At 36.7% G+C, this 55,560-nt stretch carries 49 protein-coding genes, 2 tRNA genes and 1 pseudogene (1 of these 52 running past the window's edge); 24 read left to right on the top strand and 28 right to left on the bottom strand.

The window, feature by feature from the left end; translation table 11 throughout:
- Nucleotides 1-68, top strand: a pseudogene (locus tag MR053_RS14055) (MopE-related protein); the annotation flags it as partial.
- Nucleotides 69-77: 9 nt separating this feature from the next.
- Nucleotides 78-1,547 (top strand): MopE-related protein, encoded by a 1,470-nt coding sequence (locus MR053_RS09320; protein ID WP_242132171.1) that lies wholly within the window; start codon nucleotides 78-80, stop codon nucleotides 1,545-1,547.
- 59 nt (nucleotides 1,548-1,606) lie between these two features.
- Here MR053_RS09320 and MR053_RS09315 read toward each other — a convergent pair whose 3' ends face one another.
- From MR053_RS09315 to MR053_RS09300, 4 genes are all read right to left on the bottom strand, one after another.
- Nucleotides 1,607-2,815, bottom strand: a complete 1,209-nt coding sequence (locus tag MR053_RS09315; protein WP_242132170.1) for a T9SS type A sorting domain-containing protein — start codon at nucleotides 2,813-2,815, stop codon at nucleotides 1,607-1,609.
- Nucleotides 2,816-3,160: 345 nt separating this feature from the next.
- Nucleotides 3,161-4,033, bottom strand: a complete 873-nt coding sequence (locus MR053_RS09310; RefSeq protein ID WP_242132169.1) for a nucleoside phosphorylase — start codon at nucleotides 4,031-4,033, stop codon at nucleotides 3,161-3,163.
- A gap of 136 nt (nucleotides 4,034-4,169) precedes the next feature.
- Nucleotides 4,170-4,499, bottom strand: a complete 330-nt coding sequence (locus tag MR053_RS09305; protein WP_223550703.1) for a translation initiation factor — start codon at nucleotides 4,497-4,499, stop codon at nucleotides 4,170-4,172.
- Between the two features lie 4 nt (nucleotides 4,500-4,503).
- Entirely contained in the window at nucleotides 4,504-5,454 is a 951-nt protein-coding gene (locus MR053_RS09300) for an isopenicillin N synthase family dioxygenase (RefSeq protein ID WP_242132168.1), read from the bottom strand.
- Nucleotides 5,455-5,677: 223 nt separating this feature from the next.
- On the opposite strand from MR053_RS09300, the gene MR053_RS09295 reads away from it, so the two are divergent.
- The 3 genes from MR053_RS09295 to MR053_RS09285 are packed head-to-tail and all read left to right on the top strand — an operon-like array spanning nucleotide 5,678 to nucleotide 9,005.
- Nucleotides 5,678-7,669 (top strand): alpha-ketoacid dehydrogenase subunit alpha/beta, encoded by a 1,992-nt coding sequence (locus tag MR053_RS09295; RefSeq protein WP_242132167.1) that lies wholly within the window; start codon nucleotides 5,678-5,680, stop codon nucleotides 7,667-7,669.
- A gap of 10 nt (nucleotides 7,670-7,679) precedes the next feature.
- Nucleotides 7,680-8,552 carry a sterol desaturase family protein gene (locus MR053_RS09290; protein WP_242132166.1) on the top strand — a complete coding sequence of 291 codons (873 nt, stop codon included), beginning with the start codon at nucleotides 7,680-7,682 and terminating at the stop codon, nucleotides 8,550-8,552.
- A gap of 45 nt (nucleotides 8,553-8,597) precedes the next feature.
- Nucleotides 8,598-9,005: a 3D domain-containing protein gene (locus MR053_RS09285; RefSeq protein ID WP_242132165.1), complete on the top strand. Its 408-nt coding sequence runs from the start codon at nucleotides 8,598-8,600 to the stop codon at nucleotides 9,003-9,005.
- A gap of 11 nt (nucleotides 9,006-9,016) precedes the next feature.
- Here MR053_RS09285 and MR053_RS09280 read toward each other — a convergent pair whose 3' ends face one another.
- Nucleotides 9,017-9,574: an ExbD/TolR family protein gene (locus MR053_RS09280; protein WP_242132164.1), complete on the bottom strand. Its 558-nt coding sequence runs from the start codon at nucleotides 9,572-9,574 to the stop codon at nucleotides 9,017-9,019.
- A 610-nt stretch (nucleotides 9,575-10,184) separates the two neighbouring features.
- Between MR053_RS09280 and MR053_RS09275 the strand changes: the two genes are divergently transcribed.
- Nucleotides 10,185-10,859, top strand: a complete 675-nt coding sequence (locus MR053_RS09275) for a hypothetical protein (RefSeq protein WP_242132163.1) — start codon at nucleotides 10,185-10,187, stop codon at nucleotides 10,857-10,859.
- A 74-nt stretch (nucleotides 10,860-10,933) separates the two neighbouring features.
- Here MR053_RS09275 and MR053_RS09270 read toward each other — a convergent pair whose 3' ends face one another.
- From MR053_RS09270 to MR053_RS09250, 5 genes are all read right to left on the bottom strand, one after another.
- Nucleotides 10,934-11,710, bottom strand: coding sequence for a carboxypeptidase-like regulatory domain-containing protein (locus MR053_RS09270; RefSeq protein ID WP_242132162.1), 777 nt, complete (start codon nucleotides 11,708-11,710; stop codon nucleotides 10,934-10,936).
- A 285-nt stretch (nucleotides 11,711-11,995) separates the two neighbouring features.
- A complete protein-coding gene (locus tag MR053_RS09265; RefSeq protein ID WP_223550718.1) occupies nucleotides 11,996-13,771 on the bottom strand; it encodes a DEAD/DEAH box helicase in 1,776 nt (591 codons plus the stop codon).
- A 281-nt stretch (nucleotides 13,772-14,052) separates the two neighbouring features.
- On the bottom strand, nucleotides 14,053-15,285 hold the full coding sequence (locus MR053_RS09260) for a M48 family metallopeptidase (protein WP_242132161.1): 1,233 nt from the start codon (nucleotides 15,283-15,285) through the stop codon (nucleotides 14,053-14,055).
- Between the two features lie 28 nt (nucleotides 15,286-15,313).
- Nucleotides 15,314-16,111, bottom strand: a complete 798-nt coding sequence (locus MR053_RS09255; protein ID WP_242132160.1) for a TrmH family RNA methyltransferase — start codon at nucleotides 16,109-16,111, stop codon at nucleotides 15,314-15,316.
- 22 nt (nucleotides 16,112-16,133) lie between these two features.
- Entirely contained in the window at nucleotides 16,134-17,201 is a 1,068-nt protein-coding gene (locus tag MR053_RS09250; RefSeq protein WP_242132159.1) for a DUF3810 domain-containing protein, read from the bottom strand.
- A gap of 73 nt (nucleotides 17,202-17,274) precedes the next feature.
- Here MR053_RS09250 and MR053_RS09245 point away from each other — a divergent pair, with 73 nt between their 5' ends.
- On the top strand, nucleotides 17,275-18,735 hold the full coding sequence (locus MR053_RS09245) for an aminoacyl-histidine dipeptidase (protein ID WP_242132158.1): 1,461 nt from the start codon (nucleotides 17,275-17,277) through the stop codon (nucleotides 18,733-18,735).
- 192 nt (nucleotides 18,736-18,927) lie between these two features.
- On the opposite strand, the gene yidD is transcribed toward MR053_RS09245, so the two are convergent.
- From yidD to MR053_RS09220, 5 genes are all read right to left on the bottom strand, one after another.
- A complete protein-coding gene (gene yidD / locus MR053_RS09240; protein WP_223550727.1) occupies nucleotides 18,928-19,149 on the bottom strand; it encodes a membrane protein insertion efficiency factor YidD in 222 nt (73 codons plus the stop codon).
- Between the two features lie 75 nt (nucleotides 19,150-19,224).
- Nucleotides 19,225-20,706 (bottom strand): cysteine--tRNA ligase, encoded by a 1,482-nt coding sequence (cysS, locus tag MR053_RS09235; RefSeq protein ID WP_242132157.1) that lies wholly within the window; start codon nucleotides 20,704-20,706, stop codon nucleotides 19,225-19,227.
- Between the two features lie 80 nt (nucleotides 20,707-20,786).
- Nucleotides 20,787-21,461, bottom strand: coding sequence for a GTP cyclohydrolase I FolE (gene folE, locus MR053_RS09230; RefSeq protein WP_223550730.1), 675 nt, complete (start codon nucleotides 21,459-21,461; stop codon nucleotides 20,787-20,789).
- 311 nt (nucleotides 21,462-21,772) lie between these two features.
- On the bottom strand, nucleotides 21,773-23,269 hold the full coding sequence (locus MR053_RS09225) for an OmpP1/FadL family transporter (protein WP_242132156.1): 1,497 nt from the start codon (nucleotides 23,267-23,269) through the stop codon (nucleotides 21,773-21,775).
- A gap of 87 nt (nucleotides 23,270-23,356) precedes the next feature.
- Entirely contained in the window at nucleotides 23,357-24,520 is a 1,164-nt protein-coding gene (locus MR053_RS09220; protein WP_242132155.1) for a hypothetical protein, read from the bottom strand.
- 97 nt (nucleotides 24,521-24,617) lie between these two features.
- On the opposite strand from MR053_RS09220, the gene proS reads away from it, so the two are divergent.
- The 3 genes from proS to rpsT all read left to right on the top strand — a co-directional run bounded on the left by proS (nucleotide 24,618) and on the right by rpsT (nucleotide 26,596).
- Complete coding sequence (proS, locus tag MR053_RS09215; protein ID WP_242132154.1) at nucleotides 24,618-26,096, top strand: proline--tRNA ligase; 1,479 nt, start codon at nucleotides 24,618-24,620, stop codon at nucleotides 26,094-26,096.
- 149 nt (nucleotides 26,097-26,245) lie between these two features.
- A tRNA-Glu gene (locus MR053_RS09210) sits at nucleotides 26,246-26,317 on the top strand.
- A gap of 27 nt (nucleotides 26,318-26,344) precedes the next feature.
- Complete coding sequence (gene rpsT, locus MR053_RS09205) at nucleotides 26,345-26,596, top strand: 30S ribosomal protein S20 (protein WP_223550737.1); 252 nt, start codon at nucleotides 26,345-26,347, stop codon at nucleotides 26,594-26,596.
- A gap of 156 nt (nucleotides 26,597-26,752) precedes the next feature.
- Here the strand turns inward: rpsT and rho are convergent, their stop codons facing one another.
- Complete coding sequence (rho, locus tag MR053_RS09200) at nucleotides 26,753-28,345, bottom strand: transcription termination factor Rho (protein WP_242132153.1); 1,593 nt, start codon at nucleotides 28,343-28,345, stop codon at nucleotides 26,753-26,755.
- A 196-nt stretch (nucleotides 28,346-28,541) separates the two neighbouring features.
- Between rho and MR053_RS09195 the strand changes: the two genes are divergently transcribed.
- Entirely contained in the window at nucleotides 28,542-28,958 is a 417-nt protein-coding gene (locus tag MR053_RS09195) for a DUF4293 domain-containing protein (protein WP_242132152.1), read from the top strand.
- A gap of 60 nt (nucleotides 28,959-29,018) precedes the next feature.
- Here the strand turns inward: MR053_RS09195 and MR053_RS09190 are convergent, their stop codons facing one another.
- Entirely contained in the window at nucleotides 29,019-29,513 is a 495-nt protein-coding gene (locus MR053_RS09190; protein WP_242132151.1) for a metallophosphoesterase family protein, read from the bottom strand.
- A gap of 109 nt (nucleotides 29,514-29,622) precedes the next feature.
- Between MR053_RS09190 and truA the strand changes: the two genes are divergently transcribed.
- Both truA and MR053_RS09180 read left to right on the top strand, forming a co-directional pair.
- Complete coding sequence (truA, locus tag MR053_RS09185; RefSeq protein ID WP_242132177.1) at nucleotides 29,623-30,366, top strand: tRNA pseudouridine(38-40) synthase TruA; 744 nt, start codon at nucleotides 29,623-29,625, stop codon at nucleotides 30,364-30,366.
- Nucleotides 30,367-32,136: an ABC transporter ATP-binding protein gene (locus tag MR053_RS09180; RefSeq protein WP_242132150.1), complete on the top strand. Its 1,770-nt coding sequence runs from the start codon at nucleotides 30,367-30,369 to the stop codon at nucleotides 32,134-32,136.
- Nucleotides 32,137-32,167: 31 nt separating this feature from the next.
- Here MR053_RS09180 and MR053_RS09175 read toward each other — a convergent pair whose 3' ends face one another.
- The 3 genes from MR053_RS09175 to folP all read right to left on the bottom strand — a co-directional run bounded on the left by MR053_RS09175 (nucleotide 32,168) and on the right by folP (nucleotide 34,603).
- Entirely contained in the window at nucleotides 32,168-32,953 is a 786-nt protein-coding gene (locus MR053_RS09175; RefSeq protein ID WP_242132149.1) for a diadenylate cyclase, read from the bottom strand.
- Between the two features lie 35 nt (nucleotides 32,954-32,988).
- On the bottom strand, nucleotides 32,989-33,681 hold the full coding sequence (locus MR053_RS09170; protein WP_242132148.1) for a hypothetical protein: 693 nt from the start codon (nucleotides 33,679-33,681) through the stop codon (nucleotides 32,989-32,991).
- A 97-nt stretch (nucleotides 33,682-33,778) separates the two neighbouring features.
- The gene (folP, locus tag MR053_RS09165) at nucleotides 33,779-34,603 is read right to left on the bottom strand and encodes a dihydropteroate synthase (protein ID WP_242132147.1); all 825 of its coding nucleotides are present in this window, start codon (nucleotides 34,601-34,603) and stop codon (nucleotides 33,779-33,781) included.
- Nucleotides 34,604-34,793: 190 nt separating this feature from the next.
- On the opposite strand from folP, the gene MR053_RS09160 reads away from it, so the two are divergent.
- The 8 genes from MR053_RS09160 (at nucleotide 34,794) to MR053_RS09125 (ending at nucleotide 40,588) form a co-directional block, all read left to right on the top strand.
- On the top strand, nucleotides 34,794-35,333 hold the full coding sequence (locus MR053_RS09160) for a DUF1599 domain-containing protein (protein WP_242132146.1): 540 nt from the start codon (nucleotides 34,794-34,796) through the stop codon (nucleotides 35,331-35,333).
- An 89-nt stretch (nucleotides 35,334-35,422) separates the two neighbouring features.
- A complete protein-coding gene (locus tag MR053_RS09155) occupies nucleotides 35,423-36,517 on the top strand; it encodes a BT_3928 family protein (RefSeq protein WP_242132145.1) in 1,095 nt (364 codons plus the stop codon).
- 59 nt (nucleotides 36,518-36,576) lie between these two features.
- Complete coding sequence (locus tag MR053_RS09150; RefSeq protein ID WP_242132144.1) at nucleotides 36,577-36,945, top strand: four helix bundle protein; 369 nt, start codon at nucleotides 36,577-36,579, stop codon at nucleotides 36,943-36,945.
- Between the two features lie 54 nt (nucleotides 36,946-36,999).
- A complete protein-coding gene (locus tag MR053_RS09145) occupies nucleotides 37,000-38,076 on the top strand; it encodes an ABC transporter permease (RefSeq protein ID WP_242132176.1) in 1,077 nt (358 codons plus the stop codon).
- A 25-nt stretch (nucleotides 38,077-38,101) separates the two neighbouring features.
- Complete coding sequence (locus tag MR053_RS09140) at nucleotides 38,102-38,587, top strand: TlpA family protein disulfide reductase (protein ID WP_242132143.1); 486 nt, start codon at nucleotides 38,102-38,104, stop codon at nucleotides 38,585-38,587.
- Between the two features lie 69 nt (nucleotides 38,588-38,656).
- Entirely contained in the window at nucleotides 38,657-39,406 is a 750-nt protein-coding gene (gene tpiA, locus MR053_RS09135) for a triose-phosphate isomerase (RefSeq protein ID WP_242132142.1), read from the top strand.
- A gap of 42 nt (nucleotides 39,407-39,448) precedes the next feature.
- Nucleotides 39,449-40,285: a 50S ribosomal protein L11 methyltransferase gene (gene prmA / locus MR053_RS09130; RefSeq protein ID WP_242132141.1), complete on the top strand. Its 837-nt coding sequence runs from the start codon at nucleotides 39,449-39,451 to the stop codon at nucleotides 40,283-40,285.
- A gap of 27 nt (nucleotides 40,286-40,312) precedes the next feature.
- Nucleotides 40,313-40,588: an ATP-dependent Clp protease adaptor ClpS gene (locus MR053_RS09125; protein WP_242132140.1), complete on the top strand. Its 276-nt coding sequence runs from the start codon at nucleotides 40,313-40,315 to the stop codon at nucleotides 40,586-40,588.
- A 27-nt stretch (nucleotides 40,589-40,615) separates the two neighbouring features.
- Here MR053_RS09125 and MR053_RS09120 read toward each other — a convergent pair whose 3' ends face one another.
- From MR053_RS09120 to MR053_RS09090, 7 genes are all read right to left on the bottom strand, one after another.
- Nucleotides 40,616-40,885, bottom strand: a complete 270-nt coding sequence (locus tag MR053_RS09120; RefSeq protein ID WP_242132139.1) for a heavy-metal-associated domain-containing protein — start codon at nucleotides 40,883-40,885, stop codon at nucleotides 40,616-40,618.
- The gene (locus MR053_RS09115) at nucleotides 40,882-41,088 is read right to left on the bottom strand and encodes a YgaP family membrane protein (protein ID WP_223550766.1); all 207 of its coding nucleotides are present in this window, start codon (nucleotides 41,086-41,088) and stop codon (nucleotides 40,882-40,884) included. Before MR053_RS09115 ends, MR053_RS09120 begins: the two co-directional genes overlap by 4 nt.
- Before the next feature lie 55 nt (nucleotides 41,089-41,143).
- Nucleotides 41,144-42,553: an MBL fold metallo-hydrolase gene (locus MR053_RS09110; protein ID WP_242132138.1), complete on the bottom strand. Its 1,410-nt coding sequence runs from the start codon at nucleotides 42,551-42,553 to the stop codon at nucleotides 41,144-41,146.
- A gap of 110 nt (nucleotides 42,554-42,663) precedes the next feature.
- On the bottom strand, nucleotides 42,664-43,455 hold the full coding sequence (locus MR053_RS09105) for a sulfite exporter TauE/SafE family protein (RefSeq protein ID WP_242132137.1): 792 nt from the start codon (nucleotides 43,453-43,455) through the stop codon (nucleotides 42,664-42,666).
- The gene (locus MR053_RS09100; RefSeq protein WP_242132136.1) at nucleotides 43,456-43,869 is read right to left on the bottom strand and encodes a DUF6691 family protein; all 414 of its coding nucleotides are present in this window, start codon (nucleotides 43,867-43,869) and stop codon (nucleotides 43,456-43,458) included.
- Between the two features lie 2 nt (nucleotides 43,870-43,871).
- A complete protein-coding gene (locus MR053_RS09095) occupies nucleotides 43,872-44,429 on the bottom strand; it encodes a YeeE/YedE family protein (protein WP_242132135.1) in 558 nt (185 codons plus the stop codon).
- A 73-nt stretch (nucleotides 44,430-44,502) separates the two neighbouring features.
- The gene (locus MR053_RS09090; protein ID WP_242132134.1) at nucleotides 44,503-45,132 is read right to left on the bottom strand and encodes a Crp/Fnr family transcriptional regulator; all 630 of its coding nucleotides are present in this window, start codon (nucleotides 45,130-45,132) and stop codon (nucleotides 44,503-44,505) included.
- A gap of 82 nt (nucleotides 45,133-45,214) precedes the next feature.
- Here MR053_RS09090 and MR053_RS09085 point away from each other — a divergent pair.
- The 3 genes from MR053_RS09085 (at nucleotide 45,215) to MR053_RS09075 (ending at nucleotide 53,448) form a co-directional block, all read left to right on the top strand.
- A tRNA-Arg gene (locus MR053_RS09085) sits at nucleotides 45,215-45,288 on the top strand.
- A 617-nt stretch (nucleotides 45,289-45,905) separates the two neighbouring features.
- Entirely contained in the window at nucleotides 45,906-48,620 is a 2,715-nt protein-coding gene (locus MR053_RS09080) for a PKD domain-containing protein (RefSeq protein ID WP_242132133.1), read from the top strand.
- Between the two features lie 4 nt (nucleotides 48,621-48,624).
- Entirely contained in the window at nucleotides 48,625-53,448 is a 4,824-nt protein-coding gene (locus MR053_RS09075) for a glycine-rich domain-containing protein (protein WP_262916235.1), read from the top strand.
- Between the two features lie 285 nt (nucleotides 53,449-53,733).
- Here the strand turns inward: MR053_RS09075 and ccsA are convergent, their stop codons facing one another.
- On the bottom strand, nucleotides 53,734-55,560 hold the 3' portion of the coding sequence (gene ccsA, locus MR053_RS09070) for a cytochrome c biogenesis protein (protein WP_242132132.1). Its footprint extends 1,353 nt past the window's final position; only the last 1,827 of its 3,180 coding nucleotides appear in the window; the start codon falls outside the window, past its right edge — the gene reads right to left on this strand; its stop codon occupies nucleotides 53,734-53,736.

The following is a 55,560-nucleotide window of genomic DNA, read 5'->3' as shown; positions in this document are numbered from 1 at the left end:
ACGATACCGTTTATCCAAATGCACCGGAACTCTGCGATGGCAAGGACAACGACTGTGATGGCCAGACCGACGAAGGGGTGACCACGACCTATTATGCCGATGCCGATGGTGATGGCTATGGGGATGCCGCATCCACTACCCAGGCCTGTTCGGCACCGGTGGGCTATGTCAGTGACAATACAGATTGTGATGATACCGATGCCAATGTGAATCCTGGTGAGGTGGAAATATTGGATAATGGTAAGGACGACGATTGTAACCTGGCAACCTTGGACAGTTCAGCTGATATTGATGATGACGGTGATGGTTTTACGGAAAATGAAGGAGATTGCAACGATACTGATCCAGATATAAACCCTAATGCCATTGAAATATGCGATGGCAAGGACAACGACTGTAACGGCCAGACTGACGAAGGGGTGACCACGACCTATTATGCCGATGCCGATGGTGATGGCTATGGGGATCCGGCATCTACTACCCAGTCCTGTTCGGTCCCTGTGGGCTATGTCAGTGACAATACCGATTGCGACGACTCTTACGACACCGTTTATCCAAATGCACCTGAACTCTGCGATGGCAAGGACAACGACTGTGACGGCCAGACCGATGAAGGGGTGACCACGACCTATTATGCCGATGCCGATGGTGATGGCTATGGGGATGCGGCATCCACCACCCAGGCCTGTTCGGCACCGGTGGGCTATGTCAGTGACAACACCGATTGTGATGATACCGATGCCAATGTGAATCCCGGTGAGGTGGAAATATTGGATAATGGTAAGGACGACGATTGTAACCTGGCAACCTTGGACAGTTCAGCTGATATTGATGATGACGGTGATGGTTTTACGGAAAATGAAGGAGATTGCAACGATACTGATCCAGATATAAATCCTAATGCCATTGAAATATGTGACGGCAAGGACAACGACTGCGATGGCCAGACGGATGAAGGAGTAACCAATACCTATTATGCCGATGCCGATGGTGATGGCTACGGCGATGCGGCTTCCACTATTCAGTCCTGTTCGGCACCTATAGGTTATGTCAGTGACAACACCGATTGCGACGACTCTGACGACACCGTTTATCCAAATGCACCTGAGCTCTGTGATGCCAAGGACAACGACTGCAACGGCCAAACGGACGAAGGTTTTATAGATACTGACAGTGATGGGGTACCTGATTGTATTGATAATTGTCCGACTGTTTCGAATACAGATCAAGCCGATGCCGACACTGATGGTATAGGCGATGCCTGTGAAGGACTCGACAATGCCGAATTTACCTTTAAGGAGGTGTCCATTATACCGAATCCATTCAATGCAGTGATTAACATTCAGTTGCCTGTGCAGTTGAGCAATGAAACGTTCAGGATCACTTTATATGATATTACCGGCAAGATGATCAGGCATGAAGAGAAGGAGGCGATACAGGGCCGTATAACAATGGAGCGATTGGAAGGTATTGAACAAGGATTGTACCTGCTTAGGATCAGCTATAAGGATACGAGATCAGGATTCAAACGCCTGGTTAAGCTTTAGATAAAAAAAGGCTCTAAATCAACTTTAGAGCCTTGCTGCTTTTTATAAACATTCGAGGCTTATCGGACCATTAATTTTTTAGTGACCTCGTTGGTACCATCATTCAGCTTCACGAAATACATACCGCTAGATAAATGAGCAATATTTAATGCCGCATTTTGATTGTTAGGTGTTTTGTAGACTGCTTGGACCAGTTTCCCCTGGAGGTTGTAGATAGCGATATCCACCTTAGAACTTGATGACTGTGTAAACTTTAGGTTGACCACATCCTGAGCCGGATTGGGAAATAATTTAAAGTCATTTAAATCCTTATCAACAGTATTTAAAGTTCCCGTCGCAGAGGCACAAATATTAAATGTGCCAGTTTGAGCAATGTCAACCATAAAGACACGGATAAATAAAATTTCATTTCTTCTGTTGGATAAAACAACTTTAGAAAATAAATTGCTACCTCCATCATCATCACATCCAATTTCAGTAAGTGATCCACAATTACCTGAATATACAGCTATCCCTGTATCGTATACAGGGGATCCAGAATCTTCTGAAGTTTCAATGGTAACTTCATAATCATCATTGTCATCTAATGTTATCTTATACCATACATCCTTACCTTCATAAAAAGAAGTACAGGTTGGATTTGTTTCTGCTGAATCGGTTGATTGTAAATTAGTCGTTAATGTAGGAGAAGAGCAATCACTTGTAATTGCTAAGTCATTAGCTGAGGAACATTCATCGTTATCAGTAACTAAAGGAGGGTCAATTTCATAAATACAAATATTCATAGATCCGGCTCCTACATCATCAACATCCCATACTCTAAGATAAACCACAGAAGAGGCTGGTTGAGCAATATCAATTTGAGAGAAAAATTCATCATTACCCCCATTTGGATTACCATCATCATTACAATCATAAGAGGTTAAACTACTGCAATCTCCACCTGTAAAAATTTCAATTCCAGAGTCATAAATATTATCATTATTAAATGAAGTAATTATACGAACAGCGCCTTTGGAAGGCATAGTAAATTTAAACCATAAATCTCTACTGTACCAGTCAGGATTGGATATACAGGTAGGTAAACCTAAACCTGAATCTGTTTCATTTCCAGTAAAAGTTATAATCTCATTGGTACAGGTTTCGCTCAAATTAACAGTAAGTTCAGGTAAAGTTCCACAAGGTAAATCATTGTCAGGGGCCTGACCAACCATCGAATAACTAAAGGTCAATAAAAATATAGAAATCAGAAATGTAATTTTTTTCATAAGGACTAATAAGGATTAAGTTAAGAGATATTTAAAATTAAAAAAAAAATGATAACTAACTTCGTTTTATGGTTTAAGCGTAGAATTAATTAGTTTAAAAGAAGATTTCAAAGGGATGTTAAAATAATGAAGTCATACTTTTTATAAAATGCTAATTAAAAATTTCTTAAAGCTTTTATTATAGTCTTATTGGAAATAAACTTTAAACAAGGAAAGTAAAAGTTATTAGAGACTAGTTTAACAGGTAAACATTTGTCTGTATCAGGTATCTGTTAGTCTTTAGATTCAGGATATCACTGAACAGATATCGTTATCGTTTTAGTATAGGTTTTGTCACCCGTTATTTTATATACTTGAAAGTCGATCCAGAGTATACAAAATAAGCTTTTCAATGGTCTTACCCGGATGCTCACTAAAGGTACCAAGGGCTCTATTAGCAATAACGGCATTTAAAGATAAAGCCTTATGCTCCATTAATTTGGATAAGCCATAAATAGCACTAGTTTCCATTTCTAAATTGGTGACACGTAATCCGTTAAAATCAAATGTCTGAATTTTAGAATTTAGAGCTTCATCCTGAAGGGGTAATCTTAAAACCCGTCCCTGTGGCCCATAAAACCCTATAGCCGTTAGGGTGATGCCTTGGTGTGTTTGATCACTTATCATGTGATTTTTTAAGGTCTCATTACATTTTATGATTAATGGTCTTGCCTTAAAATTGGGCCATTGGGTATGTTGTATAAAAGCACTCTCTATTTTTGGGTTTGTAATGTCGCTGGTTTGATAACTATGAAGCATACCATTTAAGTCAAGCCCATATTCACTAGCTACAAAAGCATCTACAGGAATATCCTCCTGAAGGGCTCCGGAGGTACCTATTCTTATAAAATTAAGAGTCTTGAGGTTATTTTTAACTGTTCTGGTCTCGAAATCAATATTTGCCAAGGCATCCAGTTCGTTTAAAACAATATCAATATTATCTGGACCAATCCCTGTTGAAATAACCGATAAACGTTTTCCTTTATAAAAACCGGTATGGGTTTTAAATTCCCTCTTTTGAGTTGAAAATTCAATAGTATCGAAATGTTTGGAAATTTTTTCCACTCGGTCCTGATCACCAACTAAAATAATGGTGTCAGCAATATGCTCAGGTTTTAGGTTAAGATGGTAGATGCTGCCATCTGGATTTAGGATGAGTTCAGAATGTTTTATGGACATTTTTTAAGTTAATAAGTTATTGGTTAATAGTTATTAGGGACTTCAATGTTTAAAGTTTAAGGTTTCATGAGATATAATCTATTTCAGTCCCATCAATCTAACTGGATACTGCGACTGCCAGCTGCAAACTAAAAAATTATCCTCCAACACGTTTTACCTTAAAACCTTTGTCTTTTAGTATTTGCATGATTTTATCGCGATAATCCCCTTGAATAATAATCTTATCATCTTTAAAACTACCACCCACACTCAATTGGGTTTTAATATCCTTTGCTAAAGTCTTAAAATCTTCATTTGATCCTGTATAGCCCTCAAGAATAGTAATGGGTTTGCCTTTTCGTTTTTCGTATTTGCATATTATGGGATCATCTTGTATCCATAGATTGTCATCTTCTGAAACCGCTTCGGGAGATTCATCAGGGACATGATCTGGAAATAGGTTTTTCAACTGGTCCTGTAAATCCATTTTCTTATTTTTTGATAAGCCCAAGTTCTATGAGGCGTTCATTTAAAAATTCCCCTGCCGTGATATCTTCATAGGCTTTGGGATTATTTTCATCCACACAACTGTCTAAAACATCCAGTTTCATATCGCTTATGGGATGCATAAAAAAGGGAATAGAATACCTTGACGTGCCCCATAATTCTTTTGGTGGATTTATAACGCGATGAATGGTAGATTTTAGTTTGTTATTGGTATGTCTGGACAACATATCACCTACATTAATCATTAGCTCATCGGGCCCGGCTATGGCATCAATCCATTCGCCTTTATGGTTTTGGACCTGCAGTCCGCGACCTTGAGCTCCCATTAATAAAGTGATTAGGTTAATATCTCCATGAGCAGCTGCACGAACAGCCTCCTTAGGCTCTTGGATAATAGGAGGGTAGTGTATGGGCCTCAAAATAGAATTGCCATTGTGAATGTACTCATCGAAATAGGTCTCTTCTAAATTGAGATGTAACGCTAAAGCCCGTAAAACATATTTTGCTGTTTTTTCGAGCATTTTATATGCTTCCTTGCCTATGATATTAAATTTGGGCAGTTCTTCTACATAAACGTTTTTAGGATATTCCTTTTCAAGTTCTGGATTATTTTCAACATATTGACCAAAATGCCAAAATTCCTTTAAGTCACCTTCCTTTTTTCCTTTGGCGCTTTCTTTTCCGAAGGAAACGTAACCACGCTGTCCACCAATACCTGGAATCTCATATTTTTGTTTTACCTCAATAGGTAAATCGAAAAAATTTTTAATTTCTTTGTATAGATTCTCAACTAATTTATCATCTAAAAAATGACCCTTTAAAGCCACAAACCCAATCTCTTGGTAAGCTTTTCCAATGGCATCTACAAATTGTTGTTTTTTTTCGGTATTACCTGAAATAAAATCTGATAAATTAACACTAGGAATAGTATTCATAAGCATTTTGATTAAAAATGTGGTTGTTACAAAAATACAAAAACATGGCTATTGTTTTGGTTGTTATGATAATAGTTATTGCGATTTCTTCTATAATTTTGTTGTCTATGCAAGATGTGATAAAATAGCTAAGTTTATTGATAACTAATCACTGGGTGCTATAACTGCGAGTGAATTTGTATTATATTTGATATACTCAAAAAAAGCAACTCAAATCGTATTGATGATTCCGGAAACGATTATATATAACACTGAAAATCTAAATTCTGAAGCATTAATTCTGCTTTATAAGAACATACTCAAGCCTAGATTGATTGAAGAAAAAATGCTTATTCTTTTGAGGCAAGGGAAGATTAGTAAGTGGTTTTCTGGTATTGGTCAAGAAGCCATAGCTGTAGGAGTAACTTTAGCCCTCCAAAACGATGAATATATACTTCCTATGCACAGAAACTTAGGGGTGTTTACTACTCGAAACATTCCGCTTTACCGACTTTTTTCACAATGGCAAGGTAAAGCTAATGGGTTTACTAATGGTCGGGATCGTTCGTTTCATTTCGGTACACAAGAATACAAAATTGTGGGAATGATTTCCCATTTAGGACCTCAATTAGGTGTTGCCAATGGTATTGCTTTGGCTTCAAAATTAAAAAACCTAAAGCAGGTAACAGCTGTGTTTACTGGTGAAGGGGGAACGAGTGAGGGTGATTTTCATGAAGCTTTAAATGTAGCTTCGGTTTGGCAATTACCCGTGTTGTTCTGTATCGAGAATAATGGCTATGGATTGTCTACCCCAACAAGTGAGCAGTTTCGTTGTGAACATTTAGCCGATAAAGCTATTGGTTATGGTATGGAATCCCATATTATTGATGGCAATAATATAATAGATATTTACACAAAAGTTTCTGAATTTGCTGAGGATATGCGTAAAAATCCACGTCCCATTTTATTGGAATTTAAGACGTTTAGAATGCGCGGGCATGAGGAAGCTAGTGGTACAAAGTATGTTCCTAAGTCACTGATGGATTTTTGGGCAGCTAAGGATCCGGTGATGAATTTTCAATCCTTTTTAAAGGAGGAAGGGATTTTAACCGAATCAGATATAGTCTTGATCAAGGAGCAAATGGTTTTTGAAATTAATGAACATTTAGAGATTGCTTTTAAAGAAGAACCTATTAAACCTGATTTGGAAAAGGAATTAAAGGACGTCTATGCGCCTTTTGAATATATAGAGGTTGAAATAGGAAATGAAACTCAAGATATTAGATTTATAGATGCCATTTCCCAGGGACTTAGACAAAGTATGGAACAGCATGCCGATTTGGTGATTATGGGGCAGGATATTGCCGAATATGGTGGTGTGTTTAAAATAACTGAAGGATTTTTAGAGCAATTTGGTAAAGACAGGGTGCGTAATACGCCTATTTGTGAATCAACAATTATTGAAGCGGGAATGGGCCTATCTATTGCTGATATGAAAAGTGTTGTTGAAATGCAATTTTCTGATTTTATATCGTCTGGATTTAACCCCGTTGTCAACTATTTGGCAAAATCGTATTACCGCTGGGGACAGCTGGCCAATGTGGTCATTAGGATGCCCTGTGGAGGCGGAGTAGGTGCAGGGCCGTTCCATTCACAAACCAATGAGGCTTGGTTTACTAAAACTCCAGGATTAAAAGTGGTATACCCAGCTTTTCCTTATGATGCCAAAGGCCTTTTAGCAACAGCAATCAATGACCCTAATCCTGTGTTGTTTTTTGAACATAAAGGTTTATACAGAACAATTAAACAAGATGTACCGACCAACTATTATACTTTACCTTTTGGAAAAGCAGCTATTTTGAGGGAAGGTAAAGCGATTAGCGTAATTACCTATGGAGCAGCTGTACATTGGGCTTTGGAGGCATTAGATGACAATCCTGATATCTTAGCCGATGTCATTGATTTGCGAACACTCCAGCCATTGGATAAAGAAGCGATTTTTACTTCTGTAAAAAAAACAGGTAAAGCAATTATTTCCCATGAAGATACTTTATTTGGGGGCATAGCCAGTGATATATCGGCAATGATTATGGAGAACTGTTTCGAATACCTTGACGCACCAGTTAAACGGGTTGCCAGCATAGAAACACCAATTCCTTTTGCAACTCAGTTGGAAAAACAGTATTTACCAAAAGATAGATTTGAAGAGGCATTAAAATTATTATTGACATACTAAAAGTTTAGGGATGGATTACTTAGATATTTTTTTTAAAGCATTTAAGGGCACCATAGATTGGACTTGGCGATCCATTGTTTTTGATGTGCCTTGGTATACCAATTACTTTTGGGGCTTAATAGTTATTTCAATTGGTGTTTGGTGTTTAGAATTGTTGTTTCCATGGCGTAAGGAACAATCTATGTTTAGAAAGGACTTTTGGTTGGACGCCTTTTATATGTTTTTTAATTTCTTCATTTTCGCCATAGTCATTAGTGGGGTTTATAAGGTTTTGGAAGTCGTGTTTTCCCAATTTGGGATCACGATGAAATCCATAGCACTCATCGATATATCCAATTTACCTAAAGGAATCCAATTGCTCATTTTCTTTGTGTTATTGGATTTTGTTCAATGGTTTACTCATGTGTTGTTACATCGTTATACCGTGCTTTGGCGGTTTCACAAGGTGCATCATTCGGTAAAAGAAATGGGGTTTGCAGCTCATTTGCGATACCATTGGATGGAAAATATTTTTTATAAACCTCTTAAGGTTTTTGCTGTAATGCTTTTGGGCGGTTTTGAACCCGATCAGGCTTATGTAGTACACTTCATTGCCATAACTATTGGACATTTAAACCATTCCAATGTTAAATTGACTTATGGGCCATTGAAGTATATTTTTAATAATCCTGTGATGCATTTATACCACCATGCCTATACTTTACCTAAGAACAAAAAATATGGTGTTAACTTTGGTATAAGTCTAAGTCTATGGGATTACCTATTTAAAACCAACTATATTCCAGAGGCGAGTGGTAAGATTACACTTGGGTATGATGATGATTATAAAATGCCTAAAACTTTTTTTAAGCAGCTTTTTTATGGATTTAAAAAGAGAGACTAAAAGTAAGTGTTTACTTGTCTTATTTAATATGGTTATAATTATAATATGATTAGATTCTTAATCATATCAACATCTATTGCTTTCTTTTTGATAAGCTGTAAAAAAAAGGACCCCTATGCAAATTATAATTGGCACACTATTGAAGTCACCGCAACAGCGTATAATTCGTTAAGCTCTCAAACTGATGGAGATCCACATATTACGGCTTTTGGAGATAGTTTAGTTCCGGGTAATCACTATATCGCCGTTTCAAGGGATTTATTGAAAAAAGGGTTAAGCCATAATATACCAGTTAAGATTGAAGGACTGGATAGTATCTATATTGTTAAGGATAAAATGCATTACCGATGGAAAAACCGCATAGATATTTATATGGGATTAAATGTTATGGCAGCAAAACAATGGGGCAGAAAAAAGGTGACTATTGCTTATGGGATTCCTAAAAAACCATAAATGATTCTTTTTTACTTGGTTTCCGCTTCCGAAAGTATAAAAGGATAGGCCTCTTTTACAGCTTTCAATTCTTCATTATTAATGTTGTCGATGGATTTTTTTAATATAGATTCACAATAAGCTTGTCGTAACTCAAAATATGCCAAGGTTAATTCATCCTGAACTTTAATATATTGATTATAGCTAGTATACTTACTATTTTGTAGTGATATAATGGCCTTGTCGGGATTGTCCGATGAGATTTCTAATTTAGCCCCATTGCAGTAGGTACAGCTACCATCACCATTGTTGTCTAAAAAGGCCTTTGTGACATCCTTAAGTTCTTCAATGGTAATGGTTTCTCCATTAACCATAAGTTCATTTTTGTTATTAAGGGCTATACGTAAAATGTTACGCTCATTTATGTCAATTTCACAGATTTGTCCGTCTGGACAAAAGGCGGGTAATTTTCGGTTAATACCTTGGTCTTTTGGAATGGTTGCGGTTACCAAGAAAAAGATGAGTAGTAAAAAGGCAATGTCTGCCATCGAACCCGCATTCACTTCGGGCATTAATCTAGAGTGTCTCATAGTATGTGTTTTTTATGTGAGTTGTTAAACAAATCACAAAAACAATACCATTAAAACTAGAGGTTCTTTTTAGTGCGCATAGCGCTTAGAACCTTTCCAAATTACATCTTGATGATAAAGGTGCAAAAATTGACGGGTATGTATTAAACAATCCTCTACAAATTTATTTCTGTGCCTGGAAATTTTAATAACTGAGTTCATAGTATTTGATGTTTTTTGATTGATGAAAGTTTTTAAAAAGACGTTACTTATCTGTAACGTCTTTTACTGTTCCAACTGTAACTTTTACTGTTAGGTAATGTACTTGATAACTGATTTGTGTTTAAAGTTCTCATTGTTTTTCGTTTTTTAATTGATTTATACTATATAGACGACAAAACTTTACTTTTGTTACAGTACTATGTATAGCAAAGTACATAATTAACATTTTTTAACATTTTGTTGATGCAATCTAGCTGCTTTTTGATGTAATATGTGGTGGTTTAGGAATGGTTTTTGTTAAGATATACTGAAAATTAGTGTGTAGTTTAAGAATTTTGTTGATAATGAAATATCTTTGACATGGATTTTATTTTTGCAAAGCGAGAAATGAAAAGACAGTATTAAAAAAATGAAGCAATTTGGCCTTACTTTTATATTAATGTGTTTCACACTATCATTAGCTGCTCAAATTGATACTGAGAAGAAGCTTAAAATTGTTGGTACTGAAGAAAGCAAAACCGATTCGTCAGAAACAGTAACATTAAGTCCATCTAAACCTATAATAAATCCTTCAAATGCTCTAAATATACCCAAAACAGCACCGCTGTTAGATTTTCCCGAAAAGGAGTTTTCTATGTTTCCGCAAGAAGAATTTGGTAACCCTGGGGAATTGTACCAAAAGCGCATAAGTAACAATATAGCGGATTTAAAACTTAGCAAGGAAGAAATTGAACGCCGTAATGGGAGCACTACCGACCAGTATTTTGGGGATTTTAAAAGTGATGCCGAGTTTGTAAACGTGGTTTACCGTGACCATGGTTATACCGATGGTGATATTATCCAGGTATTGGTTAACGACGATATTGTTCATGCTAGGGTTTATCTCACTGGAGGGTTTAAGGGTTTTAAGCTTAACTTATTGAAAGGGTTTAATAAAATTGATTTTTTGGCATTAAACCAAGGTGAATCTGGGCCGAATACAGCAGAGTTTAAGGTCATAGACGATAAAGGAATTGTGGTTTCCCATAATCAATGGAACTTAGCTACAGGTGTTAAAGCTACTGTTATTGTTGTTAAGGAATAATATGTATTTGGTTAAAAATGGTTTTTCCCTCAGTTTTTACTGATCTTAAGCATTTTTTAATAAATAAGAAACTCTTACAGGCGTTTGCTTCTACCTCTGCTTAACAGCTTATATTCTTCATAGCATTCGCTAATGGCATCAAGAATTTGAAGGTCATTAGCAGTCTTGATAAATCCTTTAGAATAGTTGCATTGGCTAACTATTTCATCTAAATCTACACGTTCCACCTGAAGTAAAACTGTTAGCATTTCCCTGTCGAAACGAGTAGCCAATAAATTACGGATTTCGTCATCTTCCTTCATTTTTTTTAGCTTACGCAGTTCGTTGGGTTTCTTTCCAAACATACGGTGTAGGAAATCGGCAGGGTTAAATATAGAGCCTAGTATTTTATTTACACCACTAGGTTTTCTAGCTTCATAACCTGTGCTGGGCAACCCTGAAATACTGTAGCGGTAATTGTCGTTAATAATGGGTACTTGCTTGATATCTACTTCCAGATATCCTGTAAGTCTTAGTTGATTTACAACGACCTCTTCCAAAGCTAATGCCAATTCGGTCAATTCTATTTTGGCGTTACCAAATTTCAACCAATCACTAGTAACCCTAACTTTAATAGATTTAAAGCCTAAATACGAAAAGTGTAGTGTATCATTAACTTTGGCCTTAATTGCAAATTCACCTTTTTCATTGGTTGTGGTTCCAATAACCTTATTTAGATTAACAATATTTACATTTTCTAATGGGGTGCCACCTGTTACATTAATTACCACTCCTACAGCTTTTCCTTCTTCTTGTGCTATAAGTATAGCAGAAGTGAATAGAAAAATAATAAGAAGTAGGTAATGTTTCATCTGTTTAAATTTTATTGTTTTTTATCCTCACGCTTAGATAAGCTCAGCGCAGGGATGTAATTTGCCAATAATCATCTCGAGGGGTGTCAAGTTTGGTTATGGCTCATTTCATGGTTTTACTTATTGCGTTATAAAAGTACTAAAGAAAAAATTAGTAGGGTACCAACAATTTTTATTTTGACTTAAAATTAACAAATTTACATCATAATTGAGATTTAAATATTTCCAAGGATTGTCTTGAAACTTACAGAGGTGGTTTTCCTTAACTATGGCAAGAAAGTTCCTCTATCTGCGAGAACGTCTGGGTCTGGAAGCTGCAAAATCGTTAGATTTAGAGCGTCTTGACTTCGATTTGCCTTCGCCTGAGCGTCTTTCAGATCTGTTTTTAAATCCACCACCTTTTTTTCCGTCACGTTTGCCACCGCTTCGCTTTCTGTCTCGCTTTCTTCCACCGCCACCACCTCGGTTTTCTGAAACTTCTACATTAACAAAGCGTCCGTTGTATTTAAAGTCGGTAAAAAATGACAGTACTTTTTCTTGTAATTCATTTTCAGTATTAAAAAATGAAAAACTATCTTTTACTTCAACCTTAAATAAATCGTCTTTACCAAGCTCTAAGAGATCCCTTAAAAAGTCTTTTAAACTCATCCAATCGTACCCATCTTTTTTACCAACATTAATAAAGTAACGGGTTGAATTTCCAACAGGGCGATCATCGTCATTACTTTTAGAGCTTTCAGATGCATTTAAGTCAGGTGCTTTTTGGTAATAGTTATAAAAACGTGAAAACTCTACTGAAAAGAATTTTTTAATCAGTTCGTCTTTTGTAGTGTCTTCAAATAGGTCGTTTATTTTTCCTAAGTAATTGTCTATATCATGGTTAACTTTAGTGTTATGCACTTTATTGGCCAAAGACATGAGTTGCACTTCACATATTTCCATACCATTGGGAATATCCTTTTTATTAAACTGCTTTTTTATGATGCGTTCAATACTTTTTATTTTACGTATTTCACTTTTGGAAATAATAACCATGGAAACCCCGGTTTTTCCAGCACGTCCTGTTCGGCCCGATCGGTGGGTGTAGGTTTCAATTTCATCGGGCAGTTGATAATTGATTACGTGTGTAATATCGTCTACATCAATACCACGAGCGGCAACATCGGTTGCTACTAACATTTGTATTTGATTGTTTCTAAAGGCCTTCATTACCAAATCACGTTGGTTCTGACTTAAATCACCGTGCAAGGCTCCAGCATTGTAACCATCTTCTATTAATTTTTCGGCTACTTTTTGGGTGTCTCTTTTAGTTCTACAGAAAACCACTGAAAAGATATCTGGATTGGCATCGGCCAATCGTTTTAAGGCTAGATAACGATCTCTGGAATTTACCAAATAATACTCATGTGAAACTTGACTAGAACCTTCATTTTTTTTGCCAACCGTAATTTCCTGTGGCTGGTGCATAAAGTTTTTCGCAATAGCCGCTACTTCATTAGGCATGGTGGCCGAAAATAACCAAGTGTTTTTATCTTTAGGAGTGTGTGATAAAATATCTGTAATATCTTCCTTAAAACCCATGTTTAGCATTTCATCAGCTTCATCTAAAACGCTATATTCTATTTTAGAAATATCTACCAAATTACGACTAATCATGTCCTTCATTCTACCTGGTGTTGCTACAATAATCTGTGCACCCCGTTTTACTTCACGGGCCTGCTCGGTAATACTGGCACCACCATAAATAGCAACCACATTTAAACCCTTACAGTATTTACCGTAAAGTTTCATTTCGTTGGTTATCTGTAAGCAAAGTTCACGTGTAGGAGATAGGATTAACCCTTGTGTGGTTCGGCTTTCAATATTTATTTTTTGGAGCATAGGAAAACCGAAAGCGGCTGTTTTTCCAGTCCCCGTTTGGGCTAAGGCTACCAAGTCGGTTTCAGAATTTAATAAAACGGGGATGGCTTTTTCCTGTACTTCACTAGGGGTTGTAAATCCTAAATCTGTAATAGCCTGTAGTAGGTCTTTATTAAGACCTAAGTTTTGGAATGTGTTCATTCTTGTGTTATGTATGCGATTTATTATGTAGTGTTACATAAAGAAGCGAATCGACATACTTAAACCAAAACTTCCCGTAACACATCCTCACCCTGAGGAATTTTTTATAAAACTCAAATTTAAAGCAATATTTTATACTTCTGAGTTTCAGCCGGCAAAGATACATTATTATTTGGATTGTAATTCATGAGCAAGCAGTAATCTTTTTAAATGAAGTTAATAGGTTGTTCATTTTTGGTAGCAGAGATTCGCTAAGCCACCAAGCATTTAAAGAAATTTATCTACGTTCTCAAATTCCTAATCCGTTGCAAAAGGGTAGGATGTGAATAATGCATAAACACATAAGCGGGATGAGGTGTTAAATTACTTAAACTGTTTTTGGAGAGTTTTTTAAGTGAGGTAATTAAAGGCTCCGCTTTATAGGTGTTTTTGGCATAATCATCTGCCTGATATTCAAAAGCCCTAGACACAAGGTTCATGACCAATCCAGTAAATTCAGAAATAGGCGAATACAGTAAAACAAAAGCAATCAGTCCAATATGAAAACTCGGGATTTCTACGCTTAAAGCATTTGATAACAAGGGATTGGAAATAAAAAAAGATAAAACAAACAACATGAATCCTGTTAATAAAATAGAGGCCATGAGATTGAAAATAATATGCTTCTTTTTGTAGTGCCCCACTTCGTGTGCTAGAACAGCAACAATTTCTTCGTCTTCCAAGTCGTTAATAAGAGTGTCATATAAGGTCACCCGTTTTTCATTACCAAATCCTGAAAAATAGGCATTGGCTTTGGTACTGCGTTTTGAGCCGTCTATCACAAAAATTTTGTCCAACTTAAAGCCAACAGTCTGGGCATATTCTGAAATTTTATCACGCAGACTACCTGTTTCTAGAGGTGTTTGCTTATTAAATAAAGGGACAATGAGTTTGGAGTAGAACATATTCATAAATACCGTAAATAAGGTCACCAAGCCCCAAGCATAAAGCCAAAAATGTTGCCCTGTAAATTGATAGAACCAAATAATCAATGCTAAAAGTCCACCGCCTATAACTCCCATCATAAGCCAGCCCTTTAGTTTGTCCAAAATAAATGTCTTAATAGTAGTTTTATTGAACCCGAATTGTTCTTCAATAACAAAGGTGCTGTAATATGAGAAAGGCGTTGTTAAGATATCACTGCCTATCATTATAATTCCGAAGAAGAGTAAAGCTATGATTATAGTATTATCACTGTAGCTCCTTGCTATATTATCTACAAATTCAAAACCATCAAGCCATAAAAACCCTATAGTCAATACCAAAGAAAAAGTTGAGGTTAGTATGCCAAATCTGTAAGTTGTGGCTTTATAACGTTGAGATTTTTTGTACTCTGTATCCTCATAAACATCCCGTAACTCTTTAGGTAAAATATCATTAAAATGTTTGGCGTTTAAAGCATCAATAAATTTATCGACTATAAAATTGATAATCAAAATAGCAATGATAATATAAAAAAGGGTGTTTGCTGTCATAGAATTAATTAATAATTAGTAATGAAGGTTATTTAAAGTTCCGCTGTCTTTTGGCTTCAAAAATAAGAATTCCTGCTGCAACCGACACATTCATGGAATCTATTTCACCTTGCATGGGAATAATTATATTTTGGGTTGAATGTTCAAGCCAATCATTACTTAAGCCCGTGGCTTCGGTCCCTACAACAATAGCAGTAGGTTGGGTAAAGTCTTCTGTATGATAGTTAACCGAGGCCTGTAATGCAGCGCAATAAATATTAATATTGTTTTCTTTTAAAAAGGAGATGATCTCAGGTGTATTTCCTGTTGCAAGGGTATTGGTAAAAATACACCCCACACTAGATCTGATAATATTAGGGTTGTACATATCGGTTTTAGGGTTAGCAATAATTACTGCATCCACATGGGCGGCATCGGCTGTACGTAACAAGGCACCAATATTTCCAGGTTTTTCTGGGGCTTCAGCAATTAAGATTAATGGGTTTTTGGTTTCAAGTTCCAAATGATCCAAATCGTGTGGTTTGGTTTTTGCAACAGCCAAAATACCTTCAGTAGTACTGCGATAGGCTAGTTTTTGATACACCTGTTTTGAGATTTCAATGGTGTTAATGTGCTGCGTTGTTAAATCATTGAGTTGTGCTTCGGAATATAAATCGGGATAGAATAAAATGGTTTCCAACGCATAACCACCATTTAAAGCCAATTGAATCTCTCGTTGCCCTTCAATTAAAAACAATCCCATTTTTTTGCGCTCTCGCGATTTGTCCTTTAATTGAACGAGTTGCTTTATAAATTCATTTTGTGTACTTGTAATTTCTTTGGCCATAAGAATTGTAAAGATACTTTAATTAAACCTCATTCTCTTTAAAATAATTAACCAGTAAGGCCACAACATAACTGTAACTATCCATGCCTTTGGTTTGGTTATTTACCTTTAAAAAATTACCATAAAACAATTTAAAAAAGGGCTCTAACGGATTTTCATGAGCCTCCCAAAACTCTCGGGTCTCCTTATAGTTTTTTAAAATACCTTTGTTTACATCGGCTACCATATCTTCAAAAAGGCATTCGTCCCGCAAGTAAATTTCATTAAGACAAAAACGTAGACCAAAGGCATAACCACAGTATTTAATATAGGTGTTATCGTGATTAGAAGCGGCTAGAAAACCTATGAAATTGGCTTCATTCTCTGCGGCATAGCCCAATTGATGTGCAATTTCATGCGAAGCTGTAGTAGGGAATTTAAATTTAGGGATAATACCATCTATTTGGGCTTCATTGGTAAACGGATTTAAATACCCACTAAACCCCATGTAGGTTAAAGGATAGCTGTACAATGATTTTTTAATACTTTTTGGGTGGTACTCCAAATGTGGAAACTTGACTTTTAAGTTTTTATAACCTTGTGGAACCAGAAATAGGATTTCACTTTTACCGTACGGTAGATCGACTTTAATTGTGTCGTTTTTTACAACTTCTAAGTGTAAACTATTTGCTTTTTTTATCAGTTTTTCAGTAACCTTTATGAGTTGTTCGGTAGTGTAATCGGCATTTAAATTTAAATTATCATGAAGTGGTAAACGGTAATAATTGATGCCCCATAATATGTGGAATGCAAAATAAAAAACCGATACGGCTACAAGTATATCAACAAACCAGCGTTTAGTATCCTTTCTCAAGCGCTTTCGGTTTTTGTAAAACCACCGTAACGCGTAAAATGTGGTAAACGTGTATATGATATCTCCAAACGAAAAAGGTATCCAACCCAAGATGTGTCGAAACCATTTTGAAATAAATGGGTATAGACCATTACTGTAATATTGTTCAACAAATACAGGGTAATGGGCTAGTATTTTTATTAGTATAAACTGTGGTATTATACTAAGTGCTATCAATAATTTTTTGTTCTTCAGCATAAATCAAAAATAGAAAACTATTTATAAATCCTGATAGGAATATGTACCTTTGTAAGCTATTAATATAAATATTATGAATTCAGAAATCAGATTACTTGAACCTAGCGCTGTTTGGAAAAATTTCACCGATTTAAATGCAGTACCACGAGCCTCTAAAAAAGAAGAGCGTGTTATTGCCTTTATGAAGGCATTTGGTGAAAATCTAGAGTTAGAAACCATAATTGATGAGGTAGGTAATGTGATTATCAAAAAACGTGCATCTAAAGGAATGGAAAGCAGAACTACGGTGGTGATGCAGTCGCATTTAGATATGGTTCATCAAAAAAATAACGATACTGTATTTGATTTTGATACACAAGGTATTGAGATGTTTGTAGATGGCGATTGGGTAAAGGCTAAAGGGACCACTTTAGGGGCCGATAATGGTTTGGGTGTGGCAACCATAATGGCCATTTTAGAAAGTAAAGATATTTCGCACCCAGCTATTGAAGCTTTATTTACTATTGATGAAGAAACTGGCATGACGGGAGCTATGGGATTAAAAGAAGGGTTGCTCTCAGGAGGCATTTTACTCAATTTGGATACTGAAGAGGATGATGAAATTGGTGTAGGTTGTGCAGGTGGGATTGATATAACAGCAAGAAAAGATTATAAGCAAGAAGTAACACCGAAATTTAAAACAGGATTTCAAATAATTGTTAAGGGATTGCAAGGCGGACATTCGGGAATGCAAATCCATGAAGGGCTGGGTAATGCCAATAAAATAATGAATCGGATACTATTTGAAGGTTTTAGGAATTTCGGCCTGCGAATTTCTGAGATTGATGGTGGAGGCTTGCGGAATGCCATTCCAAGGGAAAGTAGGGCTGTTGTTGCTATTGATGCCATTCATGAAGATGCTTTTTTAACTGAAATGGCTTTGCTTGCCAATACTATTAAACTTGAACTCAAAATTACAGAGCCAAATTTAATAATTGAAGTTACTAAGTGTGATACGCCAAAGACCATAATGGATTTAGTTGTTCAAGAGGGATTAACACGAGCTATATATGCTGCTCCCAATGGTGTATATAGGATGAGTGCAGATATTCCAGACTTAGTGGAAACATCCAACAACATAGCCAGGGTTTTGGTTAAGGACGGGAGCATACATATTGCCTGTTTAACACGGTCTTCGGTCGATAGTTCTAAAATGGATTTGGCTAATGCACTTCAGGCAACATTTGAATTAGCTGGCTGTGAAGTAGAGTTTTCGGGAAACTATCCAGGGTGGCAGCCTAATATGGAGTCTTCAATTTTAAAGGTGATGACAAAAATTTATGAGGATTTAAATGATGAAATACCTCATGTGGCGGCTTGTCATGCTGGTTTGGAATGTGGTATTTTGGGGCAAAATTATCCCGATATGGATATGATAAGTTTTGGGCCCAATATCAAAGGGGCGCACTCACCCGATGAACGAGTACAAATATCTTCTGTGCAAAAATTTTGGACATTTGTTTTGGAGATTTTAAGACAAATACCAGAGAATTAATAATTTTTTAAAACATTTAATCGATAAAATTTGCTTTTGAACGATATTTTTGTATATTTGAGTAGCATTCTATGCTAAAAGCATTTTTTGAATGAAACATAAAGTAAGCACCCCAATCTGCCTCTAAAAAGAAACATTCAGAATAATGCTTTTTTTATAATTCTGCTTATAACGAATAATATAGTTTACTAATCATGGTACTGGATCATACCCAGACCCACCCCAGGGATGACAACTAAAAATACGTTTTATGGCTAGGCAACCGCCTTTAATCAAGCCGTGTTTTTGTAAAGCTTCCTTAGAATATTGTGAGCATGTGGGAGTGTATCGGCAAGCTGAAGGTGTAAGTGGCGATATCAAGGTTTGATACATCTTGATTAACAATAAAAAAGGTGCTATGAGTAGTTTTTTCATAATAATATCTCTACGTAAGTCGTGGAGTTGTTCAATCGTTTTACAACTAAACAGTTATTTGACTTAACAAAAGAACTAATTTATAGAAAAGGTTGTCCCGTCCTTACCATCTTTAAGTTGAATGCCAATTTCAGACAGTTCGTCCCTAATTTTATCAGATAAAGCAAAGTCTTTGTTGGCTCTAGCTTCTTGCCTTAATTTAATAAGAACTTCTACGGTTCCCGATAATTTATCACTCCCAGAAGCTATTTCGGTAACATTTTCTAAACCTAGAACATCAAAAATAAAAGTATGAAGGGTTTGTTTTAAAAGCACTAAATCTTCAATGGAAATGCTTTCACTACCTTCTTTTATTTGGTTAATGTATTTTACTGCTTCAAACAATTGTGCGATTAAAATGGGCGAATTAAAATCGTCATTCATCGCATCATAACATTTTTGTTTCCAGTTATTAATATCCAAAGATGATGTGTTTGAAGCTTTTAGACCATCTAAAATGCTTAGGGCATCCATAAGGCGATTAAATCCTTTTTCGGCAGCCAATAATCCATCATTGGTAAAGTCTAAGATACTCCTATAATGAGCTTGCAGCATAAAGAAACGTGCTACGCTAGGCGAAAAGGCCTTTGAAATATTGGAGTTATTGCCAGTAAATATTTCACCAGGAAGAATATAATTGCCAGTTGATTTGGCCATTTTTTTACCGTTCATAATCAGCATATTGGCATGCATCCAGTAATTTACAGGGGTTTGTCCTTTAGCAGCTTCATTTTGTGCTATTTCACATTCGTGGTGCGGAAACTTTAAATCCATACCGCCACCATGAATATCGAAATGTTCTCCAAGATACTTGGTGCTCATGGCGGTACATTCCAAATGCCAACCCGGAAAACCATCACTCCAAGGCGAAGGCCATCGCATAATATGCTGTGGTTCGGCCCGTTTCCATAGAGCGAAATCTTGTGGGTTCTTTTTGTCACTTTGTCCATCCAACTCACGGGTGTTGTGGATTAAATCTTCAAGTTTACGCTTACTCAGTTTGCCATAATCATTGGTTTGGTTAAATTTGTGTACATCAAAATATACCGAACCATTAACCACATAGGCAAAGCCATTGTCTATAATGGTTTTTATCAATTCAATTTGTTCAATAATATGACCGGTTGCCGTAGGCTCTATACTGGGTGGTAAAAAATTGAAGGCATTAAGAATGTTGTGAAAATCAACCGTATAGCGTTGTACCACTTCCATAGGCTCAATTTCTTCCAAACGCGCTTTTTTTGCAATACGATCCTCCCCAACATCAGCATCGTTTTCCAAATGACCAGCATCGGTTATATTGCGTACATAGCGTACTTTGTATCCCAAATGCTTAAGATATCTAAAAATAACATCAAAGGACATAAACGTTCTTACGTTTCCTAGGTGTACATTGCTATAAACCGTTGGACCGCAAACATACATGCCTATATGGCCTTCGTTAATAGCTTTAAACGTTTCTTTTTCTCCAGTAAGTGAGTTGTATATTTTGATACTTTGGGAATGGTATGGTTGCATTTATGTTTAGTTGTTTGTTTTTACGTCGTTAAATTGTTCGTTTGTCGTCTATATAACAACACGCCAAACGATTCAACGCATTAAAACTTGGTATCCAATTTAATGTAATCTAAAAATTCCTGTCTTGTGGCTTTATCTTTAAAGCGTCCACCAAATTCTGAAGTCACGGTACTACTCTCAATATCCCTAATACCCCTAGAATTCACGCATAAGTGTTTGGCGTCAATAACACAGGCAACATCCTTGGTTTGTAAAACGTTCTGTAGTTCCCTAACAATTTGTATGGTTAAACGTTCTTGTACTTGCGGACGTTTAGCAAAATAATCCACAATACGGTTCATTTTAGAAAGTCCTACAACGGTACCATTGGAAATGTAAGCAATATGTGCTTTGCCAACTATGGGCAATAAATGGTGTTCACAGGTTGAATAAACCGTGATATTTTTTTCAACCAGCATTTCGCCATATTTGTATTTATTTTCGAAAGTTGAGGCACTTGGCTTTTTTTCAGGATCTAAACCTCCAAAAATTTCCTTAACGAACATTTTGGCAACACGCAAAGGTGTTCCTTTTAGGCTATCGTCACTAAGGTCTAGGCCTAAGGTTTCCATAATGTGGCGTACATCATCTTTTATAATATCGATTTTTTCATCTTTCGATAGTTTAAAAGCATCGTTGCGCATGGGCGTATCTTCCGATGTGCCAATGTGGTCGTTGCCTAAAGCGTCAAACTCATCCAAATTATTAATTTTCACATGTTTTAATTTTAGTAATTCGCTAACAATATGTTAATTATAAAATTGAGAAGGTGTGCAACCACTCCGTTCTCACATTAAAAATTTTAAATATTCCCTGCAAAAAATAAATTTTTAAAATTTGTTAATGCTCGTTTCATTTTTTATGAAATCTAGATTTTAATCTGCAAAGATAAACATTTCACTTTTTTTATGCTTACTCTTTAGTTAACAATTGATTATTGACGGTTAGTCTTAAAATGTTTTGATAAATTACAAAGAAAAAGCGTTTAAACTAGATATTGTTTAAACGCTTTAAAGTATAATAGGGTTTATATATTAAAACTTAACGAAAGTGTAAGGTTAGAGTTTGTTCTGTCTATTGAAACAGTATCAGTTAAACCAACATTGTACAACGGCGTTTCAAACGCTCTATTGGCTTGATCCCAGGTAAAGTCTAGTTTAGTGTTTCCAAAGCTGTAGCCTAATCCTAAAGAATAACCGGTTAAATCTCCAACCGTTTTACCATTGGCATACGGACTTTCCTCATATCGATATCCGCCTCTAAAGCTGAATTGTTTGTGTTTGTATTCACCGCCTAACCTGTACGTAGCAGCATTAGTGAACGCATCATTAACATCGGCGTTTAAATCGGAGTAATCCGATTCTGGTTTAAATTTGGTGTTGCTGTAATCTTTTCTGGAATAATCAAAACTAATCAAGCCTTGTTGTCCAAAAATGTAAGCTAGGCTACCTGTTACTTTAGCAGGTGTTTGTAGTTTGTACTCTGGGTAAACGTTAACAATATCTGAAACATATACAATATCAGGATCAGCTAAATTTGAGTCAATGAGTTGGGTGGTTTCTTCTTCAATAGTATACCAAATAGGGGAGTCGTAGGTTAGGCCAACCCTAAACTCCTGACTTAATTTTAAAATACCACCTATCTGGAATGAGAATCCGCTACCTCTGGTTAAAAGTGTGTTATCAAATCTAATAAAGTCTAAAGAAGAATTGTTATTGGTTTCTTCTAAAGAGGTTGACTTTTGGTAATCTATAAAGTGGGAATTCAGATTTAATCCTAAATACAAATTGTCCTCATATTGTGCGGCAAAGTTAAAAGCGACTTTACCATTATATCCAGTAGATGTGTAGATGTAGTCGTGTGCGAAATCACCATCTACTAGGTTTGAATAATATGTTGTATTATTATCGTCATCAGCATCAGGTTCCAAAATATAAGATTGATAACCCAAAAAAGCTTGTTGGTGTGCAAAGCCAAATACATTTCCAATATCGTTATAAGCGTCTTCTATAAATTCTCCATTTAATAAAGAAATGTCCCCAAGCCTTACACCATCTGCATAGTTAAGAAAATAAAGGTCAATAGATTGATTATTGGTATTGGTGCCTCTAGCATACCAACTATTATCAAGATTGTTGGTTCTATCGTAGGCGATACCAATAGAGAATTTACGCCAGGGAGAATTGTCTCTACTCGCAAATACAAAGGAAGCGCCCCCTTGGTGAATGTCAAAGTTAGATTCACTAGTAGATCCTAATCCATTAAAATACCGGGTGTCATTGGTAACAGTGGCGTTAGACAAACTAAGGGATGCATGACTTTGACTAAAAACAGCCGAACCGGCAGGGTTAATGCTTACGGCACTCATATCGCCTCCAAGGGCACCAAAAGCACCACTTAAAGCTCTAAAGCGTGCAGTTCCTTGTATGTTGTCCTGTGAATAACGTAAGGCATCACTCAAATCTTGAGCATGCATTGTGGTTAAGAAAAGAACGGTTATAAGTAGTAAATTTAACTTTTTCATAGTATTAAGTTGTTTTTAAACAAGGATGTAGGCATCCACGTACCAATGTTACTGATATTCTAATGAATTAAAAAATTTAATTTTAATTTAACGCCTTCTTCCACTACTACTGCTTCCAGAACTTCTACTGCTGCCACTGCTGCTAGATCGTGAGTACGAACCAGAAGATCTAGAGCTACTACTGCCACTGCTATAGCTACGGTTGTTGGAAGATGAACCTGAGCTTCTTCTACTGTAAGACGAATTACTGTTTCTTGAATTGTTATATGAAGGTGATGAGCGGTACACACTGCTAGAGTTCCTTCTTACTGTTGAAGATGATGAACGTTGCGTTGAATTTGCCGATGGCGATACTGACGTGCTTCGTCTTACCGTACTTGATGACGGTCTTTGTCCACTAGGATTATAAGTTCTATTGGAAGTGCCATAAGATCTGCGAGATGAAGCATTAGAATTTGCACTAGATGCTATTCTGCGATTAGTTAATGATGCGACGCTGCTTCGTCTTGTATATTTAGAATTTGTTACACTAGAGGCACTAGAGGTTCTTCTATTAGTGGCATAGCTTCCTCGTCTACTCGCACTATAAGAAACCCTTGGGCTATAATAACTGTTGTATCCATAATAGCGTGATCTGTAAGGATAGCTGTAATACCCGCCATATCTATATGGTCTATAATAGGCCCAGCTATTGTAATACCCATAGTAAGGTGGGCACCAAAACGGATCGTAATATCCCCAACTGTTCCAGCCCCAATTATTCCATCCCCAACCAAAGCCTACATTCCATCCCCAGTTGTTCCAACGGTTCCATCTCCAACTATTCCATCCCCAACCAAAGCCTGAATTCCATCCCCAGTTATTCCAACCATTATCTATATAATTAATTGTAATACTGTTACTGTCTTCTCCCCATCCGGCATAACCTTGGTAATCGTTGGTTAAGGTGTCATTTACAACATAATTGTCACTTGAGTAAGAGTCTATATCAGTGAATATGGCGTCCTCTGCAGATATTTGTTGGGCTTCTAGAGATTTATTTCTGAAATAGTTTTTGTAGTAATTGCTATTTGATTGATTAGGTATTTCAACAACAGCTTGTTCATAGGTTACGTGCGGCTCTGTTGTACCATAAATTCCATCATTATCAACACCTACATATTGATATGAACCACATGACGTTAATCCAATTGCTAGACCTAAAACGGCTAAAATTGGCATTTTTCTTTTTAGGTAGTTGTTAAATTGCATATCTACAGAATTTTATTGTTGAACATAACAAAAATAGTTAGTTTTGCCAAACTATTTTTATTTAACATAGTCACAATATTTGTGCCAAAACACTAGTATGAGCAAAAAACTTACAAGTAGAGCGGAGGATTACTCAAAATGGTATAACGAATTGGTTGTTAAGGCTGACTTAGCAGAGAATTCGGCAGTTAGAGGATGTATGGTCATTAAGCCTTACGGATATGCCATATGGGAAAAAATGCAAGCAGAACTCGATAGAATGTTTAAAGAAACGGGACATCAAAATGCGTATTTTCCGTTATTTGTGCCTAAAAGTTTGTTTGAGGCTGAAGAAAAAAATGCCGAAGGTTTCGCAAAAGAATGTGCGGTTGTTACGCATTATCGACTACAGAACGATCCAGAAAATCCAGGGAAACTACGTGTAGACCCTGAAGCTAAGTTAGAAGAGGAGCTTGTGGTAAGGCCAACCAGTGAAGCTATTATATGGAACACTTACAGAAATTGGATCCAGTCTTATAGGGATTTACCAATTTTGGTGAATCAGTGGGCCAATGTGGTGCGATGGGAGATGCGGACACGTTTGTTTTTACGTACTGCCGAATTTTTATGGCAGGAAGGCCATACGGCACATGCTACTAAAGACGAAGCTATGAATGAGGCTAAATTGATGAATAATGTTTATGCTACATTTGTAGAGAACTTTATGGCCATTCCTGTGATTCAGGGTGTGAAAACAGAAAATGAACGTTTTGCAGGGGCCGAAGAAACCTTTTGTATTGAAGCTTTAATGCAGGATGGTAAAGCATTACAAGCTGGAACATCTCATTTTTTAGGACAAAACTTTGCCAAGGCATTCGATGTAAAGTTTGCAACTAAAGAAGGCAAGCAGGATTACGTTTGGGCAACCTCTTGGGGTGTCTCTACACGCTTAATGGGAGCCTTGATTATGACGCACAGTGATGATAATGGTCTTGTATTGCCACCAAGTTTAGCGCCTAACCAAGTGGTGATTGTTCCCATTTATAAAAGCGAAGAGCAACTTAATGCCATTACAGAGGTTGTAAATAGTATTGTAAAAGATTTGCGAGGTAGTGGCATTTCTGTGAAGTATGATGATAGAGATACATTACGACCAGGTGCTAAATTTGCCCAACATGAATTGCAAGGCGTGCCATTACGAATAGCTATCGGCCCTAAAGATTTAGAAAATGGCACAGTCGAATTAGCTAGACGAGATACATTAACTAAAGAGATTATTGCTTTAGGAGATTTAAAAGAAAAAGTTGAAGTCTTGTTGACAGAGATACAGGAATCTCTATTCAATAGGGCATTAGTATACAGGGATGAACATATTACTAAGGTTGATACATTTGAGGATTTTAAAACTGTTTTAGAAACAAAAGCAGGTTTTGTCTCTGCACATTGGGATGGTACCAATGAAACGGAAGACAAGATTAAAGAGCTAACAAAAGCTACCATACGGTGTATTCCGTTAGAAATGAGTGCTGAAGAAGGGGTTTGTGTGTACAGTGGAAAACCTTCTAAAGGCAGGGTTTTATTTGCAAAAGCATACTGATAATATTTTTTTTCAAAAAAAAATATTTTGTGCTTGCAGCATTTAAAAATAGTTGTATTTTTGCATCCGCAATGGAAACATTGCTAAGTTAATTGAAAAGTTTTGCAGGTTTAAATTTTAAATTTATATTTGCGCTCTCAAAAAACAATGGCCCGTTCGTCTATCGGCTAGGACGCCAGGTTTTCATCCTGGTAAGAGGGGTTCGATTCCCCTACGGGCTACAATATTTTAACAAGTAAAAAAATAAAATGGCAAATCATAAGTCAGCTTTAAAAAGAATTAGAAGTAACGAAGCTAAGCGATTAACCAATAGGTATCAGCACAAAACGACTCGTAATGCGATTAAGAAATTGCGTGAGTTGACAGACAAAAAAGAAGCAGAAGCTTTATTCCCTTCTGTAGCGTCTATGTTGGACAAATTGGCTAAGAAAAACGTTATTCATGCTAATAAAGCAGCAAACCTTAAATCTGGTTTAGCAAAGCACGTTGCTGCACTTTAATAGAAGCCAAAAGAAATTTAAAGCCTTTCAGAAATGAAAGGCTTTTTTTTTAGGACTGACAGTTGTTTAGCCAGTTTTTAAACATAGAACGACTTGTTAATAAAAAAGCCTTGAATAATTTTTCAAGGCTTTTTGTATGTAACTAATGAATAACTTTTAACCATTCATTGAAATTAAAAACTCTTCATTATTTCTCGTTTGTTTAAAGCGTTCGTTAATAAACTCCATAGCTTCAACAGGGTTCATATCGGCAAGGTACTTACGCATGACCCACATACGTTGAATGGTGTTGTCGTCTAATAATAAGTCATCGCGACGCGTACTGGAAGAGGTCAAGTCGATAGCAGGGAAAATTCTACGGTTGGATATTTTTCTGTCCAACTGCAATTCCATATTACCAGTCCCCTTAAATTCTTCAAATATAACTTCGTCCATTTTCGACCCAGTTTCGGTAAGTGCAGTTGCTATAATGGAAAGTGATCCGCCATTTTCAATATTTCTAGCTGCACCAAAGAAACGTTTTGGCTTGTGCAATGCATTGGCATCAACACCACCACTTAATATCTTACCTGATGCTGGTTGAACGGTATTGTAAGCTCTTGCTAAACGCGTAATGGAATCCAATAAGATAACCACATCATGTCCACATTCGACCAAGCGTTTTGCTTTTTCTAAAACAATATCCGCAATTTTAACGTGTTCATGCGCTTCTTTATCGAAGGTAGACGATATCACTTCACCTCTTACGTTGCGTTGCATATCGGTTACCTCTTCAGGGCGTTCATCAATCAGCAAAATCATAAGGTAAACTTCAGGATGGTTAGCGGCAATGGCATTGGCTACATCCTTAAGCAGCATGGTTTTACCCGTTTTTGGTTGGGAAACAATCATACCTCGTTGTCCTTTTCCTATAGGTGAGAACAAATCCATAATTCTAGTAGAAATGGTGCTTTGCTTTTCAGCAATATTAAATTTCTCTTTTGGAAAAAGGGGTGTTAAGTGTTCAAAAGCCACACGGTCGCGTACCACTTCTGGCTTTTGACCGTTAATTTTTGTCACCTTGATTAACGGGAAATATTTTTCACCTTCTTTTGGTGGACGTACTTGTCCAAGAACGGTATCTCCTTTTTTCAATCCGAACAATCTAATTTGCGATTGCGATACATAAATGTCATCTGGAGAGGATAGGTAGTTGTAATCAGACGAGCGTAAGAAGCCATAGCCATCTTGCATGATATCTAAAACACCTTCACTTTCTATGATGGCATCAAATTCGTAATCTGGCTCACGGTAACGGTTTCTGTTGTCTTTGTTACCGTTATTTTGGTTGCTGTTTTGATTGCCTTTATGACCTTTATTTTGATTTTTATGCTGTTGACCTTGTTCTTTTTTTTGATGCTGATGCTGTTTGTCTTTGGATACCCTAGGATTATCGTCGTTACCTTTCTTGTTTTCAGTTTGTTTATCTGTTTTGGTCTCTTTAGCTTCTGCTTGATTTTGTTGAGGTTTAGGAGCAGCTTCTTTTTGAATGCGTTTTCTAGGTGGCTTCCTAGCAGCGGTTTTTTCTTTAGGCTCTTGAGAGGTATTGCTAATCCCTTTTGCTGTTTCGGGATTGGCAGCTTGTACATCAAGGATTTGATATACTAAATCTAATTTTTTGAGAGAACGGTACTTAGGAACGTTTAATTTTTTTGCAATCTCCTGTAAATCAGAGAGCTTCTTCTCCTTTAATTGTGAAATTTCAAACATTTGATGTTTAGTTGAATAATTTTTTTACTATTATTTTTGGGTTATTCTGAAAAAAATGAATTTTTATTCTGAAGAATTAACAACTTGCAATTGTGATTGTTGTGGATTGTTACTGCAATTATACAACTTTATTTTAATTTTTACTGCCTAAATTATAAAAGAAACTATTATTTTTGCCTTCGATATTAAAATTCACATGTTACAACGCATACAAACCATATATTTATTAGTTGCCGCAGGAGTATCTGCCGGACTAATATTTATATTTCCTCTATTTCAAATTGAAGCTATACATGGGCAGTGGGTTTATGCTAAAGATGATGTATTGGTCTTAAGTTTATTTTTAGGATCAGCGTTATTATCGGTGATTTCAATTTTTAGATACAACAACAGGAAATCTCAATTCATGTTGGGACGACTAAACATTATATTAAACTTTTTTTTACTAGGATTTTTCGTGTATCAATCTCTAAATGTATCTGGAGAAGCTCAGGTTTCAGAGAAAGGTATTGGGATGTTTCTTCCTATCATTTCTATCGTATTTTTGGTTTTAGCCAATAAGGCCATTAAAAAGGATGAAGATCTTGTAAAATCTGTAGATCGATTGCGATAAACCTATCATCTTAGTAGTATTAGTGCGTGAAACCCAAAGCGAGAGCTTTGGGTTTTTTTGTTATCGTTTTTTAAATTCAATTACTTCCAAATTATCAATTTTACTTCCGTCTATGGTAAAGCGCAACATGGTTCGCATTTTATGAAACCCGTGTTTTCCAACAGCTCCGGGATTCATGTGTAAAAGATTTAGTTTTTTATCGGGCATTACTTTAAGAATGTGCGAGTGTCCACAAATAAATAGCTTTGGAGGATTGGTTCTAATTACATCACGAACACGAGTATTGTACGCTCCAGGATAACCTCCAATATGGGTGATCCAAACATCAATACCTTCACACACAAACCGATGATGTTTAGGAAATTCCAGTCTAATTTTTGTATCGTCAATATTACCATAAACACCTTTTATAGGTTTTAAGGCCTTAATGGCATCGGTTACTTTTAAGTCTCCAATATCACCTGCATGCCAAACTTCATCGGCTTGTTTTACATATTTCAAAATATCATCATCTATATAGCCGTGTGTATCTGAAAGCAAAAGTATTTTGGTCATATATCCTGAATTTATATCAGTAGCTTTTAATATATAATTAAGATTCGTAGTTGTGCAACAATAGTAAAACTAGCTATCTTTGCTATTTCAACAAAAGTATAAAAAGCGTTTGAGGTATTTTATTGAATTGTCTTATAATGGCAGTGCATACCATGGGTGGCAAAACCAGCCCAATGCCATTTCGGTGCAGGAGGTAATTGAAAAGTCATTATCGACCTTATTGGATGAACCTATTGCTATTGTTGGTGCAGGTAGGACGGATGCAGGGGTACATGCTAAGCAGCTATTTGCTCATTTTAATACGGAGGTTTCATTTGATAATGACAATCTAGTTTACAAACTCAATGCCTTTTTACCCAACGATATTGCCATACTTGATCTTTTTAAGGTAAAACCAGATGCACATGCCCGATTTGATGCGCTAAGCAGAACATATTTGTATCGCATTGCACTAAAGAAAAATGTGTTTACATATAACACAGCCTATTTTGTTAAGCAAACGTTAGCAATTGAAAAAATGAAGCAAGCGTCTAAAGTGTTATTCGAGTATAATGATTTTCAATGCTTTTCGAAGAGTAATACCGATGTAAAAACGTATCATTGTAATATCATGCAGTGTGATTGGCAATTGATAGATGATGAGCTGCAGTTGACCATTAAGGCCGATAGGTTTTTAAGAAACATGGTAAGAGCAATTGTAGGTACCATGATTAATATAGGATTGGGAAAATTGAGTGTTGAGGATTTACATGATATAATTAAATCCAAAAACAGGAGTGAAGCTGGGTTTTCTGTACCTGCCCACGCCTTATATCTAATTAAAGTGACCTATCCGAATGATATAAAATTATAAATGAAGGAGAAAAAAGAACATATTTTCGATGTTAAGCTTTTTAAGCGCTTATTTCAATACATTAGGCCTTATAAGGTCGTGTTTTTAGGTTTGGTACTGTTGGTGGTACTTTTAGCTATAGTTAGTGCTGCCACCCCAAAGATTACTGAATATGCCATTGATAATAGTATTGCAACAAAAGTTGAAAAGGATTTTATGTTCTATGTCATACTAATGTTAGGTGTGTTGTTTCTACAAACCGTTTTCCAGTTATTGTTTATCTATTACGCGTCTTGGTTGGGACAAAATTTGGTTATGGATGTAAGGGTAAAGCTCTTTGACCATTTACTTAAGTTTAAAATGAAGTATTATGATAACTCCTCTGTTGGGGTACTCATAACACGTGCCGTAACGGATATGGAGCGTATTGCGGATATTTTTGGACAAGGGTTGTTTATGATTATTCGTGATTTACTCACTATGGCAGTAGTGTTTAGTTTTATGCTTTACTCTAATATTAGATTGAGTTTAATAGTTTTTATTATGCTCCCGGTATTGATATACGCTACACGAGTTTTTCAAAAATATATGAAGAAGGCTTTTGAAGAGGTGCGTACCGAAGTTTCCAATCTCAATTCCTTTGTACAGGAACGTTTAACCGGAATGAAAATACTTCAATTATTTACAAGGGAAGCCATTGAATACAAAAAATTTAAAGCCATTAACGAACGTCATAAAAGGGGTTGGTTAAAAACGGTCTGGTATAACTCTATTTTCTTTCCTATAGCAGATTTGGCATCATCGGTGACTATAGGATTGGTAGCTTGGTATGGTGGTTTAAACGTTGTATTGGAAGGTAAGGTAACCCAAGGTGTTCTTGTTGCTTTTATTATGTACATTCCTATGCTATTTAGGCCTTTGCGACAAATTGCCGATAAATTCAATACGCTACAAATGGGTATGGTAGCAGCCAACAGGGTATTTAAAGTATTGGATACTACTTCACAGATTGATGATAATGGTACTTATGTTGCAGAGCATTTTAGGGGCCATATTAGGTTTAATAATGTACGATTTAGTTATGTTGAAAATGAAGAAGTACTTAAAGGTGTTTCATTTCAAGTTAATGCAGGTGAAACCATTGCAATTGTTGGAGCAACAGGAGCTGGAAAATCGACCATTATTAATTTATTGAATCGCTTTTATGAAATTAATGACGGTTATATTACCATCGATAATATTAACATCAAGGAAGTGACTCTAGCATCATTGCGCACCCAAATTGCTGTGGTATTACAAGATGTATTTTTATTTGCCGATACCATTTTAAATAACATTACGCTAAATCATCCAGAAATTACAGAAGCTGAAGTTATTGAAGCAGCAAAAGCCATAGGTGTGCATGAATTTATAAGTAGCTTGCCAGGTGGTTATCACTATAATGTAAAGGAACGTGGTGCCATGTTGTCATCTGGGCAACGGCAATTAATATCCTTTTTAAGGGCTTATGTTACCAACCCTAGTATTTTGATATTGGATGAGGCTACCTCTTCTGTTGATTCGTATTCTGAACAGCTTATCCAAAATGCTACCGATAAAATAACCAAAGGCAGGACCTCTATCATTATAGCACACCGTTTAGCTACCGTTAAAAAAGCCGATAAGATTTTGGTTATGGAATCAGGTAAACTTGTAGAACAAGGTACCCATAAGGAACTGCTTAAAAAGAAAGATGGCTATTATAAAAATCTTTACGAAGTACAGTTTTTACAGAAGGAAGAGGTAGTTTAATCGAAAAGAATTCCTCTGTGTTCCTTATCAATTAAACCAAATCATTTTTAATGAGTTTGTTTAGCTCATTGGTGTCTTCAAACACCACAAACTCCCCATCCTTAAAATAGGAAATGTGTCCTGTTTCCTCACTAACTACCAGTGCAACGGCATCTGTCTTTTCGGTAACTCCAATGGCGGCCCTATGGCGTAAACCAAAGCGTTGAGGTATGTTTTTTTCATTGTTAACCGGAAGTATAACCCTTGTGGCCTTTACAATATTGTTACTCACAATAATGGCGCCATCGTGAAGCGGACTGTTTTTAAAGAAAATACTTTCTATGATAGGTTGGGTGACTTTAATATTCATTTCATCGCCTGATGACGATAAAAAATCAAGATTATTATTGCGCTCAAAAACTATTAATGCACCGGTTTTGGACATAGCCATTTTGTTGCATGCAGAAACAATGGCGTCAACATTGGTGGTGTTGGTAACTTCTGTTTTTAAGAATTTAAATTGCTTAAAAAGTTTTCCCCGCTTGCCAAAGTTGGTGGAGCCAACCATAAGTAAAAACTTCCTGATTTCTGGTTGAAAAACAACGATTAACGCAATAATGCCCACTTTTATAAAACCACCAAAAATACCAGTTAGCAGTTCCATGTTTAGGAAGTCTGTTAAGCGCCATGCCCCATAAATAATAATAATTCCAATAAAAATATTAATGGCCACAGTACCTTTTACCAATTTGTAGAGGTAGTAAAGTAATAGGGCAACAAGGATAACGTCTATAACGTCTACAACCGAAAATTTTAAAAGATCTTTAAAAATATCCAAAAGATTATGGTTTTGGTAAATTTAGTAAAAAAGGGTTAATCTGTGATGAATTCATGGTTTGATATTTTGGCGTTACCTAATTCAAAACTATTCAATTTGGACTTGATACCTATATAATCCTGAAAAGATATATTTTTATGATAACCAACATAGATTATTACATTCCCGTAATGCAGTAAATCTGATTTTATACCATTAAGCAAATCATCTTTTTTTGAACCATTACTGGTCGAGCATGAACCAGAAGCGTAGTGGATAGGTATTGAATCATTAGAAATTACGTTTATAAAAACCTTTTGGTTTGGTTCGGATTCTTGTTTGTTTTTTTTATCAAACGCTCTAATTCTCTCCTCATGATAAATTACATCCGTAAACTCCAAAAATCCTAAATTATTACTGCTGGTATCATGGCAGGAAAAATAGTTTTTGGCATTCGGGTTTTTATGGCCTGCATTTTGTTTTTTCTCTTGTAAAAATTGAATGTATGGGATTACTTGTTTCAACCTGAGGCGTTTGTCCACATTAACCAACCAATTGGTGGTGCTAATCAAGTTTTTTCTATTTAATGAAACACTATCAGGTTGTGTCTCGTCGTAAAACAAATAAGCGGCTGAAACATCACTGATTTTGGTAATTTCTGCATGATCGATTTCAGGCAGTTGTATCACTTTTTTATTTCCGCAAGAAAACATAAATAAGGTAATAGCCAATAGGAAAGTATATTTCATCTGTTAATATTTATTTGTTTTTAATTGTCAGATGGAATGCCCTAATTATCATTATCGGTAGGTTTGCAACTTTTGTTAAAGGGTATTTCATGATTTTTTAACAACTTAACGACTTAACCAATTGAATACACTCCACAGCTTCCTTCACATCGTGTACCCGCAAAATGGATGCGCCTTTTTGTAAAGCGATGGTATTCAAGACCGATGTACCGTTTAAAGCTTGTTGTGCAGAGTTCCCTAGTGTTTTATAAATCATGGATTTTCTAGAAATACCTACCAATAAAGGTTTTTCAATCATATTAAACAATTCCAAATTATTTAATAATTCAAAATTTTGTTCCAATGTTTTGGCAAAGCCAAATCCTGGGTCAATAATTAAATCAATAATGCCAAGTTCTCTAGCTACAGCAATACGTTCAGAGAAGTAAAATAGAATATCCTTAATCAAATGGTCGTATTGGGTTTGTTGCTGCATGGTTTGGGGTGTGCCACGCATATGCATCATAATGTAGGGGACTCGCAATTCGGCAACAGTAGATAACATGTTTTTATCTAGTTTTCCGGCAGAAATATCATTGATGATTGCGGCGCCAGTTTCTATACATTGCTTGGCCACTTCACTTCTAAACGTGTCTATGGAAATAAGTGCATGGGGAAATCTATCTAAAATTAATTTAACTATGGGCAGTATACGTTTTAATTCTTCAGTTTCACTAACAAAATCAGCTCCAGGACGTGAACTATAAGCACCAATATCAATAAATGTGGCATCTTCATCAATCATCTTTTCAACCTGGTTTAAAATGGTTTTATCATTTTTATAGGACCCACCATCATAAAACGAGTCTGGGGTTATGTTTAAAATGCCCATAGCCTTTGGCGTTGATAAATCGATGAGTTGTCCCTTACAGTTAATTGTCATAAAATTAAATATTGGCATTAAACTACCTTCTGGTAGGTACACGATTTTTTAAAAAATGTAAAATTCCCTTCAAAAATAGTGATTAGGGAATTCGTAGTGGCAATAAATAAAATATAAATGAAAGTTTAAACCTTAAACTTTGAACTTTTTAATTATTTATACGAAATTTACCCCAAATAGAATTTTATATATGCAAGATACTTCAAAGCAATACGATGCTGTTATAGAAACCTGTAAAAATTTGTTTGTTAAGAAAATGAGTGATTATGGTAGTGCATGGCGAATACTTAGATTACCGTCATTAACAGATCAAATATTTATTAAAGCACAGCGAATTCGTGGTTTACAGCAAAATGATGTTAGAAAAGTTGATGAAGATGAAGTAAGTGAATTTATTGGTATTGTTAATTATTGTGTTATGGCATTGATTCAGTTGCAAAAAGGTGTTGTGGAGCAGCCAGATTTAACTACACAAGAAGCAACAGTACTTTATGAAGAGCAAATTGCCATTACCAAAAAATTGATGGAGGATAAAAACCACGATTATGGAGAGGCTTGGCGTGATATGAGGGTAAGCAGTTTAACCGATTTAATTTTACAGAAGTTATTGCGCGTTAAACAGATTGAAAACAATAAAGGCAAAACCTTGGTTAGTGAGGGTATTGACGCTAATTATCAGGATATGATTAATTATGCGATTTTTGCATTGATTCATCTCAATGAAGGTTAAAATTGTCATTCCTGCGAAGGCAGGAATCCACTATATAAAAAATTAAGTTTCAATTAAAAGATTCCTGACTTCACAGGAATGACAGAATTATGAAAATATTAGTAACCATTTCCCGAATATTTGTAGGTGTATTATTCATTATATCAGGATTAATAAAATTGAACGATCCACTTGGGTTTTCTTATAAACTACAGGAATACTTTAGTGCAGAGGTATTAAACATCCCCTTTTTGGAACCTTATGCTTTGGGAATTTCCATTTTTGTAGTCGTTTTTGAAGTGGTTTTAGGGGTTTTCCTTTTAATTGGATATAAACCAAAATTTACTATTTGGAGTTTATTGGGTATGATAGTGTTCTTTACTTTTTTAACCTTTTACTCGGCATACTTCGATAAAGTAAAGGACTGCGGTTGTTTTGGTGATGCCCTAAAATTAACGCCATGGGAAAGTTTTACAAAAGATGTGGTATTGTTGTTTTTTATTTTGATTTTATTCTTTGGAAAAAAATATGTTAACCCTATATTTTCAAAATTCCCTTTAACGATTGTTGCTTTATTGGGCTTTGTTTTGAGTTTATGGTTTGGTTACCATGTGTTAATGCATTTACCTTCGGTAGATTTTAGGGCATATGCCATTGGGAAGAATATAAAGGAGGGTATGGAAATTCCAGAAGATGCACCTAAGCCAATTTTGGAATATAGTTGGAAATTTAATGTGAACGGAAAAGAAGAAATCATTGTTACCGATGGATCATACCCTTCAGTTGAAGGAGAATTTGTTGGTGTGGAAACCAAAATGATTCAGGAAGGCTATGCACCACCGGTAGTCGATTTTTCCATAGAGAGTGATGAAGAAGATTTAACCGAACATTTTTTAACCGAACATAATCTTTTAGTAGTGGTATCCTATAGCTTGGAAAAAATTGAAAGAGGAGGGGCTATAAAATTAAAGGCTTTACAGGAAAGGGCAAGAGATAATGGTTATGAAATCATTGGGTTAACAGCTTCTGGAGAAGATGCCAAACAACGTGTTAAAGAGGATTATGGTATTGACTTTGACTGGTATTTATGTGATGAAAAAGCCTTAAAAACAGTAGTGCGATCCAATCCTGGAGTTTTGGAATTAAATAGCGGAACCGTGATGCAAAAAGTCCATTGGAATGATATAGAAAGCTTGAAATTTTAGTGTTCAGTTGGCAGTGGCAGTTAGCAGGATTTTGTGAAATTAAGTAAGTAAACAGTAAAATGAAGTTTGAAGATTTGTTGGCCTATAAGAAAGGGTTCGATTTGGTAATGGATATTTTTGATGAGTCTAAAAGGTTTCCAAAAGAAGAAAAATATGCTTTGACCGACCAAGTAAGGAGGTCTTCAAGAAGTGTCTGTGCAAATATTTCTGAAGCATATAGGAAAAGATTGTATCCAAAGCATTTTATCAGTAAACTAACAGATAGTGATGCAGAAAATGCTGAAACCCAAACCTGGCTCAAATTTGCTTTGGCTTGTGATTATTTGCCAAAAGAGAATTATGAAGAACTTTTTCAAAAAAGTGAAGAAGTGGGGAAATTGATAAACTATATGATATGCAACCCAGATAAATTTGGTTGTAAAATATAAATAAAACTCTTACTGAACACTGAACACTGAACACTGAACACTGAACACTGAACACTGATACACTATTTCCTAAATAAAACCACTTACGCCTTACTCACATTATGGGGAGTCGTTACCGTTATTTTCTTTTTGTTTAATGTGCTTCCGGGAGACCCAGCTCAAATGATGCTCGGTCAAAACGAAGATAGTGAACAACTGATATTGGTAAAACAAAAATATGGATTCGACAAACCATTGGGGACTCAGTATTTATATTATTTAAATGACCTGTCGCCACTTTCATTCCACTCTCAAAAACCCGAAGATTATACGTTTTTAAGCCAAGGCAAATATAATGCTGTTGAGTTGTTATCTTTTGGAAATACAACCATTGCCCTTAAAACCCCTTATTTACGCGAATCTTTTGCTAAACAGGGTAAAAAAGTAACCCAGGTATTGACCGAAACTTTACCCAATACATTTGTTTTAGCAGTTTCGGCTATCATCATAGCTATTATTGTTGGAATATTGCTTGGCATTGTTTCAGCCTTATACAAGGATAGGTGGTTGGATAGGGTTATTCAGGTGTTTAGTACTCTGGGGATGAGCGTACCATCTTTTTTTAGTGCTATTTTGTTTGCTTGGTTATTTGGTTATGTTTTGCATGAGTATACCAATTTAGAAATGACAGGTAGTTTGTATGAGCTTGATGATTTTGGTGAGGCCATGCATATTAAATGGAAAAACTTAATATTGCCGGCCATCGTTTTAGGTATTCGTCCTTTAGCAGTGGTTATTCAATTAATGCGGAATTCTTTGTTAGAAGTTTTTAACCAGGATTATATTCGTACGGCCCGAGCCAAAGGATTAAGCGAATTTCAAATCATTAAGCGCCATGCGGTAAAGAATGCTTTAAACCCTGTCGTTACAGCTATTTCAGGATGGTTTGCCTCCATGTTGGCCGGTGCTGTTTTTGTAGAATATATTTTTGGCTGGAATGGTTTGGGAAAGGAAATTGTAAATGCCCTTAACACCTTAGATTTGCCCGTTATTATGGGTTCAGTTTTAGTAATTGCAACTTTATTTGTAATGATTAATATTTTAGTCGACATAATATACGTTTGGTTGGATCCAAAAGTTAAATTACAGTAATACATTAGTTAAAAATATGAAGAAAATGAACTACCTACTCATTTTATTAATTAGTCTTTTTAGTTGTAATGTCAATGAAAGCCCTAAACAATTTAGTGAAGCGGCTTTAAGTGATACGTTTACCACATTACAGGGCGAAACAATTGATTTAAAATCTATTTTAGAAACCCATAAGGGAAAAACCATTTTAATTGATATTTGGGCGTCTTGGTGCGGGGATTGTTTGGAAGGTTTGCCTAAGGTTAAGTCCTTGCAATCGCAATATCAGGATGTGGTCTACATTTTTTTATCCTTAGATAGGGGCGAAGCCGCTTGGAAAAAGGGAATAGCTAGATATCAAGTCGATGGGGAGCATTATTATATGGCCTCAGGAAAAAAGTGTCCGTTTGCAGATTTTGTAAAAATCGATTGGATTCCAAGATATATGGTAATAAATAAAGCAGGAAATATAGAATTGTTTAAAGCAGTAAAAGCAGATGACCATAAGTTGGTAAAGGCCTTAAAAAAATAGTATTTTTGTGGAATTATTAATCAATATAAACAAAAATACCTTTTTCAAAAGGAGTTTAAGTTCAGACTTATGAGAAGACAAATTGTTGCCGGAAACTGGAAAATGAATAACGATTTGGCACAAACCCAAGCGTTATTAACCGACTTGCAAAAGCAAACCCAAACCTCGAATGCTGAAGTTATGATTGCACCTGCTTTTACGAACCTCTACCAAGCTTTCGAAACTTTAAAGCAAAGCAATATAGAAGTTATAGCACAAAATATGCATTTCGCAGAAAGTGGAGCATATACTGGTGAGGTTAGTGCCAATATGTTAAAAAGCGTTGGTATTAATACTGTTATTTTGGGACATAGCGAACGTCGGGAATATTTTAACGAAACCGATGAATCTTTGGCGAAAAAAGTAGATGCAGCCTTAGAAAAAGGGATGCAAATTATTTTTTGTTTTGGAGAGCAATTAGCGGATAGGAAATCTGGTAACCACCAAAATATAGTTGAAAGCCAAATAAGGAAAGCATTATTTCATTTAGAGGCTTCTTCATTTCAAAACATTATATTAGCTTATGAGCCTGTTTGGGCCATTGGCACAGGGGAAACGGCAACCCCAGAACAAGCCCAGGATATGCATGCCTTTATAAGACAGACCTTGGAAGATAAATACGGAAGCGATGTGGCCAATTTGGTTTCCATTTTATATGGTGGTAGCTGTAAACCTAGCAATGCCAAGGAAATATTTTCTAACCCCGATGTTGATGGTGGATTAATAGGAGGGGCTTCTCTTAATGCTGAAGATTTCTATGCAATTGTAAATGCGTTTTAAATTAGAAGGTTTTTAAAGCATACCGATCTTACGAAAACATAGATGTCCAATACAACTTACATAGGCTATCAATTTAAAGTAAGCCCTTTGCAACCAGCAGTAGACATTCTTATCGCGGAATTGGGATATGCCGGTTTTGAAAGTTTTGTTGAAACAGATGAAGGTGTTACGGCTTATATTCAAAAGGAGGAGTGGCATGAGGCGATTTTAGACGATATCCAAATTTTAAAATCCGATGAATTTAAAATTAGCTACACCTTTGAAGAAATTGAGCAGACCAATTGGAATGCGGAGTGGGAGAAAAACTTCAATCCCATTATAGTAGACAACGTATGTTCGGTCCGTGCACCATTCCATGAGAAGCCAGATACGCAATATGATATTATTATAGAACCTAAAATGAGTTTTGGCACTGGGCACCACGAAACTACCCACATGATGATCCAACATATATTGAATAATGATTTTAAGGATAAATCGGTATTGGATATGGGTTGTGGTACCGGAGTTTTGGCTATTTTGGCCGAATTAAAGGGCGCTAAGCCTATTGATGCCGTCGATTACGATAATTGGTGTTATTTGAATAGTTTAGAAAATGTAGTGCGCAATGATTGTGACCATATCACGGTGATTGAAGGCGATGCTTCTGTTTTAAGCAATAAAAGCTACGATATTATTATTGCCAATATCAATAGAAATATTCTGCTTCAGGACATGGCAACGTATGTGTCTTGTTTAAATCCAAACGGGATGTTGCTTTTAAGTGGATTTTACAATGAAGATATTCCTGTAATACAAAAAGAATGTGAAACCCATTTGTTAAAATTTGAAGAAAAACTAGAACGGAATAATTGGGTTTCGTTAAAATTTTTAAATTAGTGCAAGTAAATTGCAAAAGTTAATACTATGGGCTCAAAAGAAAAAGTATCAGAGGAGCTATTACTTGAAGAAGAAGTGGTTGCACAAAATGAAATTGTGTTGTACAATGACGATGTTAATACTTTCGACCATGTTATTGATACATTAATCTATGCCTGCGAACATACTGCAGAACAGGCCGAACAATGTTCTATTATAGTACATTATAAGGGTAAATGTACAGTTAAAACTGGACCTTACGACGATTTAAAACCGCGTTGCACCATGCTCTTGGATGCTGGTTTAAGTGCGGAGATTGTATAATAAAAAAAGTGCTTTAAAGCACTTTTTTTATTTAGTCATTCTTCCCGCGGCACAGCTTACAAAAGATTTAGCCTTTGTTGTTAGTGCATTTTTTTCTCCAACTACGGGATATCCTAATTTAGCCAAAAGTTCTTTTGCTTGGGTGAGGTTGGTTTCATCTTGATATAAAAAGGTAACCGTAAAATCATTTGTGTTAACCAATACCTCTGTAATGTGTTCTAAACCACTTAGTCGCTTTTCTATGGTGCTAGCACAGCCACCACATTTTAAGTTTTGAACTTCTAGGGTTGCTTTCATTTTTTATGCTTCCCAGTGTTTATGTTAAACGGTTTGTATAACGGACAAAAACTAACCAAACTGGTCAATACAAAAATAATAGCTAAAGCCATTAAAATATATGCCAATGTACCTTCAATTACATTAAAGAAGTAAAGCAGAAAAATACCTATTGCCACTAAAACCCTTATGGTTTTATCGGTGGCTCCCATGTTTTTTGTCATAATATTGAATTTAAAAATTTCTCTTATTTAAAATATGATTTCATTATAAAAAACCTTACAATGTTGACGGACAAACATAATTGGTTTTTGGTAAATCGGTGCTTTTTAGTGCTGCATAACCACCTGCTATATCAATAACATCGAAGCCTCTTGCTTTTAGTATGGATGACGCTATAACAGAACGGTAACCACCAGCGCAATGCACATAGTACGTTTTATTTTTGGCAATAGTATTCATATTGTCATTAATATAATCTAAAGCAAAATGTTGCACATGGTCTCCTTCTAAATGTTCTGATTTGTATTCACCATCTTTTCTAACGTCCAGTGTGGCTATTACCTCTCTTTTCATTCTATTTTCATACTCATTGGCAGAAATAGATTCGATGCCTTCAATGTCCTTACCGGCATTTTCCCAAGCTTTTATACCGCCTTCAAGATAGCCTAAGGTATTATCGTATCCTACACGTGATAAACGGGTAACCGTTTCTTTTTCCTTCCCTTCAGGCGTTACCAATAAAATGGGTTGTTTTAAATCGGTTATCAATGCTCCTACCCATGGCGCAAAACCACCATGTAATCCTATAAAAATGGAGTTGGGAATATGCGCTTTCACAAAATCATTTTCGTGCCTAACATCTAGGACCAATGCATCTTCTTGATTGGCAATGCTTTCAAAATCTTCAGGTGACAAAGGATTGTCTCCTTTTTTTAATACCGTTTCAAATTCATCATATCCAGATTTGTTCATCATAGCATTTTTGGCAAAGTATTGGGGTGGGGGAGCAATACCGTCCAAAACTTCTTCTATAAATTCCTCTCGGGTCATATTGGCACGCAGGGCATAGTTTGTCTTCTTTTGTTCACCTAAAACCCCAACGGTTTCTTTACTTAAATTTTTACCACATGCCGAACCGGCACCATGGGCTGGATATACAATAGTATCGTCGGGTAAGGGCATTATTTTATTACGCAAAGAATCGTATAACATACCGGCTAAATCTTCCTTGGTTAAATTGGATTTAATGGCTAGATCAGGACGACCAACATCACCTAAAAACAGGGTGTCTCCAGAAAAAATAGCGTGTTCCTTTCCATTTTCATCCAATAATAAAAACGTCGAAGATTCCAGGGTGTGACCAGGGGTATGCAATACTTTAATACTTACCTTGCCCAATTTGAAGATTTCATTATCCTTAGCTTCATGAATATCGTAATTGGTTTTTGCTCCAGGGCCGTAAATAATTGTAGCACCTGTTTTTTTGGCTAAATCTATGTGCCCAGAAACAAAATCGGCATGGAAGTGGGTTTCAAAAATATATTTTATTTTAGCATTTTCCTTATTGGCCCTATCTACATACTGTTGCGTTTCACGAAGAGGATCAATTATTGCAACTTCTCCATCAGATTCTATATAGTACGCACCTTGAGCAAGACATCCCGTATATATTTGTTCTATTTTCATAACTATGCTATTTTGTGTGGTAAAAAATGTTGTAATTTTTGTTGTACAAAAATAATTGACTTTATTAAAATGATTTGTGACTTATGTCACAAACAATAAATCTATTGAAATTAGCTTATCTCTTTATAAATAATATAGATAGCCATAAGCAGCGTAAAGACTCCAAAGCCCTTTTTCAGTTTTCCTCCACTAATAAATTTGGATAGGAAAACACCCAAAACTATACCAATAATCGATATAAATGTAAAAGTAAGAAGAAAAACCCATTCTATTTCTATGGTTAGCACATCCCCTATAAAACCTATAAGAGAGTTTATGGCAACAATAACCAAAGAGGTTCCTACAGCTTTTTTCATAGGAATATTGGCCCAAAGAACTAAAGCGGGGACATACAAAAAACCACCACCTGCACCAATAATACCTGTAATAGTACCTATCACAATTCCTTGAATAAATGTTTTATAGTAAGGTTGCTTGTGGTGTGTTGAGACATTGTTTTTCGAGTTTTTGATCATTGAAATTGAAGCCAGCAACATAATAATGGAGAAAAATACCATAATGGCAATGTCTTTCGTTATCACGTAATCGGCTAGGCTAAAAAGTGTTTCAGGGATATCATGAACCAAATATCTTCGTGAAAGATAAACCGCTAAAAACGAAGGAAATGAAAAAGCTAATCCCGTTTTAAAATCCACTAATCCTTTTTTGTATTTCTGAAAGGTTCCAACCAATGAAGAAGTTCCAACCACAAATAAGGAATAGGCTGTTGCTACAACAGGATTGTAACCTAATAGATAAACCAATAGGGGTACGGTTAGTATAGAGCCGCCACCACCTATTAAGCCTAATATTAACCCCACAATAAGGGCTCCTAAGTATCCTAAAAGTTGGAGGTTATCCATTTAATGCGGTAGTTTGTCCTTTAATAAACCATAAATAAAGGTGCCCAAAATAGCAGCAGCTATAACAATTAGCATACTATAAACACCTGTCCCCACTAATATGTACATGGGGCCTGGGCAAGCTCCCATAAGGGCCCATCCTAAACCAAAAATACTACCCCCTACAATGTTTTTAATAAGCCCATTTTCTTTTTTGGGAACATAAATTTCTGCGCCTTCAATATTCTTAATATAGCCTCTTTTAGAAATTTGCAAGAACACTATTCCGGAAATTATGGCTGTTCCTATAATACCATACATGTGAATGGATTGAAACCTAAACATTTCATAGATACGATACCAGGAAACAACTTCCGATTTTACTAAAACAATTCCGAAGAATATACCAACCAATAAAAATTTTAAATATTTCATACTTAAAAAATTAGGGGTAATATAAAATTAGCCATGAGCAATCCTCCAATAAAAAAACCAATTACGGCAATAAGTGAAGGTTTTTGTAAACTGCTTAAACCAGTTATGGCATGTCCAGAAGTACACCCTCCAGCATATCGTGTGCCAAAACCAACCAATAAACCACCTACAATCAACAATAAAAGTCCTTTAGTAGAATTTATGGCTTCAGTACCATACATTTCATTAGGCACCAAAGTAGATCCAGAATTAGAAAAGCCCATGCTGTTAAGTTCTTTAATTGTAGTAGGGTTTAATTCCGTAATACTATCGTTGGATAGATATTGTGTGGCAATAAATCCACCAATAATGGCGCCAGCCACTACAATTAAATTCCACGACTGTTCCTTCCAATTCATCTTAAAAAAATTAGAAAATTTTCCGGCTCCTGCCATAGTACAAAAGGTTTGAAGGTTAGACGACATGCCAAAGGTTTTACCAAAGTAAAGCAATAAAGCCATTACCAATGCTATTAGTGGGCCAGATACATACCATGGCCAGGGATTTAATAAGTGTTCCATTAAGTTTTAGTGTTTATATGATGCGAAAATAATTTTACATCTAGGTTGGTTATGTTACAAAAGTTACTTACCCTTATAACACTTCAATTTTGTTTCTGCTTAATTTTATTTTCTCTTCATTTTCCAATTGTTTTAGCAACCTAGAAATAACTACCCGTGAGGTATGTAAATCTTCAGCTATGTCTTGGTGCTTTACATTAATGGTGTTTGAACCATGAAGTTTTGTTTTTTCAACAAGGTACTTGTTCAGTCGCTCATCCATTTTCATAAATGCTATATTATCAATTGTATCCAGCATTTCATCAAAGCGTTCCTGATAACTCTCCAAAATATAGGTTCTCCAGCTCATGTTATTATGGAACCATTGGAGCATGTTTTGAACAGGTATCATAACCAAACTGGAGTCTTTTTCTGCTACGGCACGAATTTTACTTTTAGTTGTTCCCATGCAGCATGTTAGGGACATGGTACAAGTTTCGCCAGCCTCCAAAAAGTAAATAAGCAACTCATTGCCCTCATTATCTTCCCTTAAAATTTTAATATTACCCGATATTAAAAGCGGAATAAATTTCAGAGGTTGACCAATGTCTATGATAATATCATTTTTCTTATAAGTTTTAAACATGCCTATCTGTGAGATCTCACCTATTAGGTTTTCGTCCAAGATATGGCCGTATTTTTCTTGTAGTATTAGTTTATCCATAGATCAAAAATAGTGAATTGAAAATTGAATTGAATATTTTGGCTAAGTTTTAATAAAAATACTATATTTGCACCCTCAAAACGGCCTCGTGGCGCAACTGAATAGCGCATCTGATTACGGCTCAGAAGGTTACAGGTTTGAATCCTGTCGAGGTCACTTTAATTAAAAGCAACTTATTAATTGTCAATAAGTTGCTTTTTGTTTTTCAAGTTATTCCTGTTAAATGTAACTGAAAATTTAATCAAAGGGATGGCTTTGTAAATCCCATAAGCCGTATATTTAGAAGAAATGACATATGCCTAATTGCACTACACTTTTTCTTGCTTAATTTCATCAATATTATTAGGGTTTTTATTAAAAAAAAGAGTTTAAAATATAGCTTATAATTTTTAATAAATGATTGTTAGTTTCCATTTTATACCCTTGCGTGTTTTTTCAAGATTTTTTGGGTATAAAATATATGGGTTATCCTTTTCATTATATAACCTTGCATATTACAGCGTTCCTAATCTCTCTTGCCTTTTGTCATTTTTTGATAGTAGCTTATTTTGTTAAAAAATTGAAAATATAAGCATTGTTTAAACAGTATTAATCTGTTATCGGATTGATGAACATGAAATCAATTTTTTTCAGTCCCAATTTACAATTATACTTGAGGAGTTAACTAAGTATATGTAGGGGTATTATGACTTAAAAATTAATGAATTAGCTGACTTATGTCATAGAATTAACAGATATCAAATTATATATTTGAAATTGGTTATTTATCGTCAATGCTTTCCATTGTAAAACATATTCTATTTTGTAATCTTTTTATGTGTTTTGTACTGTCTTTAAATTCACAAAACACTCAAGATGATTATGTCCCTTCACAACTAATTAGCTATGGTATTGATGCACCCGGCAGGATGGCTATTGATTCTAATGATTACATCTATGTTATAGATGTTGACAAAAAAAGTATTATTATTTATGATGGTAGTGGAGTATATAAAAGCATAATAGCTACCGATTTTAATCCTATTTCAATTGCCGTAAATAAAAAAGGACAACTCTTTGTTGGGGATGAGATTACTGGAAATATTTATCATTTAAAATATGATGGCAGTAAATCTTTGTTCCATTCAGGCACAAAATTACCCAATTCAATGACTTTTGGATTTAAAAACATATTGTATGTTACAGACAGTGAAGCTAAGGAAGTATTAGGGCTGAATGTGTCTGGTAACACCGTACTTCAATTTTCAGATCCAAATTTCACATTTCCAACGGGAATTGCTTTCGATGAAAAGAATAATAGGTTAGTGGTTTCAGAACATGGCGGTATAGGGCCTGAAACAGATACCTATTGTAACCAAAATGGGGGGTGGGCAGTACGAAATTATGGACCCAATACCTCAATATATACATTTGATTTAAACGGAACCTTGCTAAATCAATTTGGATGTTTTGGTAGGTTAGAAGGGCAAAATCACAGAATTCAAGGAATTGCTGTTGGTCCATGTGGAAATATTTACGCTATAGATCCTTATCTGGCGCGTATAAGTGTGTATGATGAATCCGGAAATTTTTTAACGAATATAGGTCAATGGGGTTATGGTTCCGGGGAGTTTGATCTTCCTGTAGATATTCTGTTCACTACAGACCATAAATTAATCGTGTCATCCATGGATAAGGCGAGCCTTGATGTGTTTGAAATCAACATGCCAACACCAACAGCAATTATTAAATCAGCAGATATCACTACCTGTTCGGATTCAGCTGAATTGGAAGTTCACTTTACAGGAATAGCTCCCTGGACTTTTACATATACCATAGACGGAGAAAACCCCTCTCAGATCACAACGAGTGAAAATCCGTATATGCTGACAGCTGGTCCTGGTTGGTATGAAATTACTGCCTTAACCGATGGTAGTGCAGCCTCTACAGATTGCTTTACCGGGGGGGCTATGGTAACCCAGTCAAGTGCGCCTACAGTTGCAGTAAGTGATACCAACTTAGATACCTGTTTCAATGATGGTTTGGGTATTGCTATTACATTAACCGGAACCCCTCCGTTTAAATTTACGTATACTATTGACAACCAAGCTCCAATTGAGGTAGTTACAACAGAATATACCTATTCCCTTATTCCAGATATTTCCGGATTATATGAAATAACCTCCGTCAATGATGATGGTTGCAGTGGTTCGGTAATTAATGGCCTGGTAGAGGTGGTTGTAAATCCATTACCTACCGCAGAAATTACCAATGGCAATGACAGGATCATTATTCGTGAAGGAGAGTCGACGGAGTTAACCATCGCCTTTACCGGGACAGGACCCTGGACCTTTACTTATGAAATTGATGACAAAAACCCGGTCTCCATCACAACCGATCAGAATCCCTATCTTTTGTCGGCATCGATGGAAGGTACCTATGAGGTTGTTCAAGTAACCGATGTTAATTGTTCAAGTAACATAAGTAAGGGTTATCCTGAAATTGTTTTCGGCAATATTCTTGAACCAGCAACAGCGACCATTGAAACCGCCACCCAAACTATTTGTAAGGGTAAAACTGCAACAATTCCAATTTCATTTACTGGCACACCACCTTGGACATTTGGTTATACCATTGATGGCAATTCCGTTGGAGAAATTACAACGAATGAACCCCTTTATCAATTAATAACATCAACTCCTGGGATTTATGAGTTAAGCTCATTGACAGATGGTTTAAATAATCCAGGGACATTTTCAGGTTCAGTTGAGGTAACGGAAGCACCGGAGCCCGCACTTGATTTAGGGCCTGATATTGCTATTTGTGAAGGAGACTCGACCTATACACTGGATGCCGGACTATTCGATAGTTACCTGTGGAACGACGGAAGCACCGGCAGAACACTTGAAGTTACCTCAGAAGGAACTTATAGTGTTACGGTGAGTAATGCTGAGGGCTGTACAGCTACCGATTATGTTAATGTAACGTTACATTCATTTGTAAATTCTGACTTTTACTATGATGTCAATCGGTTTGAAGTGCAGTTTGTCAGCAACGCCACTGAAGCCGATGCGCATTATTGGGAATTTGGAGATAAAACCACTTCCACGGAGGAGAACCCCATCCATACCTATAGTAAAAAAGGGAATTATACGGTCATTTATACGGCCATAAATGATAATTGTGGTACGCTCCAGGTGAGTAAAGTAGTAAATGTAGGCAGCAATATAGAGACCGATGTTGTTATGATTTATCCCAACCCATCCTATGGACAATTTACTATCAAAATTACTCCATTGATACCAATAACTTCCAACATCAGTATACTCATTAACAGTACTTCCGGACAAAGTATTTATGCAGAGGTCTTCGATCCAAATTATTTAACACAATATGATGGCAGTATGTATATACCTGTCAGTATTGAAAGTTTTGACAAGGGAATTTATATTGTATATATCAATGCTGGAAATTTTGCAGAACAGGAAAAGCTGGTCTTAAAAGATTGAACATATGAAAACAAATAAGCACTATATAAAACTGTTGAAATTTAACCTTGGATTATTCACTTTCTTATTTGTTTTAGTTCAAATGTCTTATGCGCAAACCACAGAAACATTTACCTCAGATGGCACATTTACTGTTCCCCCCGGAGTCACTGAAATAACAGTGGAATGCTGGGGAGCTGGAGGTGGAGGAACTCAACCTAATGGCGGTGGCGGCGGTGGCGGTTCTTATGCAAGAAGTGTTTTATCTGGTGTTTCTGGTAGTTATACTGTAATAGTAGGTGCAGGGGGAGCTCCGGGTAACAGCGGTGGATCGTCAAGTTTTGATGGAGGAACTGTAAATGCACCTGGAGGAGTAGGTGCTACTGGAATAGCAGGTGCTAGTGGTGGGAGTGGTGGAACAGGAGATGTCACATATAATGGAGGAAACGGAGCAGCTGGTTCAAGTGCTCAGGGTGGAAATGGCGGCGGTGGCGGCGGCGGTGCGGGCTCAACTGGACCTGGAGGTAATGCTACTGGAACAACTGGAGGTACCGGAACTGCTAATAATGGTGGTGACGGTGGTGAAGGAGCGAAAACTGGTGGAAATGGTTCAATTTATGGTGGTGGTGGTGGTGGTACAAAAAACACCACTCCTGGATCTGGAGCTAATGGATATGTTACTGTAACTTATACTGTTGCAGCTTCAAATTGTCCTGCATCAACTTCAGTAATTCCAACCGCTACACAAACCCTTTGTCAAGGAGACGCTTCAGGTCTGCTTACAGCAAATGTAACAACTTCTGGAGGTTCTGGAACGCCAACTATTCAGTACCAATGGTATTACAATACAACCAACAGCAATACGGTTTCCGGAGCGACCTTGATTGCAGGTGCAATCAGTGCAACATATTCACCGTTGACCACAGCCGCCGAAATTGGTGACCGCTGGTATTTTTGTGTGGGTTATGCTACGGATAACAATTGTTCGCAAACCAATGCAGACCAATCTTTGGCATCCAATGCAGTGCAGGTTACGGTAAATCCGCCTGCACCTTCGCAACCCGGGGCCATTTCCGGACCAACACCAGTTGATCCTTCCACATCGGGTTTAAATTACAGCATTTCTGCGGTTCCTGATGCGACCACTTATAACTGGACCGTACCAACGGGATGGACCATAGATTCCGGACAGGGGACCACGTCAATATCCGTTACTTCCGGAACTGAAGGTCAGGATGGTGACATCACGGTCACGGCCGAAAACAGCTGCGGGACGAGCCCTGCATCCTCACTGGCAGTGAGTATAACGGTGGCATCGAATTGTCCTCAATCCACCTCGGTAAGTCCATCGGGTGCTCAGACCCTATGTCAGGATGATGTCGCAAGTCAATTAACAGCCAACGTCACGACTTCGGGAGGTTCAGGAACACCAACGCTTTTATACCAATGGTACTACAATTCAAGTAACAGCAATACTGTAGGAACGGCAACACTAATATCCGGGGCAACTGCGGCTACTTATACACCCCCAACCGATGCATCAACCCTTGGTGATCGATGGTATTTTTGTGTGGGTTATGCCACGGACAATGGTTGCGGACAAACCAATGCCGACCAAACCCTGGCTTCCAATGCCGTTCAGGTAACCGTAAATCCTCCAGCTCCTGCACAACCTGGAGCTATCAGTGGTTCAACAACTGTCCCTGAAAGTACAAGTGGGTTAGTTTACAGTGTTACCGAAGTTCCCAATGCAACTTTTTATACCTGGAATGTCCCTGCGGGATGGACCATTAATTCAGGGCAGAATACCAACTCGATATCGGTGACTTCCGGAACTGCGGGTCAAAATGGTGATGTCACGGTTTATGCGGGAAATAGTTGTGGCAATAGCCCGACTACAACTTTAGCTGTAACTTCCGAAGCAATTGATTGCCCAATATCAACCGCTGTTGCTCCAACTGCTTTTCAAGATCTGTGTGTAGGCGACCCTGCTAACACATTAACAGCCACCGTGAGTACTTCTGGTGGGTCAGGTACACCCACCGTACAATATCAATGGTATTATAATACCAGCAACAGCAATAATATAGGTTCCGCAACCCTATTGTCTGGTGCCACTTCCGATACTTATACCCCTGATAATTCAAGTGCTGCAGCTGGTAATCGTTATTATTTCTGTGTGGGATACGCTTCAGATAATGGCTGTGGGCAGACAAATGCCACACAAGATCAAGCCTCAAACACGGTTAGAGTATTGGTGACGCCAGTACCAGATACACCGGGAGCCATTTCAGGGCAACCGGATACGACGCCCAATACATCAGGTTACACATATAGTATTACGGCTGTTACCTATGCAACTACTTATACCTGGACAGTACCTTCAGGATGGACGATTAACTCGGGACAAGGAACGACTTCCATTTCTGTGACTTCTGGAGCTAATGGAGAAAATGGAAATATTACTGTTACTGCCTCTAATGTTTGCGGTACCAGTACAGCTTCGATACTTGCAGTAACCTCTTCAACTGCCGCAAGTCCACCGACCATTACATTAGGAACCATTTCACAAATCTGTAAAGGAACCACAACGGCAAATTTACCTTATACGGCAACGACCGATGATCCTGATCTATATAGTATTACGTTTACAAGTTCGGCATTGGCCGCAGGTTTTACAAATGTTGTTGATGCCACTTTACCTGTAAGTCCAATACCAATAACAGTTCCTGCAACAGCTCCAAAAGCCAAATATTATGGGACCTTGAAGGTAAAGAACTCAACTACCGGCTACTCCAGTATCGGGTATTCAATAATCATTGATGTTAATGATATTCCACCAACACCCAGTATTTCTGGTAACGCCACAGTCCCGCAAAACAGTACTGGTTTTAAATATTCGGCCTCAGCTAGTGGAGCAACATCATTCACATGGGTGGTGCCTTCCGGATTTACGATTACTGCCGGACAGGGAACAAGCCAGATCATTGTTGATACGGGACCAGCTCAAGCTGCTGCTGATATCACTGTTACTGCTACAAATACTTGTGGTACCAGTGCAGCAGGTTCTAAGACTGTAGTTATCTCTATCGCAACAAATCATACCTATTATAACTGTAACTCATGCCATATTACCCATAGTGCTCCAGGTATGAGTTTGACCAGTATCGCAGGAAATGATAATTTATGTCAGAGCTGTCATACTTCTACCGGTGCGGCCAGTGCAAAACCATTTACGGCGGCAGATAATATCAATACTTTTCCTGCTACGGGCGATTCCCATGCATGGAATGTCAATGCGGTAAATGCCTCAAAGGAAACCAATGTACCGAGTAATTCGCAAATGGCCATGCGGGTTATTTCAGGTCAAATTATTTGTTCTACATGCCACGACCAGCACAATACTTCAGCAGCCTCACCGCATTTGAGAGCCAGTAATGTGGGAGATGCCATGTGTAAGGACTGTCACTCTGCTAGAAATGTGGGGATATACAATGATTCCCCCTCTACCAATAGAGGATCCCACCCTGTTGGTGTTGCTTATAATGGAGGGGATTCACGATTCAATGCGGCACCATCAAACACCCAATTGGTAAGCGGTAATGTAGAGTGTTCAAGTTGTCATGGTGTACACGACGTGACGGGATCTTTAGGATTGGCAGCAAATGGAAATCTTTTAAGAACTACCAACGACGCTTCATTATGTACAGATTGTCATACATATGGTACACACAACGGTATGGATTGTCTGGATTGCCACCAGCCACATAATACTAATAAAGGCAATATTTACATGGTACGAAATACCATAACAACACCTAATAGTGGTGATAAACCGGTAATCTTTACAGCCGAAACGAGTACTAATTCTTTTGCTGATGGCAATGCAACCTATGATGGTGTTTGTGAAGTATGCCATACAACAACCACGCATTTCAATAACACCGGTACTGCCAGCGATCAAAATCATACCAGTCAGGGTGCGGGTATACCTGGTCAAAACTGTACCGTTTGTCATCCGCACAGCTCCAATTTCTCGCCATCTGGCGGTGGTTGTAACTCATGCCATGAAACCAATGCACCCACATTTACATCAGCTGTTCATGTCACACATAAGGATAGGTATGGCTATGCTTGTAACACATGCCATTTCGGACATGGTAGTGGAGGGGCCAACGAAGGCGGAACCCATCCAAATGGGACCATAAATATTGTCTTTGATCCAAATGGAATGGCTACAAGAAATGGTCAGGACGGAAATACTCCAGTATTTAATGGAGATAAAACATGTGATAATATTTATTGCCATAGTAATGGTAGAACTTCCCATCGGGGTCAGGAAGCTGATTTCGCTACTAATCCTTGGGATCCTGACACGAATCCTACAGGAGCATTTGAATGGAGTGCTACAATTGGCCCACAAACAGCAACTTATATTACCACTCCAGTTTGGAATGTTGGAACATTAACAGCTTGCAATAGTTGTCATGGTGCCGCTGGTAATATGGAACCAGATTATACCATTACTAATACTGTAGCTGGTCCTGTTACAGGAACGGGTGATGTGCCTCCATTTGATAGTCATACAAGAGGTGCTCATATTTCTAATAGTCAAAATCTTTCAGGTAACGGCTGGAGCAATGTGCAATGTTTCTGGTGTCACAATGCTAATAACGGTAGTGATGCATCTCCAAATTTACAAGGAACTTATGGTACTTCTTGGCATGTTGATGGTGAGAGTTACTTTAGACCACTCTGGTATAGTAATGGCGGAACCATGGTAAATACAATTACTTATTCGGCTGAAGGTTCTGCCGGCCATTGCGGTAATGGTAAGACCTGTTGGTAAAAATGATAATGGGCATTAATGTAAATTAATCCTGTACCCTAAAATTTGAAGAGCTCGCAAAAGCGGGCTTTTTATTTAGGGTAGGTTCATATATTAGCAGAAAGCATAAGAGTACTTCAGTAAAGCCATTCGAAGAATTAAACACACTTTAAATTACGAGAAGATTGTAAATACGATTTAAATGGATATATAAATCATAAATGAAATGACCAGGCCTAACACAAAATGAAAAACCTTGCCCAAGCCGGGCAAGGTTTTTCATAATGTATATATAAAACTTAAAAATTATTCCGGAAACTGTTTTCTGTAATATCTTTCCTTTAATCCTGCTGCGGCAATAAAAACAACGATGGTTAAAATGGTAATCCATGCCCAGACAGGAAATACGGGTGTATCGCCGCTTGCGTAAGAATGCATGCCTTTGGTAAAATAATAATTTACTCCGAAAAAGGTCATTAATACAGAGCCAAAACCAAATACAGCAGCCACATTAAAAATATATTCGCCTTTGATCTTAGGCGCTAATCTCATGTGAAGGATGATGGTATAAACTATGGTGATGACCAATGCCCAGGTTTCCTTGGCATCCCATCCCCAGTAACGACCCCAGGATTCATTGGCCCAAACGCCTCCCAGGAAGGTTCCTACAGTGGCCAATAATAAGCCTATGGTCAAATTCATTTCATTGATATAGGTCAATTCTTTTATCATCAGTGAAACCCGATTCCAATTTTTGGTGGTTTTGGACAGATAGAGCCCCATGTTAAAAAGCCCTAAAATAAAGCCCAAGCCTAAAAATCCATAACTTATGGTTAAGGTAGCCACATGAATGATGAGCCAATAGGATTTTAATACCGGTTGCAAATTGGTTAGCTGAGGATCATAGTTACTATGGCCGGCGGTCATTAAGGTAAAGAAGGCTAGTAGAGCGGTTGCGGCCAAAGTGATTTTTGAATACCGCATAAAACAGAATCCTGCTAGTAAACTGGACCAGGATACCAGTATTAAAGCTTCATAGCCATTGCTCCAGGGAGCGTGACCAGACAGGTACCAGCGCATGCCCATACCATAGGTGTGGTATAAGAAGGCAAGTGCAAGTATAGAAATAGAAATATTTAAAATAATGGTCAGTAGCTTATTGCTTTTTGACCTTAAATTGTCAATAAAAGTAAGCAGAAGCAATAGGACACTTAATAAGCTGTATACTTTTTTAAGATTGTTAAAAATGTTGGATTTATTATAGCTAATTTCTTTTTTAATTTTTGAAATAGACGGAATAGCTGAATTGACTCCATCCTGTCTTTGAATGCTTTTAATATAACCAAGTATTTTATTGGCCCTTGTATAATTGGCTGTTTTAGAAGCATTGATCAACTCCAAAAAATAGGTCCTCATAATACTGGTATAATTCAATTCGGGCAATTGCAGATCATCATTAATGATTCGGATGCTTCCTGTTAGAGGTTGTCGTGCTAATGGGTCTTCCCAACTTACCCATTTGTTGTTTTCTGAATTTTGTACAGGAAAAATATCCAACATATTGCCTTGATAGGTCATCATAAAGATCTCCAATCGCTCATTCAATTTAATCAATTCCTTATCAAATTTATTGCGTTCGGCATCAGCTTTTCTAAAAGCAGTTTCTGCAAATGTAGCCAGCTTATACTGTCCCTTTTCATCGAAAAAATCTATAAACGAAGCATATTTGCCATTGATACCAATAAGATCTGAAACAGACTGTTCCCTAATGTAAATAATATCTTGATTCTTCCAGAATTCAACGTTAAGCGGGATGTCCAAGAATACCTGCATCAAGCTCAATTCTCCCCGTTCTGGAATGTTAAACTTGTCTTTTCTTGAAATTTTATGCATCACATCAATAGCCAGTGTGTGTATAGGTTCAAATCGCCCTTCATAATTCTGTACAACAAGTTCACCAAATTGATCGGCATGGGTTTCACTTACCGCATATGGACTGGCTTCGTGTTGATGATTTTGGTGGGCTTGTTGTGCAAATAATGACCCTGAGACAATAAAAAATATTCCTATAAAAGATAGTGCTTTTCTACGTGCTCTCGTTTGCCTAATCATTAGCATTAAACTCCAGTATCT

Source organism: Aestuariivivens marinum (assembly GCF_022662175.1).
Taxonomy (GTDB): domain Bacteria; phylum Bacteroidota; class Bacteroidia; order Flavobacteriales; family Flavobacteriaceae; genus Aestuariivivens; species Aestuariivivens marinum.
The sequence above is the reverse complement of the archived record's forward strand: the minus strand, read 5'-3'. Positions and strand labels throughout refer to the sequence as shown.

Coding starts and splice junctions, on each gene's coding strand:
- tpiA (WP_242132142.1), top strand. CDS start 38,657: ATGAGAAGACAAATTGTTGCCGGAAACTGGAAAATGAATAACGATTTG.
- MR053_RS09120 (WP_242132139.1), bottom strand. CDS start 40,885: ATGAAAGCAACCCTAGAAGTTCAAAACTTAAAATGTGGTGGCTGTGCT.
- MR053_RS09195 (WP_242132152.1), top strand. CDS start 28,542: ATGTTACAACGCATACAAACCATATATTTATTAGTTGCCGCAGGAGTA.
- MR053_RS09225 (WP_242132156.1), bottom strand. CDS start 23,269: ATGAAAAAGTTAAATTTACTACTTATAACCGTTCTTTTCTTAACCACA.
- proS (WP_242132154.1), top strand. CDS start 24,618: ATGAGCAAAAAACTTACAAGTAGAGCGGAGGATTACTCAAAATGGTAT.
- folP (WP_242132147.1), bottom strand. CDS start 34,603: ATGACAATTAACTGTAAGGGACAACTCATCGATTTATCAACGCCAAAG.
- MR053_RS09305 (WP_223550703.1), bottom strand. CDS start 4,499: ATGGATTTACAGGACCAGTTGAAAAACCTATTTCCAGATCATGTCCCT.
- MR053_RS09315 (WP_242132170.1), bottom strand. CDS start 2,815: ATGAAAAAAATTACATTTCTGATTTCTATATTTTTATTGACCTTTAGT.
- MR053_RS09125 (WP_242132140.1), top strand. CDS start 40,313: ATGGGCTCAAAAGAAAAAGTATCAGAGGAGCTATTACTTGAAGAAGAA.
- MR053_RS09105 (WP_242132137.1), bottom strand. CDS start 43,455: ATGGATAACCTCCAACTTTTAGGATACTTAGGAGCCCTTATTGTGGGG.
- cysS (WP_242132157.1), bottom strand. CDS start 20,706: ATGCAACCATACCATTCCCAAAGTATCAAAATATACAACTCACTTACT.
- MR053_RS09140 (WP_242132143.1), top strand. CDS start 38,102: ATGAACTACCTACTCATTTTATTAATTAGTCTTTTTAGTTGTAATGTC.
- MR053_RS09160 (WP_242132146.1), top strand. CDS start 34,794: ATGCAAGATACTTCAAAGCAATACGATGCTGTTATAGAAACCTGTAAA.
- MR053_RS09080 (WP_242132133.1), top strand. CDS start 45,906: ATGCTTTCCATTGTAAAACATATTCTATTTTGTAATCTTTTTATGTGT.
- MR053_RS09150 (WP_242132144.1), top strand. CDS start 36,577: ATGAAGTTTGAAGATTTGTTGGCCTATAAGAAAGGGTTCGATTTGGTA.
- MR053_RS09170 (WP_242132148.1), bottom strand. CDS start 33,681: ATGAAATATACTTTCCTATTGGCTATTACCTTATTTATGTTTTCTTGC.
- rpsT (WP_223550737.1), top strand. CDS start 26,345: ATGGCAAATCATAAGTCAGCTTTAAAAAGAATTAGAAGTAACGAAGCT.
- MR053_RS09100 (WP_242132136.1), bottom strand. CDS start 43,869: ATGAAATATTTAAAATTTTTATTGGTTGGTATATTCTTCGGAATTGTT.
- MR053_RS09255 (WP_242132160.1), bottom strand. CDS start 16,111: ATGGCCAAAGAAATTACAAGTACACAAAATGAATTTATAAAGCAACTC.
- MR053_RS09115 (WP_223550766.1), bottom strand. CDS start 41,088: ATGACAAAAAACATGGGAGCCACCGATAAAACCATAAGGGTTTTAGTG.
- MR053_RS09155 (WP_242132145.1), top strand. CDS start 35,423: ATGAAAATATTAGTAACCATTTCCCGAATATTTGTAGGTGTATTATTC.
- prmA (WP_242132141.1), top strand. CDS start 39,449: ATGTCCAATACAACTTACATAGGCTATCAATTTAAAGTAAGCCCTTTG.
- MR053_RS09290 (WP_242132166.1), top strand. CDS start 7,680: ATGGATTACTTAGATATTTTTTTTAAAGCATTTAAGGGCACCATAGAT.
- MR053_RS09310 (WP_242132169.1), bottom strand. CDS start 4,033: ATGTCCATAAAACATTCTGAACTCATCCTAAATCCAGATGGCAGCATC.
- MR053_RS09190 (WP_242132151.1), bottom strand. CDS start 29,513: ATGACCAAAATACTTTTGCTTTCAGATACACACGGCTATATAGATGAT.
- MR053_RS09265 (WP_223550718.1), bottom strand. CDS start 13,771: ATGAACACATTCCAAAACTTAGGTCTTAATAAAGACCTACTACAGGCT.
- MR053_RS09110 (WP_242132138.1), bottom strand. CDS start 42,553: ATGAAAATAGAACAAATATATACGGGATGTCTTGCTCAAGGTGCGTAC.
- yidD (WP_223550727.1), bottom strand. CDS start 19,149: ATGAAAAAACTACTCATAGCACCTTTTTTATTGTTAATCAAGATGTAT.
- MR053_RS09095 (WP_242132135.1), bottom strand. CDS start 44,429: ATGGAACACTTATTAAATCCCTGGCCATGGTATGTATCTGGCCCACTA.
- MR053_RS09245 (WP_242132158.1), top strand. CDS start 17,275: ATGAATTCAGAAATCAGATTACTTGAACCTAGCGCTGTTTGGAAAAAT.
- MR053_RS09270 (WP_242132162.1), bottom strand. CDS start 11,710: ATGAAACATTACCTACTTCTTATTATTTTTCTATTCACTTCTGCTATA.
- MR053_RS09300 (WP_242132168.1), bottom strand. CDS start 5,454: ATGAATACTATTCCTAGTGTTAATTTATCAGATTTTATTTCAGGTAAT.
- MR053_RS09280 (WP_242132164.1), bottom strand. CDS start 9,574: ATGAGACACTCTAGATTAATGCCCGAAGTGAATGCGGGTTCGATGGCA.
- MR053_RS09250 (WP_242132159.1), bottom strand. CDS start 17,201: ATGCTGAAGAACAAAAAATTATTGATAGCACTTAGTATAATACCACAG.
- MR053_RS09285 (WP_242132165.1), top strand. CDS start 8,598: ATGATTAGATTCTTAATCATATCAACATCTATTGCTTTCTTTTTGATA.
- MR053_RS09075 (WP_262916235.1), top strand. CDS start 48,625: ATGAAAACAAATAAGCACTATATAAAACTGTTGAAATTTAACCTTGGA.
- MR053_RS09275 (WP_242132163.1), top strand. CDS start 10,185: ATGAAGCAATTTGGCCTTACTTTTATATTAATGTGTTTCACACTATCA.
- MR053_RS09220 (WP_242132155.1), bottom strand. CDS start 24,520: ATGCAATTTAACAACTACCTAAAAAGAAAAATGCCAATTTTAGCCGTT.
- MR053_RS09260 (WP_242132161.1), bottom strand. CDS start 15,285: ATGACAGCAAACACCCTTTTTTATATTATCATTGCTATTTTGATTATC.
- MR053_RS09180 (WP_242132150.1), top strand. CDS start 30,367: ATGAAGGAGAAAAAAGAACATATTTTCGATGTTAAGCTTTTTAAGCGC.
- MR053_RS09295 (WP_242132167.1), top strand. CDS start 5,678: ATGATTCCGGAAACGATTATATATAACACTGAAAATCTAAATTCTGAA.
- MR053_RS09090 (WP_242132134.1), bottom strand. CDS start 45,132: ATGGATAAACTAATACTACAAGAAAAATACGGCCATATCTTGGACGAA.
- rho (WP_242132153.1), bottom strand. CDS start 28,345: ATGTTTGAAATTTCACAATTAAAGGAGAAGAAGCTCTCTGATTTACAG.